Origin of the sequence: Phreatobacter stygius (assembly GCF_005144885.1) — a bacterium.
In the GTDB taxonomy this organism is placed as follows: Bacteria; Pseudomonadota; Alphaproteobacteria; order Rhizobiales; family Phreatobacteraceae; genus Phreatobacter; species Phreatobacter stygius.
In genome coordinates this window covers 2,948,558-3,004,044 of the sequence record NZ_CP039690.1, presented here as the reverse complement: position 1 = coordinate 3,004,044, position 55,487 = coordinate 2,948,558, and the positions used below count along the sequence as shown (strand labels likewise).

The following is a 55,487-nucleotide window of genomic DNA, read 5'->3' as shown; positions in this document are numbered from 1 at the left end:
TGCGGATGCCCTCGAGGAACGTCTCGAAGGCGAATGGGCCGAAATCGATCGTGTCGTATTTGCGCAGCCAGTCGAGCGTGCCGTCGGGTGACGCGATATAGCCGTCGACGCTCATGCCGACATAGCCGAGGATGCGGGCCATGGCTTCAGGTCTCCTGTTGAATGGCGTTCTGCGCCATATATAAACGAACGTTCATTTACAATAGAGCAACCATGGCCCGTCCGCGTTCCATCCCCGACCAGATCGTGCTCGACCAGGCCCTCGTGCTGATGCGCCGGGCCGGGCCGGAGGGCGTCAGCTTCGCGGCGCTGACCGCCGAGATCGGACTTTCTCCGGCAACCCTGGTGCAGCGTTTCGGCAGCAAGGCCGGCCTGCTCGAAGCGACCCTTGCCCATGCCTGGAGCGCGCTCGAGGTGCGCACCGCGGCCGAAGGCGCCACGGTGACGCGCAACCCCGCAGGCGCGGTCGCCTGGCTGGTGGCGCTGTCGGGCGGTTATGGCGATGGCGACGACTATGCCGACGGGCTGCTGGTGTTGCGCGAGGACCTGATCGATCCGGCGCTCCGCCAGCGCGGCGTCGCCTGGTTCGAGACCATCGCGACGATCCTCGGCGACTGCCTCGGCGATGCAGCGGGTCCGCGGCCCGATCTCGGACGGCTGATGGTGGCGCAATGGCAAGGCGCCGTGCTACTCGCCGGCTTCGACCGCCGCAGGCCGGTCGCCGAAACCGTCGAAGCGGACCTCAAGGCCTGGTGCCGGGCGATCGGGCGTCAGGCCTGACCCGGGCCGGCCGATGCCGGCCTCAGCCGTAGAGCCCGTCATGGGCGCTGCGCAGCAGGTTCTTCTGCACCTTGCCCATGGCGTTGCGCGGCAGATCGGCACTGAAGATCACGCGCTTCGGCAGCTTGTAGCGGGCAAGCCTCGGCCGGAGCGCGTCCAGGATCGCCGCTTCCGTCAGCGCGGCCGCCGTGCCGGCGACCACGACGGCGGTCACCGCCTCGCCGAAATCGCGATGGGGCAAACCAATGACCGCGCTTTCCACCACGCCCGGAATGCCGTCGATCTCGCCCTCGACCTCCTTCGGGTAGACGTTGTAGCCGCCGGTGATGATGAGATCCTTGCCGCGTCCGACGATATGGAGATAACCGCGTTGGTCGATCCGGCCGAGATCGCCGGAGATGAAGAAACCATCGTCGCGGAATTCAGCCGCGGTCTTCTCGGGCATGCGCCAGTAACCTCGAAACACGTTGCGACCCTTGATCTCGATCATGCCGATCTCGCCCCGCGCCAGTTCCCCGCCGCCCTCCGGAGCGGTGATCCTGACATCGACCCCGGCCAAGGGCAGGCCGACGGTGCCGGGCAGCCGCTCGCCGTCATAAGGGTTCGACGTGATCATGTTGGTTTCGGTCATGCCATAACGCTCGAGGATCGCGTGGCCGGTCCGGCCCTGCCAGTCCCGATGGGTTTCGGCCAGCAGCGGCGCCGAGCCGGAGACGAACAGCCGCATGTGCTTCGTCGCTGCCGGTGTCAGCCGCGCGTCCTTCAGCAGGCGGACATAGAAGGTCGGCACGCCCATCAGGCAGGTGGCGCGCGCCATCACACCGAAGATCTGGTCGACGTCGAATTTCGGCAGCAGGACCATGGATGCACCTGACAGCAGCGCGATGTTCGAGGCGACGAACAGCCCATGGGTGTGGAAGATCGGCAGCGCATGGATCAGCACGTCGCCAGCGCTGAAACGCCAGGCTTGCCTGAGCGCCTCGGCATTCGAGGCAAGATTGTCGTGCGACAGCATGGCGCCCTTCGCGCGCCCGGTCGTGCCCGAGGTGTAAAGCATCGCGGCGAGATCGTGCGGCTCCCGCGTGACCGTCGCAAAATCCGCCGGCGCGCCTTGCGCCGCGCCGGCGAGACTGCCCTGCCCCGCGGCATCGAGCGTGAAAAGCGCGGCGCCCACCCGGGCGGCGATCGGCTGCAGATCGGCCTGGCTCGCCGGATCGCAGACGAAGACCACCGGCTCGGAATCGCTCAGAAAATAGTCGATCTCGGCCGGGGTATAGGCGGTGTTGAGCGGCAGGAACACACCGCCGGCGCGAATGGTTGCCAGATAGACGACGAGGGCCGCCAGGGACTTCTCGACCTGGACCGCCACGCGATCGCCCGGCTTCAGCCCGCGCGCGACGAGCGCATTCGCCATGCGCCCGGACCAGGCGACAAGAGCGGCATAGGAGACGCGCCCACCGCTCGCCGTTTCCACGGCGATCTTGGCGGGATCGGCGACGGTTCCGCACAGGCGGTCGAACAGGTTGGCGGTCATGGGCATCGCACCTGGAAAAGGGGCCGTTAGAGGGGGACAGGGGTCGAGACAAGCTGCCGATCACGGCGCCGGGACGGTGCTTCGAGAGGATTTGTCGGCAGGCGCCAGCTGGCGCACGGCCGGCGCGGCCGCAATGACGCCCTTCTCGGCGAAGGCTTCGTGGTTCACCTCGATTTCGTCGAGCGCATAGAGATAGTTGACCATCAGCCCGTGGGATTGTTTCAGGCCCTTGGCCGACACGTCGCCAAGGAAATTGAGCCGTTCGAGCCGGGCGCCATTGCCCAGATGAAAGCGCGCCACCGGATCGACCGGACGCCCGCCTGCGGTCTTGGCCGCGAGCAAGTAGCGCACGGCAATGGGCAGCAGCACCGCGCGCACCCGCTCGGCCTTGCCGGCATCGGCATGCCAACCGTGCTCGTCGACGAGGCCAAGTTCCGCCTGTGTCGCCGCGTCGAGCCAGGCGACCTCGGCTTTCCGTTGCCCCGCCAGCCAGGAGGCGAAGCCGGGCACCGGCGACAGCGTGACCGACGTCTTCACATTGGGCAGTTCGCGTTTCAGGTCTTCGACGACCTGCTTGATCAGGAAATTGCCGAAGGAAACGCTTCCGAGGCCGCGCTGCGTGTTCGAGATCGAATAGAACACCGCCGTCGTCGCCTCGGCCGCGGCGATTGGCGTCCGGGCCAGATCGAGCAGGGGGCCGACCGCCGGCGGGATGTCCCTGGTCAGCGCGACCTCGACGAAGATCAGGGGCTCGTCGACCAGTTGCGGGTGGAAGAAGCCGTAACAGCGCCGATCTTCCGGGGCGAGCCGGTTGCGCAGATCGTCCCAGTCCCGGATGGCATGGACCGCCTCGTAGCGGATGATCCGTTCCAGGATGTTCGGCGACGTCGTCCAGTCGATGCGCCGAAGCGCGAGGAAGCCGCGATTGAACCAGGACGAGAACAGATGGACGAAATCGTCGTCGACCAGCTTCAGCCGGGGATGGTCGGACAGGTGTCCGAGCAGGTCCTCGCGCATGCGCAGCAGCGCGGTGGTGCCGCCTGGCGCAAGGTTCAGCCGCCTGAACAGCGCCTGACGGCGCGGCTCGGACGCCGCATGCAGTTTTTCCAGGGCGCCGGTTTCGGAGATGTCAAGGACAGCGGCGATCGCGCGCTGAACCGCGGCAGGGTCCGGGCCGAAGCGGTCCGCCAGCGCCAGCAGGAAGGTCAGGCGCTCGGCCGCGCTTGCCGCGGCGAAGGCGGCCAGCAGGGTCTCGGCCAGCGTGACGCCGGACGCCTCGCCGCGGCGCGACAGAAGCAGCTCGCCGAGTGCCGCCAGATCGCGCGCCTGCGCCACCTCCCCCCTGGCGTCCCTGCGGCCGAACAGCGCCAGGCCGCGCCGGGTCAGCGTCTCGATCAGCTCGCTGACGAAGACGGGCGTGACATCCGAGGTCCTCGACTTCAGCGGTTTCATCATCGCCTCCTGGTGAGCGGCAAGCAGCGGCGTTCGATGGCCCGCCGGGCGGGCCGTCAGCGCCTGATGATGGCGGCCTGGCCCAGCGCCTCGTCGTGACCTGGCGACCGCCGCCGGCGCGGCGTCGACGGTTCAATTCGCCGGTGGCGAACCGATCGCGCTGTCGGCAGCGACAAGCTTTGCGAGACCAAGGATATTGGCGTCGGCGAGCCGGCGGCCGATGATCTGCAGGCCGACCGGCAGCCGGCTGGCGGTCAGGCCAGCGGGCACCGAGCCCGCCGGAAATCCGACCAGCGTGACGAGATAGGCGCCGGCAATCCAGTCGACATAGTTCTCGAGCTGCTTGCCGCCGATGCGATCCGGGAAATTCTGCGACACCGGATAGGGCGGCACGGGCGCGGCCGGCGTGACGAGGTAGTCGTATCGTGTCAGCAGCGCCCGGTACTTGCGCCACACCGCCTGACGGACATGCTGGCCATCCGCCCGGTCGAGCGCGTCGATCTGAAGCCCGGCCTTGAGATTGCCGGCGAGGTTCGGCCCGAAGCGATCGATCAGGTCGAGCTGTTGCAGCCGCTGCCCGATCATCCATTCGCCGCGCCAGGTCATATAGGCCTCGCGGCCCTCGGAGACATCGAAGTCGATCTCGTCGACCTCGGCGCCATGGCGCGACAGCCGCCGGGCGGCCTGGCGGCAGATCTGGTCGACCTCGGCATCGACGCCGATACCGGCAATGTCCGGCGCATAGGCGATCTTCAGCCCCCTGGCGTCCTCGGTGCGCGAAACCACATCGAGGGCGCTCGTCCAGGACGGCGCGATCGAAATCGGCCAGTAAGGATCGAAGCCGGTCATGGCGTCGAGCATCAAGGCGGCATCCTCGGCCGAGCGGGCCATCGGACCGTGAACCTGGCCAGGATCCCAATAGAGATTCATCGGGTCGTTCGGGATCAGCCCGGGCGTCGTCCTGAGGCCAACAATGCCGCAGAAGGATGCGGGAATGCGGATCGAGCAGCCAAAGTCGGTGCCCTGCGCCAGCGGCGCCATGCCGGTCGCCACCGCCACCGCCGATCCGCCGGAAGACCCGGCCGGGCTGAGTTCGGGATTCCACGGGTTCAGCGTGGCGCCGAACAGGTCGTTGACGGTATTGGCGCCGGTGGCGAATTCCGGCGTGTTGGTCTTGCCGAGAAAGATCGCGCCGGCCCGGCGCAGGCGGGCAATCACTTCGGCATCCTGTTCCGCGACATTGTCGCGGAACAGGGGTGATCCATAGGTGGTCGGCACCGCGGCGACGTCGGTCACGTCCTTCACCACCAGCGGCAGGCCGTGCAGCAGGCCGAGCGGCTCGCCGGCGCGAACCGCCTGGTCGGCCTGGAGCGCGGCGGCGCGGGCCTGGCCTTCGAGCAGGGTCACGATCGCGTTCAGCTTCGGATTGAGCTTCTCGATGCGCGCCAGGGCGGCATCCAGCACCTCGACCGCGCTGATCTCCCCGGCGCGGATCAGGTCGGCCTGGTGCCGCGCCGCCAGTGCCGCAATGTCGCTGTTGATGCTCATCGGTCTCGACCACAGGGGTTCAAGGAGGGAACGCGCCGGGACGCGTCGATTATTCGCCGACGTCAACGATGGCGATGACCGGTCCGCCACCCTGCGGCCCCTGGTGCATGGCATCGACCGAGACGAACACCGCCGCATCGCCGATCGCCGCCGCCGCCACGCCGCCGACCGCACCCTTGGCGTGGCGATGATGGTGCACATCGGAATCGTCGAGCATGATCTGCCGGCGGCCGCGCAATTTCGCGGTGCGGTCGGCCTCACACTTGATGAAGCAGTTGACCAGCTTGCCGTTGAGATCGGCGGCGCGTGGCCGCTCCGGCAGTTCGAGGCCGGCATTGCGGATGGCATCGTAAATGCCGTCGATATCGAGCGCGTCCTTCATCACGCTATGGCCGATGCGATAGCGGCCGCCGGCACCGTCCTTGTTGCCGAACAGGACGATCTGGCCACAGTCGAGCTCGACGCCCGACGAGCAGGACGCGACCGAGGAATAGAGATCGAGGTTCCGGCAAATGTCTTCGGCCCGGTATCTGGCGACTTCGCCGAGGGCTACCGCAATGCCGAGCCCGGTGGTGCCGTTCGAGACACCCATCGATTCATGCACTTCGCAGAACGCGTCGTGACCGCGGCGATGGGCGTCCTGGATGGTGTCGATGGTCAGGAGCGGCGTCTTGGTCTGGACATAGTGGACATCCGCCGGATTGGTGATGCCGGCATCCTTCATCGCCATGCGCACGCCTTCGGCGATCTTTTCCACCATGGCCGGCCGGCCGATATCTTCGGGCAGGATCTTCGGGCTCATCGCCACGCCCATGACGAGGCGCGACTTGCCGGCCGTGCCGGTCTGGCCGTTGCGCGCGAAGACAGTGGCATGCGGCGTGATGACGCCATCGCAGCCACCCGACCAGACCATCGGAATCTGATGGATCTCGGCCTCGCTCCGCGTGCCGTGCTTCATCAGAACGCCGCGGAAGGCCTGGTCGGCCAGAATGCGGGTGAAGTCGTTGACGCCGCCATTGCCTTCGGTCTTGCCGATCACCGCGACCACCTCATTGGCGGCCATGCCGCCGCCCCGGATGCAATCGGCCAGCCCGGCGGCATCGGCGACGCTTTTGATCTCGATCTTGGCAACTTCGATGGCCATCACGTTTCTCCCGGTAAAGCCTGTGCCGGGTGAAGCGCATGCGCGCATCAGAACCACCCGACCGTTGCCGGGGACGCTATGGAAGAGCCTTGCGCCTCGCCATCAGTCAATTCCGGATGGCGCATTCGAAATCGGCGAAGGAGCCGCAGCGCCAGCGGAAGCCGGCGTCAAGGAGGTTCCGTCGGCCCGCAGCATCGCGACCAGATCACGCGCGAAGGGCGGCAACTCGCCGAGATTCCGGACGCAGATCTGCATCTCGCGCAGCGCCCAGGGGTCCGACAGCGGGATCGCGCGGAGCGGCATGGTCAGCGCGCACTGCCGCGCCACCGATTCCTCGACGATGGTAATGCCGGCATTGCCGACCACCATGGCGCTCGCCTCATAGGGGCCGCGGACCAGCGCGCGCGTGCGGAACGTCTTGCCGACCTGGTTGGCCTGACGGATCAGGAACAGGTTCAAGGTGTTGTGCGGATTGAGCCCGATGAAGTCGAGATCGAGCGCTTCCTCAAACGAGATGTCCGGCCGCGCGCAGATCGGATGGTCGACGGAGGCGAGAACGACCAGGCGTTCGTTCGCATAGGGGAAGATCTGCAATTCGTCGACCGCGAACTTGCCGCCGATAATGCCGATATCGGCCCGATATTCGCGCACGGCGCGAATGATGTCGTCGCTGATATGTTCCTCGATCTCGACCGAGACCTGCGCATGTTTGGTCAGGAAGCTGCTCAGCGCCTTGGGCAGATAGACGGTCGCGCCGATCGAAATCGAGAAGATGCGAACCACACCCTGGAGCCCGCGCGAGAACTCGGACAGTTCGTCGCGCATCCGGTTGGCCCGAAGCAGGATGCGCCGGGCATGAAACAGCATGGCCTGCCCGGCCGGCGTCAGGCTGAGGCCGGTGCTCGCACGGTGGAACAGGCGCACGCCGAAACTGTCTTCGAGCTGCTTGATCCGCGCGCTCGATGCGGAGGGCACGATATGCAGCTTGTTGGACGCCTGCGTGAGATTGCCGGCTTCGGCGATCGCCACGAAAAGCTGCAGGTCGAAGAGGTCGAAACGCATGGGGCCGCGCAATCAATGAAACGCCAGCTACAGCGGCCTCTGTAGCTGGCATTGCACATGTCGAATTCGGAGGACCGCAACCGCAGACCTACACCCCGGGGCCGACGCGAACAATATCGCGGTCGGCACCCCGGATCAGTGCGGCGTATCGGCCTTCATCATCGACGCGACAGCTTCGGCCCGGGCATCCTCGGCCCGGCGCAGACCATTCAGGATCAGATTGAGAGCAACCGCGGTGATCGCCGAGATCAGGATCCCGCTGTGCAGGAGCGGCGCCAGTTCTTTCGGCATGTGCTTGAAGAAGCCGGGCGAGACCAGCGGGATCATGCCGACGGCGACCGAGATCGCCACAATATACAGATTGTATTTGTTATTTGTGTAGTCGACCGCGGACAGGACCTTGATGCCGGTGGCGACGATCAGTCCGAACATCAAGATGCCGGCGGCGCCAAGCACGAACAGCGGCACGGCGGCAATGACATGGCCCATTTTCGGCACCAGGCCGAGGACAATGAGAATGACGCCGGCGGTTGCCGTCACCCAGCGGCTGCGCACGCCGGTCAGCGCGACCAATCCCATGTTCTGCGAGAAGGTCGTGTAGGGGAACGTGTTGAAGACCGCGCCGATGCTGGCGCCCAGGCCATCGGCCCGCAGGCCGCGGGTGATCTCGCGCTCGCCGATCGGCTTGCCGGTGAGCTGGCCGAGCCCCAGGAAGACACCGGTCGATTCGATGAACACCACCAGCATCGCAGTGGTCATGGTGGCGATGGCCCAGAAGTCGAATTTCGGCCAGCCGAACTGGAATGGCGTGATCACGGCGACCCACTTGGCCTCGCCCAGGCCAGCAAAATTGACCTCGCCGAGCGGGATCGCGGCGAGAAAGCCGACGATGATGCCGAGCAGGACCGCCAGATTGACCATGAAGCCGCGTCCGAACTTGACGATGGCGAGCATCAGCAGGAGCAGCATGGCGGTCATGCCGAGATAGAGCGGCTTGCCGAAATTCGGATTGTCCAGGCCGCCGCCGGCCCAATTGATGCCAACCCGCATCAGCGAAATGCCGATCATCAGGATGACGATCCCGGTCACGACGGAGGGGAACAGCGGCAGCAACCGGCCGACGAGCGGCGCGATCAGGAAGCCGATCAGGCCGGCGGCGAGTGCCGAGCCGAAGATGCCGAGCAGGCCCAGTTCCGGATTGGCGCCGATGGCAAGCATCGGTCCGACGGCAATAAAGGTCACACCCATGATGACGGGAAGGCGGATGCCGATGCCCCAGATACCGACACTTTGCAGAATAGTGACGATACCGCAGGTAAACAGATCCGCGCTGATCAGCAGGGCGATGTCCTCTCTCGGCAATTTGAGCGCGGAGCCGATGATGAGCGGAATTGTTATTGCGCTGGCATACATGACCAGGACGTGCTGGAGCCCCAACGCGAACATTTTCGGAAGCGGCAGCACTTCGTCAACTGGATGAACACGATCCGACGTTCCCATTCCCATTCCCTCCCAGACGTCAAGTGCGTCGGTTTTCTGATTGCTGATCGCATCGATCGCACGATCTTGGCCGATAGCCTAGGGGCGCTGCCGGCAACACGAAATCGGTATTCGGCGCAGGCGGCGTGCGCCAATTCCGAACGATCGCAATGATGGAAACGGCCAAACCGATCGATGTCGGACGCCATAGCGCCGTTTTGTCGCTGCGGCACGGCACCGCATCGCCGTCGATCAGGTCGCGCGAGACCTGTGGCCCTCGCGCCGATACGCGGCAGGCTCGGAGGGCAGCCCAATGGCAAGGCGCCGTGCTGCTCGCAGACTTTGATCGCCGGATGCCGGTCGCCGAGACCGTCGCGCAGATCGTGAGGGCTTGGTGTGCGCAATCGGCCGGGCGACGTGATCGGGCACTTCTCCGCCGCCAGCCAGCTATCGTAGGAAAACCTGCGGAGAGTCAGCTACGAAAATCTGCGGCATTTACCGTGCCTGAGGTGAGTTCCGCAGAGGCTACTGGGGATAGTAGCCCCGATGCTTCTTGTGAACAAATCATGAATATGCTTTGATTCCAAGACCATGACGTACGACGTTCGCGATATTGCAAACTACATATTGGATGTCGCTGACAAGCTTCACGTCCCGCTGACTAATATTGCTATTAACAAGCTTATATATTTTCTACACGCTCATTTTGTGGTCGAATCAAATAAACCTCTTATTACAGCAAAGATCGAAGCTTGGGAGCATGGTCCCGTCTTTCGCGAAATATATCGTGAATTCAGAATTCATAAAGACAAGCCAATATCAACGCGCGCGCGCAAGATTGATTTAAATACCGGATTGGGAACTATTGACGCGCCCGATATCGCACTATCGGACCGTAATCTTATCGACCAGATACTGCCCAGGTATATTCGACTATCGGCCGCCGCCCTTGTGGCTCTTTCACATGAGAAAGATGGTCCGTGGGACAGAACCTGGAATTATGATACGCTGTCTAATCCTACTATGCGCATTAGTGACGATTCGATTCGCAGTTGGTTCAATAGCGCCGCGAGACACTAATGGATTCCTCTATCAGCAAGATTCTTGCGAAGCTTGATAAACCTCCATCCGCCCCGAACTGGGTCCGCTTTATCGGGGATGATGAGCACTCGACCGCGAAAGCCATACTTCGCTGGATACGAGCGATTCCACCGTTCACCTATCAACCGGCTGCTAGAGTTTGCAAAGATAGAATAGAACTTGGAATATCACTTCGGGATGGCTTGACAGCTGTTGATCGTTCAGGAGCGCCGGCCGGCCGAGGAAGTAATTCCTCGCTTGTAAGAGCATTCTTTGAATACGATCAAGATCGTCGCTACTCGGCACGAAATCCGATGCAATCCGCACGAGAGTATTTTCGCGTCTCGCGCGACATTCTTGTGCCGGTTGAGGCGTTGTCCGTTATCGTTGAGGAGCGCCAGATTGTACCCGTGTTTCTCTGCGGCTGGTCGAAACTCCCGCTCACGACTCGGCAGCGCAGATTGTTAGTTACGATCTACGAGGACGCGTACTTTTCGCTCACTGACTTTCAAAACAGCCCAGGAGAGATGCTTTTCTTTCCTAAATCGAAAGAGGGAGAGCGGGATTCTGAGTTGTGGATGAGGGGGGACTATCAGCTTTTGACGGATAGTGAACTCCGGGAGGATGTCGAGAAGTTCATCTTGGCCAGAGACCTAGTGCGCAAGCTTCTTGTCGAACGGCATAGGGATTCTGTCACCCGTCCAGACGAAACGGACGGAACGAAAGACGAGGGACGCCAGCCCGATCTTTTTCGAAAAGAATAAAGCGAACTAACGCTTACTCCGCCGCGAGCGAGCCCTTGAGCGGCAGCTTGGCCAGGGCCTCGGCCGAAGCCGGCGGCTCGTCGAATTCAAGCGCTTCGATGCGACCGCCGCGCTTGGCGATCTTGTCGGCTGAGGTCAGGATCTGGCCGAGGTCGTCATGGGCCTGGCCGAAATGGCGCTGCAGGTTCAAGACCCGGTCGGACAGGCGCGAGACGTCGTCGAGCAGGAGGCTGACCTCCTTCTGGATGACGCGGGCCTCGTCGCGCATGCGCTCGTCCTTCAGCAGGCCCTGCACCACCTGCACGGCCAGCATCAGCAGCGACGGCGAGACCACCATGACGCGGGCCCGGAAGGCCTTCTGCATGACGTCGTCGAAATGTTCGTGCAGGTCGGCATAGATGCCTTCGGAGGGCACGAACATCAGCGCCACCTCCTGGGTCTCGCCCGGGATCAGGTATTTCTCGGAAATGTCCTTCACATGCACCGCGAGGTCCTGGCGCAGGCGCTGGGCCGCCATACGGCGCAATTCCTCGGCCTTGGCTTCGCGCCAGAGCGTGATCGATTCGAGCGGGAACTTGGCGTCGACGACCAGGCCGCGCGGATCGCCGGCGAGCCGGATCATCGCGTCGGGGCGCTTGCCTGACGTGAGCGTCGGCTGCAGCTCATAACCGTTGCGCGGCAGGCCGTCCTGGAGGATCGCCTCCATCCGGCCCTGGCCGAAGGCGCCGCGGGCCTGCTTGTTGGCCAGCACGTCCTTCAGCGACACCACCTGGCCGGCGAGGTCGGTCAGGTTCTTCTGCGCCGAATCGATCACCGCCAGGCGCTCGTTCAGCTTGCCGAGATTTTCAACCGTCGTGCGGGTCTGGCCCTCCAGCGACAGGCCGAGCCGGGTGCTCATGCCGTCGAGCCGCTCGCCGAGCGATTTCGACAGGTCGAACTGGCGGGCATGCAGGCCCTCGACCATGGCCTGCATCCGGCCGGTCATCTCGGACTGGGCGCGATTCATCTCGCCCATGCGCTCCTCGAGCTCCTGGGCGTGGATGATGGCGCGTTCGGCCTCCATCGCGCGGGTCGCCGCCTGCCGGCGCAGGGCGACGAACATGACCAGCAGCAGAACGACCGCAAGGCCGAGCAGCGCGAGCACGACTTCGCCCGCTGCGATCGGCCGGCCAGCGATGACGAGAACGATATCGGACATGGCCGCAAGCCTAGCCGATTCGGGCGGCGCTTGCGAACGAAGCGGGAACGTGGTTGACGAATTTACATATAGCGGCGCAGGTCGCGCGCCGCGACCGCCGGATCGCGCTGGACGTCGAAGGTCGAGACGAACTGGCCGTTGCGGTCCATCAGATAGACGAACACCGTATGGTCCATGGTGTAGTTGCCGCCGTCCTGCGGCACCTTGCGGGCAAAGGCGCGATAGGCGCGCATGGCCTGGGCGACCTGCTCCTCGGTGCCGGTCAGGCCGAGGATGCGCGGATGGAAGCTGCCGAGATAGGTCGACAGCAGTTCCTTGGTGTCGCGCGCCGGGTCGACGGTTACGAAGGCGACATTGACCCGCTGGGCGTCGGGACCGAGCTTGTCGAGCACCTGGGTCATTTCGAACAGCTTGGTCGGACAGACGTCAGGGCAATGGGTGAAACCGAAAAAGACCAGCGTCGGCTTGCCCGCGAAATCCTTCTCGGTCACCGGCTTGCCGGCCTGATCGGTCAGCGAGAAGGCGCCGCCGATGGCCGACGAGCCGGTCGCCACCGCGCCGCCGCGCGGCATGGTCAGCCAGACCACCACGGCGAGCGCGCTCAAGCCGGCGATGAGCAGGGCGAAGGACAGGATCAAGGCGGCGGAGCGGGGGCGCTGCCCGGCTGGCGGGGTCGTTTGGGTCATGTCGATCTCAGAAACACCAGGCAAGGCCGGCGGCGAGCGTGTCGAGAAACACTTTCGACCCTTGAGTCCACCACAACAGGCCGGCGGTCAGCATGAGCGCGGCCACGCCGCCGCCCAGCGCCCAGCGCGCCAGGCGCGGTGTCCGATCGGTGGCGTTGTCAGCGGTGTCGAAGCTCATGCGTCTTATTTAGGCGAGCCGGAGCCACAACGCAAAACACGGGGTCGAGATTTTCCGGCTCTTTTCGTCACGGCAGGGAGTACTTAATTGCTTGCCATGCGTCCTGAAGACCTGCTCCAGCCGACGCCGCAGGGCCTCTATTGTCCGCCCGCCGGCGTGCATATCGATCCGCTGAGGCCGGTCAGGCGCGCCTTGATCACCCATGGCCATTCCGACCATGCCCGCGCCGGCCATGACGCGGTGATGGCGACCGAAGCGACGCTGAAGGTCATGGCGATCCGTTATGGCGAGGATTTCGCCGGCGCCACCCAGGCGGCAACATGGCACGATCCGGTGACCATCAACGGGGTCAGGTTCAGCTTCCATCCGGCCGGCCATATCCACGGCTCGGCCCAGATCGCGGTCGAGCACGGCGGACTGAAGATCGTCGTGTCGGGCGACTACAAACGGGCGGCCGATCCGACCGCCGAAGGCTTCGAGGTGGTGCCCTGCGATGTCTTCATCACGGAAGCGACCTTCGGCCTGCCGGTGTTCCGCCATCCCGACGCGAGCGACGAAGTCGCCAGGCTTCTCGCTTCCGTCGCGCTGTTCCCGGAGCGCGCCCACATGGTCGGCGCCTATTCGCTCGGCAAGGCACAGCGCGTCATGGCGCTGGTCCGGCAAGCCGGCCATGACCGGCCGATCTACCTGCATGGCGCCATGGAAAAGCTGACCCGCTTCTATGAAAGCGAGGGTTTCGATTTCGGTGACGTCAGGCTCGCCAGGGATGCCGAAAAAGGAGAGCTCGGCGGCGCCATCATCATCTGCCCGCCGGGATCGATGAAGGACCTGTGGGCCCGGCGTTTTCCCGATCCGGTGACGGCCTTCGCCTCGGGCTGGATGCGGGTGCGCGCCAGGGCCAAGCAGGGCGGGGTGGAACTGCCGCTGGTCATCTCCGATCATGCCGACTGGGACGAGCTCGGGCGGACCGTTCTCGATACCGGCGCCGGCGAGGTCTGGGTCACCCATGGCCAGGAGGACGCGCTGGTCCATTGGTGCGGCACGCGGGGCCTCAAGGCGAAGCCGCTCAGGCTGGTCGGTTATGGCGACGAGGGCGAAGCCGAGGCACCGGCCGCGGAGACCGCCGGATGAACCGCTTCGCCGCCCTGCTCGATCGCCTCGCCTATGAACCCCGGCGCAATGCCAAGCTCCGGCTGATCACCGACTATCTCCGTTCGACGCCCGATCCCGAGCGCGGCTTCGCGCTGGCCGCGATGACCGGCGCGCTGAGCTTCCAGCACGCCAAGGCCGGGTTGATCCGGACGCTGATCACCGAGCGGGTCGACCCGGTTCTGTTCGAGCTGTCCTACGACTATGTCGGCGACCTCTCGGAAACCGTGGCGCTGATCTGGCCGCGACCAGCGGAGCCACGCGAGCACAACAATCCGCCCGGGCCGAGCTTGTCCGAAGTGGTCCAGGGGCTTGCCACGACGGGCAAGCTGGCGCTGCCGAAGCGCGTCGCCTCCTGGCTCGACCAGCTCGACGAGACCGGCCGGTGGGCGCTGTTGAAACTGATCACCGGGGCCATGCGCATCGGCGTCTCGGCGCGGCTCGCCAAGACGGCGGTCGCCGATCTCGGCGCCAAGGACCCGGACGAGATCGAACTGGTCTGGCCCGGCCTGACGCCGCCCTATGAGGAGCTGTTCGCCTGGGTCGAAGGCCGGGCCGCAAAACCCGAGGCGCGTGATCCCGCGCCGTTCCGCCCGCCCATGCTCGCCCATGCACTGGAAGACCAGGATTTCGACAGGTTGCAGCCGGCCGATTTCGCCGCCGAATGGAAATGGGACGGCATCCGTGTCCAGGCGGCGGCCGGCACCCGCACCGACGGCCGGCGCGTCGCCAGGCTCTATTCACGCACCGGCGAAGACATATCCGGCGGCTTTCCGGATCTGATCGAGGCGATGGATTTCGACGGCGTGCTCGACGGCGAACTGCTGATCCTGCGCGACAACCGGGTGCAGAGTTTCAACGTGCTGCAGCAGCGGCTCAACCGCAAACAGGTCTCGGCCGCCATGCTGGCCGATTTCCCGGCCCATATCCGCGTCTATGACCTGTTGTTCGACGGTGCGGAGGACCTGCGGCCGCTGCCCTTCGACATCAGGCGAGCCCGCCTCGAGGCCTTTGTCGCGCGCCATCGCCACGCCCGGCTGGACCTGTCGCCCTTCGTGGGTTTCGACACCTGGGAGGGGCTGGCGGCGGCACGGATCGACCCGGCCTCGGTCGGCGGCGATGCCGAGGCCATCGAGGGCCTGATGCTGAAGCGCCATGACGCGGCCTATCTGCCGGGCCGGCCGAAAGGGCTCTGGTACAAGTGGAAACGCGACCCGATGGTGGTCGACTGCGTGCTGATGTATGCCCAGCGCGGCCATGGCAAGCGCTCGAGCTTCTATTCCGACTTCACCTTCGGGGTCTGGCGCAGCGGCGCGGCGGGCGACGAACTGGTGCCGGTCGGCAAGGCCTATTTCGGCTTCACCGACGAGGAGCTGAAAGAGCTCGACCGCTTCGTCCGCAACCATACGATCAACCGTTTCGGGCCGGTGCGCGAGGTCACCCATACGGCCCAAGAGGGCCTGGTGCTGGAGATCGCCTTCGAAGGCCTGCAACGCTCGACCCGGCACAAGTCCGGCATCGCCATGCGGTTTCCGCGCATCGCCCGCATCCGCTGGGACAAGCCGCCCGCCGAAGCCGACCGGATCGAGGCGCTGGAGGCCAAGCTGAAGGGCTGACGACGAAGCCGTTGGCTGCCATGCGCCCGGGGCTTTGCATCGGGGCTCTGGCCATGCGACAGCGTGGTCATTCCATGATGACGCGCGGCGACCTTCTCCGGCTGATCAAGACCTTCATGCTGCCCTGCCTGATCGGGGCCGCCGGAGGGTTCGCCTTCGATCGGCTCGGCCTGCCGGCCGCCTGGATGTCGGGATCGCTGGTGGCGGTGTCGATCGCCGCCTTTGCCGGCCTCAACGTGCGCGTGCCCGAGCCGGTGAGCCCGGCCATCTTCCTGCTGCTCGGCACCGTGATGGGCCAGGCGGTGACGCCCGAGACGCTCAGGCTGGCGCTGTCCTGGCCGATTTCCATGGGCGGGCTCGTGGTGCTGGTGCCGGCGATCATCGGCGCCATCGTGGTCTATCTCACCCGCGTCGAGGGTTTCGACCGGTCGACGGCGTTTTACGCCTCGATCCCCGGCGCGATGAACTATGTGATGGCGCTGACCATCGGGTCGAAGGCCGATGCCCGCTCGGTGGTGGTGGTGCAGAGCTTCCGGCTGGTGCTGCTGGTCGCGGCGCTGCCGAGCTTCCTGGCGCTGGCCGGGCTCGGCGCCGCCGCGCCCAAGGCGGCCGTCGCGACGGGCAGTGCGGCCTGGTTCGATTATCCACTGATGGCGCTGCTCGCCGTCTCCTGCGGGCTCGGCATGGAACGGCTCGGCGTGCCGGGCGGCGCAACGGTTGGCGCCATGCTCGCCAGCGCCGTCCTGCACGGCACGGGCCTGGTTACCGCCGCCGTGCCGCAGCCGCTGGTGCTGGCCGGCTTCATCGTCATGGGCGTGCTGATCGCGGCGCGTTTCGCCGGCACCTCGCTGGTTGAACTCCGCCAGATGCTCAGGCCTTCGATCGGCGCCTTCCTGGTCGGCACCGGCGTCACCGTGGGTGTCGCGGCCGTCGTTGCCGGCCTTGCCGGCCTGCCGGTCGGCAAGGTCATCCTCGCCTATGCGCCCGGCGGCATCGAGGCCATGGCGATCCTCGCCTTCGTGCTCGACATGGATCCGGCCTTTGTCGGCGCCCATCACATCGTCCGCTTCGTCGGCATCGCCGTGCTGCTGCCGCTGGCCGCCCGCCTGGTGCTCGGCGCCGCCGACCGCACGTAAGGCGGGGGTGAGCCGAGCGACACGGATTGCGCGGCCCCCGGCGGTTCCGCTACCAAGGATGGTCGCCGTCCGAGACCCGTCCATGATCGCCCGACTTGCCATTGCCTTGCTCGCCGTCCTTGCACCGGCCGCGGCGGAAGCCGCCTGCACCGTCGCGTCGGTCGCCGCCGCAACGCCCGGCGGATCGCTGCCGCAGACCGCCGCCCGGCTGCGCGCGCACCAGCCGCTGAAGATCCTGGCCATCGGCTCGTCGAGCACGGCCGGCTTCGGCGGCGGCGGCGCGGGCTTTGCCAACCAGCTCGGGCCGCTGATCAAGTCGCGCGCGCCGCAATCGGCCATCGAGGTGGTGATATCAGGCGTGCCGGCGGAAACCGCGTCGGGCGCGGCGGGCCGGCTGCAGGCCGAGATCGCCGCCCACCGGCCGCATCTGGTGGTCTGGCAGCTCGGCACCAACGACGCCAATTTCGGCGTCTCGCCGGAGAGCTTCCGGGCGACCGTCGCCAGCGGCCTTGCCGCCATCCGCGGCGCCGGCGCCGATGCCGTGCTGGTCGACCCGCAATTCTCCCGCTGGGCCGAAGGCAGCGGCGCGACCGCGATCAAGGCCCGGATCATCGCCGAGGAGGGCGCTCGCCGCGGCGTGCCGGTGGCGCGGCGTTTTGCCGCCATGCAACGGCTGGCGGCGACCAATCGCCCGGCCTTCGACGGGTTGATCTCATGGGACGGACTGCATCTGTCGCCGGCCGGTCACGCCTGCATGGCCGAACAGATCGCCGGCACCATCCTGCGCACGGCGCGGCGCTGAGCGGCCGGACGGAGCGGGCCGGCGCCGATATCTGCCCGGTCGGCCGTCTTGCCTTTACAACCCGCGGCCATCACATTGAGCCGGCCGGCGGCGGGCCGGTTCTGGCGAACGAGCGTTGAGATGAGCACCCCTGCGCCCACGACCACCAAAACCGTTATCCCCTCCCCGATGCAATATCTCGACCGCGCCACCGGCGTGTTGCGCGACCTCGGATTGATGCCCTCGAAGATCGAGGAACAGCCGATCATCGCGCTGTTGCAGAAGATCTCCGACCTCGACCAGGAGCGCGTCACCGTGATCGCGCGGACGTTGAACCAGGTCGGCGTGTTCAACGAGGTCGTGCGCAACCAGGTTGCCGGCATGGAGGTCGGCGAACGCTACGAGCTGATCACCTCGAGCTTCAATTCGATCCGCGACGATGCCAAGCGCATGGTCGAGCAGTTGTCGGACGGCAAGATCTCCACCTTCGAGCGGCTGGAGAACATCTGGACCAAGGTCCGCCGCGGCGACATCGCCACCCGCTTCGACGGCATCCGCACGGTCTATCTGGACGTGGCGCGCGCCACCAAGGACCAGATCAACCGCGAGGTGACCATCCTGGATGCCTATCGCGATTTCCGCGGCGCCCTGAAACAGTCGGAAGTGCAGGCGCTCGAAGTGCTGGAAAAGGCCGATGCCAAGCTGAAGGCCAAGCAGGACGAGCTGAAGGCCGCCTCCGAAGCGGTCGCCGCCTATACCGGCACGATCCCCGCCGAACGGGCCAATCTCGAACTGGTCCGCGACACCAAGCTGCGCGAGATGCAGGACGAGGAAAAGCGCTACCAGATCGCCAAGGACCTCTCCGACAACCTGACCATCGGCTACAACACCTCCGAGGTCATCATGGCGCGCCTGATGCAGACCACCTCGGCCAAGGAGCGGGTCTATTCGCAGGCGATCTCGTTCTTCTCGACCAATGACGCGGTGCTGACCGCGCTGAAGGCCTCGTTCACCGGCCTGCAGGGCCTGCACGAATCGACCCGCACCCTGAACGAGATGAAGGAAGGCGTGTCGAAATCGCTCGAGACGCTGTCCGAGATCGGCGACAAGGTGCAGGAAGAAGCCTTGCGCGCCGGCTATGGACCGACGATCCGCGCCGACGCGGTGAAGAAGCTGGTCGAGTCGGTGGTGTCGTTCCAGGAAAAGTCGGGCGAGATCATCCTGGAGATGCGCAAACTGTCGACACAGAACAGCCAGGAGATCCGCGACGCGGTCGAGGACGGCAAGCGCCGGCTCGCCGCCCTCGCCGAAAAGGGCGCGGCGCTCGGGATGTGAGACCCTGACGGGAGCATCATTCCATGACCGATACCGCCGTCGCCGCCGCGCCCGTAGCCGCGGCCCAGCCGCCCGCCCAGCTCGACGACGTCATGCTCGCCATGGACGTCGTCGACACCCTGCGCCATCGCGCCAAGCTGACCGAACGCGAGCTCGCCGAAGGCGACCGCGAGGAAGACCTGATCGAGCGGCTGCGCGAGATCTACCGGAACCAGGGCATCACGGTCTCCGACGAGATCCTGAAGCAGGGCGTCAAGGCGCTGCGCGAGGAGCGCTTCGTCTACAAGCCGCCGGCCTCGACGCTGCGGGTCAAGCTCGCCAGGCTCTATGTCCGGCGCGGTGTCTGGGGCAAATGGGCGCTCGGCGCGCTGGCGGCGCTGGGCATCGGCACGGGCACCCTGGTCTATCAGGACCAGGCGGCGCGCACCGAGCTGTCGACCACCATTCCCGCCTCGCTGACCCAGATCGCCGGCGACATCAACCGCGACGCCACCGTCGACGCGATCAAGGCACGGGTGGCGGCGCTGGTCGCCGACGGCCAGTCGGCGGCGCGTGACGGCAAGGCCGAGCTCGCCCGCAAGACGGTGGCGGAACTCGCCCAGCTGCGTGACGAGGTGCGTTCCGAATATGACGTGCGGGTGGTCTCGCGGCCGGGCGAACTGACCGGCATCATCCGGGCGCCGAACCGCAACCGCGCCGCCAACAATTATTACCTGGTGGTCGAGGCGATCGGCCGCGACGGCCGACCGCTGTCGCGCAGCGTCACGTCGGAAGAGGACGGCGCCGCCTCGGTGGTCAGCAAATGGGCGGTGCGGGTGCCCGAGAGCGTCTTCGACGAGATCCGCCGCGACAAGGCCGATGACGGGATCATCCAGAACGCGACGCTCGGTCGCAAGGCGCGCGGCCAATTGGAACCCACCTGGCGCGTCGCGCTGCCGGGCGGCGCCATCACGCGCTGGTAGGAGCATGACACCATGATCCCCGGACATTCGGCGCTTGGCGGCATCGAGGATGCGCTCGGCCAATTGAGAACGGCCGAGGCCGATGCCAATCGCCGCCTGGATGACGCCATGCGCCAGATGGCCGAGGCCAAGGCCGACGAGGCCGAGGGTTATCGCGACCTCGCGGTGTTCCGGCTGAAGAGCTCGGACGGCCTCGGCGGCCAGCTGGCGCAACTGGCGACCCGGGTGCGCGCCGTGCTGGCCCTGCGCGCCAACGACCGGACGACGCTCGGCAAGCGGCTGGCGGCGAGCGAAGCCGACATTGCCCGCATCGCCGCTGAACGGCAGTCGTTTGCCACCGAACTTGCGGACGCCGAAGAAAAGCGCCGGGCGGTGGAGAACGAAGCCCAGGTCGGGCTTGCCGCCAAAAGCGACTATGCCGCGGTCAGGGCCGAGGCCGAGCAGGCGGTCGGCGTGGCGCAGGCCTCGGAAAAGAAGGCCAAGCTCGCCGAGGACGAATTGGAGGCCAAGCGCAAGCCTTACGAGGACGACGCGCTGTTCACTTATCTGTGGAGCCGCGGCTATGGCACTCAGGACTATCAGGCCGGCAATATCGCGCGCCTGATCGACGGCTGGGTCGCGCGGCTGATCCGCTATCACGACGCCCGGCCGAACTATGCCATGCTGACCGAGATCTCGCAGCGGCTGCGCGAACACGCCAATCGCAGCGCGGCGCTGGCGGTCGACGCGGTCGAACGGGTCAAGGCGATGGAAAAGGGCGCCTTCGTCGCCAGCGGCGGCGACCAGGCAACCGCCGAGATCGATGAGCATCGGCGCCGCCTCGATGCTTTGGACGCGACCCGCGCCGCCGCCGAGAAGGACCATGCGGCGATCGAGGCCGAGATCGACGCGTTCGGCCGGGGCGAGGATCCGCGCTACAAGGAGGCCGTGGCCCTGCTCGCCGACGCGCTGCGCGGCGCCGACCTGAACCGGCTCTACCAGGAAGCGGTGGCGACGCCCTCGCCGGAGGACGAAAAGATCGTCAAGGGCGTCGGCGCGGCGCGCGACCAGCAGGACCGGCTCGGCGATGCGGTGAAGCGGGTGCGCGGCGAGCTCGCCGAGGTGTCGCGGCGGCGCTCGGAAATCTCCCAGGTCGCCAGCGGCTTCCGCAACCGCCGTTATGACGCCGACGGCTCCTATTTCGACAATGACGTGATCGGCCACCTGCTGCGCGGCCTGGTGAACGGCGCGCTGACCGGCGCCGACTATTGGTCGCGCATGGAGCAGGGGCGGCGCTGGAACCAGCCCCGGTCCGGTTATCCGAGCGGCGACGGTGGCTCGAGCTGGGGCGGCGGTGCCTGGGGCGGCGGCGGCTCCTGGGGTGGCGGCGGTTCCTGGGGCGGCGGAGGCGGCGGCGGCGGTGGTTCCTGGGGCGGCGGCGGATCGTCGGGTGGCAGCTCGGGCGGCGACGACGGGTTCAGCACCAAGGGCGGTTTCTGACCGGCTCACTTGGGATTGAAGTATTGCATCAAGGATAGGCCTGTCCTCAATGCAGTGCTTCGATCTGATCAGGCGTCAAAGCCTCAGCCGGATCAGGAAGGCGGTCAGGTCGTCGGTGACGAAGTCGACATGGTCGTCGTCGCGGCCTTCGAATTCCCAGGTCTCGCGGAACAGTTCGCGGGTGTTTTCCGGCACCACCAGCACGGTTTTCATGCCCAGCGCATGGGGCGCTTCGAGGTTGCGCGCGAGATCTTCGAACATGGCGGCCTGTTTCGGATCGACGCCATGGTCGGCCAGGAACTTCTCATAGGTCGCATGATGCGGCTTCGGCAGCAGGCCGGCATCGACAATGTCGAACACGCCGTCGAACTGGTTCTCGAAGCCGAGCCGGCGGGTCACCGCCGCGACATGCGAGCGGGTGCCCGAGGTGAAGACGAATTTCCGTCCGGGGAGTGCGGCGATCGCCGCGCCGAGCTCGGGATTGGCCTGCAGCGGCGAATGGTCGATGTCGTGGACATAGGCCAGGAAATCGTCGGGGCTCATGCCGTGTTCGATCATCAGGCCGCGCAGCGAGGTGCCGTAGCGCCGGTAATAGTCCTTCTGCAGCGTGAAGGCCTCGTCGGGCGTGATCTTGAGGAAGCTCGAGACATAGGCCTTGATCCGGCCGTCGATCTCCGACCAGAGCGACAGGTGGGGCGGATAGAGCGTGTTGTCGAGGTCGAAGATCCAGGCCTGGACATTGGCGAAGGCGGCGGGCAGCGGCAGATTCTGAGGCATCACGGCTCCCGGAAACGAACTGAGGCGCGACGGCGGCCGTCGAAGCTGACCTCCAGAAAGGCGACCGATGTCGCGCCATGGGCGGCGCAGTCACCGGCGCCTGCGATCTCGAACTCGGCCGGACGAATGCAGGCCGCAACCTCACCACCATAGGTCAGCGGCTTGCCCGCCGAAAGCACCGGCCGGCCTTCGGCGTCCACCGCCTCGGCAAAAGAATAGACCCTGACCGCCGCGGCATCGATCGGCGGCTTCAGGCAGGCGCCCGGCTCGATGCGATACCAGCCGCGGGTGACGACGCGGCCGCCTTCTTCGACGCCGAGCGCCGCCATGATCCGATTGCCGCTATCGTTGCACCAGGCGAAACCCGGACCTTCGCCGGCGCGCAGCGCCGCGATCAGCGTGTCGAAAATGTCGGGCGCGGCACCGCTGTCGGCTGGCAGATTGCGGTCGGCGACGAAGGCCCTGAGCGCGGCGTCGGTGCGCGGGCCGTCGAGCCCGTCGATCGGGCCGGGATCATAGCCCATCCGGGTCAACAGGCGCTGGATGCCGGCGCGGCGCGCCTGCGGCAGGTCGTAATCGGCGGCCTCCGACAGGAACAGGACGGCAATGCCGTCGATCACGGTTGGGCGCATTTCCGCGAAGGGCACCAGCCGCGTGCCGGGGCGCTGGCAGGCCAGCGCCGCAGCGACCAGAAAATCACCTTCGCCGACGCAGAGCCGGACATTGTCCGGCTGGCCGAGCCCGGTGCCCGGCGGCTCGGTGAGCCCGCGGGTGTTGAGGAACAGGCGGCCGGGGGCTTCGGCCGTCTGCAGGATGACCCGGCACTGGCCGGGATCCAGCCTGAACCAGCCGCGGGTGGCGGCGGTGTCATCGGCGAGCACGCCGATGGCCGCCTCGGTGACCAGGCTGGTGCGGTTGCACAGCCGCGTTTCGGCGGCGGCCGGCGCCGCGCCCAGCGCCAGGGCCGCGGCAAGCGCCAAGCCACTCGGCGCCAAGCCACCCGGCACCAGGCCGGCAAGCGGGCGGATGGCGCGGCCGGCCGGCTCAGGCGTGGATGAGGGTGCCCGCGCCACCATGGGTGAGAAGCTCCACCAGAACCGCATGCGGGGTCTTGCCATCCAGGATCACCACGCCCTCGACGCCGCGCTCGATGGCATAGATGCAGGTCTCGATCTTCGGGATCATGCCGCCGGTGGCGGTGCCATCGGCGATCAGCCGCCGGCAATCATCGACCGACAATTCCTTGATCAGGTTCTTGTTCTTGTCGAGCACGCCGGGCACATCGGTCAAAAGCAGCAGCCGCTTGGCGCCGAGCGCGCCGGCAATGGCGCCGGCAAAGGTGTCGGCATTGACGTTGTAGGTGTCGCCCTCCTTCGAGGTCGCGACCGGCGCCAGCACCGGGATCAGCTCCTTGCCGAGCACGGTGTCGAGCACCTTGGTGTCGACCTTGTCGGGCTCGCCGACAAAACCGAGATCGATCGCCTGCTCGATATTGGAATCGGGATCGCGGGCGGTGCGGCTGACCTTCACCGCCTTGACCATGTCGCCATCCTTGCCGCAGAGCCCGATGGCCTTGCCGCCGGCGGCATTGATGAAACCGACGATCTGCTTGTTGATCGAGCCGGCGAGGATCATCTCGACGATTTCCACCGTCGGCTTGTCGGTGACGCGCAGGCCGTCGACGAACTGGCTCTTGATGCCGAGCTTGGCCAGCATCTGGCCGATCTGCGGGCCGCCGCCGTGAACCACCACCGGATTGATGCCGGACTGTTCGAGCATGACGATGTCGCGGGCAAAGGAGCGCGCGCCTTCTTCGTCGCCCATGGCGTGGCCGCCATATTTCACCACGATGATCTCGTCGTCATATTTCTGCATATAGGGCAGCGCCTCGTTGAGGACGCGGCCGATGTCATGGGCATCAACGGACATGGCGGACTCCGGCGATCGCCGCGATAGCGGCAAGTTCCTGGGGCGACAAGACGCGGGCGTCTTAGCCGATTTGGAGCCTCAGGTGAAAGGGAAGATCGGGGCAATTGCGCAATTGCCTGCCGCGCAGGACGGCCGCCCCGCCCTTCGCCACGGCGGCGCGGCTTGACTTCGGCCGTCAAGACGTCACATTCGGCACCGCTCCAAGGGGAGCCCCGTGAGGGGGCTGAGAGGCCACGACGCCAGAAACCATCCTGGCACCGTGGCGACCCTTGAACCTGATCCGGGTCATGCCGGCGGAGGGATGGGACGCATGCCGACTTCGCTCTTTGCGCGTCAAACGCCCGTGCTCGCAGTGGTTGCTGCGCGCACGCCGTTTGTGTTGGCCGGGCCGACCAGCCGGAAACCGCATGCCGCCGGCGCCTCGATGGCTCTCGTCAGCCGACCCCGCCAACACCCGCACCCTCAAGGGAGCACGCGTCATGAATGCACCTGTCAAAGACATCAAGGCCGCCGTGACCACCGGGCCGATGCCCGCCTCACGCAAGATCTTCGCGATCCCCGATTCCGCCCCTGATATCCGGGTTCCTCTGCGCGAGATCGCGCTGACCGAAGGCTCCGGCGAAGCGCCGCTGGCGGTTTATGACACGTCCGGTCCCTATACCGACCCGGATGTCGTCATCGACGTCGAAAAGGGCCTGTCGCGGGCCCGCGAGACCTGGGTGACCGAGCGCGGCGGCGTCGAGCGTTATGTCGGCCGCGAGATCAAGCCGGAAGACAACGGCCATGCCGGCAAACATCTGGCGCGCGCCTTTCCGGTGGTCAACCAGCCGCTGCGCGGCCTGCCCGGCCAGCTGATCACCCAATATGAATTCGCCCGCGCCGGGATCATCACCAAGGAGATGATCTATGTCGCCGAGCGTGAAAATCTCGGCCGCAAGCAGGCGCTGGCCGATGCCGCGGCGACGATTGCCGACGGCGAGAGCTTCGGTGCCGAGATCCCGGCCTTCATCACGCCGGAATTCGTCCGCTCGGAGATCGCCCGCGGCCGCGCCATCATCCCCTGCAACATCAACCACCCCGAATTGGAGCCGATGATCATCGGCCGCAACTTCCTGGTGAAGATCAACGCCAATATCGGCAATTCCGCCGTGTCCTCGTCGATCGAGGAAGAGGTCGACAAGCTGGTCTGGTCGATCCGCTGGGGCGCCGACACGGTGATGGACCTCTCCACCGGACGCAACATCCACAACACGCGCGAATGGATCATCCGCAATTCGCCGGTGCCGATCGGCACGGTGCCGATCTACCAGGCGCTGGAAAAGGTCGACGGCGACCCGGTCAAGCTGACCTGGGAGGTCTATCGCGACACGCTGATCGAGCAGTGCGAGCAGGGCGTCGACTATTTCACCATTCATGCCGGCGTCCGGTTGGCCTATGTGCCGCTGACCGCGAAAAGGGTCACCGGCATCGTCTCGCGCGGCGGCTCGATCATGGCCAAGTGGTGCCTGGCGCATCACAAGGAAAGCTTCCTCTACACGCATTTCGACGAGATCTGCGACATCATGCGGGCCTATGACGTGTCGTTCTCGCTCGGCGACGGCCTGCGTCCGGGCTCGATCGCCGATGCCAATGACGCGGCCCAGTTCGCCGAACTGGAAACGCTCGGCGAATTGACCCAGATCGCCTGGAACAAGGGCTGCCAGGTGATGATCGAGGGGCCCGGCCACGTGCCGATCCACAAGATCAAGGTCAATATGGAAAAGCAGCTGAAGGCCTGCGGCGAGGCGCCGTTCTATACGCTCGGGCCGCTGACGACCGACATCGCGCCGGGTTATGACCATATCACCTCAGGCATCGGGGCGGCGATGATCGGCTGGTTCGGCTGCGCCATGCTCTGCTACGTCACGCCGAAGGAACATCTCGGCCTGCCCAACCGCGACGACGTGAAGGTCGGCGTGATCACCTACAAGATCGCGGCCCATGCCGCCGATCTCGGCAAGGGCCACCCGGCGGCGCAGCTGCGCGACGACGCCCTGTCGCGCGCCCGCTTCGACTTCCGCTGGGAGGACCAGTTCAATCTCGGTCTCGACCCCGACACGGCCCGCTCGTTCCACGACGAGACCCTGCCGAAGGAAGCGCATAAGGTGGCGCATTTCTGCTCGATGTGCGGGCCGAAATTCTGCTCGATGAAGATCACCCAGGACGTCCGCGACTATGCCGCGACCCTCAACGACCAACAGGTCGGCATGGCGCAGATGAGCGAGAAGTTCCTGGAGATGGGGGCTGAGGTCTATGTCGAGGCCGATGCCGTGAAAGCCAGCAACCGGGCGCTCTGACGAACGAGGCCCGGATGGAGCAGGTGCTTCATCCGGGCCGCTTCAGGCTTCAACGATCACAAGCCCCAATGATCACGAGCCCCAATGATCACAAGCCTCAGTGATCAAACGGGTCAGGCGGCCCTTTTGGGCGCTTCGACCGGCGGCGTGCCATCCTTCATCGCGCCAGTGATCATGGTGCGCAGTTCCGGCGTATCCTCATATTTGTGCACGGCGACGGCGTGCTGGATCACGACTTCCAGCAATTCCTCTTCGGTATCGGCGCTCAAGGCGACCGTGCAATTCATCTCGCTGGGCATTTCACGGCAATCAATGAACTTCCGTGACATGGGGTCCTCCCGATCCGGGCGAGGCAACGGGCGCGAGGGCCGTCGGGGCCGAGGCGCCCGGTGTCACAATGCGGCAAGCTTAGAACCGGCATCCCGGCTTGCAAAGCCAGTAGCAGAACGGAGTTACAATATTACCTCCGCTCTATCTTCAACCCTGCGCGGCTTCCGCCTGGGGGAACCGATGAAGATGCCGTGCTGGCGGCGATCTTCTCAGGCTTCGGTCAGGGCGCCTGACGCCAGCGCATGGCCGGCGGCGCCGGCAGGGCTGCCGCGACGACACGATCCGTGCTGACATGGCGCATGTTCCCTGTTCCGACCCGGTGACCGTCATGCCGCAGTTGAACCGCCAAGTCCTGCTCAAGGCCCGTCCGGCCGACATTCCCGGGCCCGAACATTTCGACATCGTCGAAACCGCCGTGCCCGAGCTGCGCGACGGCGAAATCCTGGTGCGCAATCAGTTCCTGTCGGTCGAGCCGGCGATGCGCGGCTGGGTCAGTGCGGTGGCCAATTATTCGGTGCCGGTCGGCATTGGCGAGGTCATGCGCGCCTTCGCCGCCGGCGAAGTGGTCGCCTCGCGCCACCAAGGCTTTGCCGAAGGCGACAAGGTGACCGGCCTGTTCGGCTGGCAGGATCTCGCCGTCGTCGGCGCGGCGGCGGTAACGCGCAAGGTCACGGAAACCGACCTGCCCTTGTCGCTGGCGCTCGGCGTGCTCGGGCTGAACGGCGTCACCGCCTATTTCGGCCTGATCGAGGTCGGCCAGCCGAAGCCCGGCGACACGGTGGTGGTCTCGACCGCCGCCGGCTCGGTCGGCTCGGCGGTCGGCCAGATCGCCAGGCTTTCCGGCTGCCGCACGGTCGGCATCGCGGGCGGCGGCGCCAAGACGGCCCAGTGCCGCGACGATTTCGGTTTCGACGCGGCGATCGACTACAAGGCGACCAACGATCTCGATGCCGCCATCGCCGCGGCCTGCCCCGATGGCGTCGACGTCTATTTCGACAACACCGCGGGCCGGATCAGCGATGCCGTGATGAAACATCTGGCGGTGCGCGCGCGGGTGGTGATTTGCGGCACGGCCTCGGTATCGAGCTGGGAGACCTGGCCGTCGGGGCCGCGTGTCGAGCGCCACCTGCTGGTCAAGCGCGCCCGCGTGCAAGGCTTCCTGGTGTTCGACTACCAGGCTAGATATGCCGAGGCGATCGCCCGCCTCGCCGGCTGGGTGCGCGACGGGCGGCTCGCCTATGCCGAGGACATTCTCGACGGCATCGATCAGGCGCCGGGCGCCATAAAAGGGCTCTATCAGGGCGACAACCGCGGCAAGCGGCTGATCAGGCTGCACCCCTGATCAGACCCCGGCCGCCGCGTCAGGCCGCCTTGGGCGTCGCGTCCGCCAGCAAGGCCTCGAGATCGAGGTGCTTGTTCGACATGGCCAGCGTACCATCGGGATTGCGCGGCCATTCGGCTTCCGGCCGGTCGCGATAGAGTTCGACGCCATTGCCATCGGGATCGGTCAGATAGAGCGCCTCGCTGACGCCATGGTCGGCCGCGCCGTCGAGCTTGACGCCGGCTTCGGCCAGGCGGCGCAGCGCCGCGCCGAGCGAACCGCGGTCGGGATAGAGAATGGCGGTGTGGTAGAGGCCGGTCGTGCCTGATGGCGGCGGGCTGCCGCCCTTGCTCTCCCAGGTGTTGAGGCCAATGTCGTGATGATAGCCATCGGCCGACAGGAACACCGCCTGCGCGCCGTAGCGCTGGGTCACCGAGAAGCCGAGCAGGTCACGGTAGAAGGCGAGCGACCGGTCGAGGTCGGCGACCTTCAGATGGACATGGCCGATGCGCGTGCGCGGCGCGACCGGGGCCGGCGCGTTTTCGAGCATGACGAGCTTGGCGGCGGACATGACGCTCTCCTGAACGGTTTCGCCGCAGAGGATGCGGCCTGTTGGCGCCTAAATGGAATGTGATGCCATGCCATGCGACCCCGGCAAGCGGATTCCTGCATCGATGCAATCGAGCCGCCGGCCGGCGCTGACCGGCCCGCCGCCCGCAGGCACCAGCCGGCGCGCTTGACAGGAGGGGGACGCACAGGGACAACCGCCGACAGTCATCTGTTCGAGCACGGAACACGCCCATGTCGCATGCACAGCTCCAGTCGGTCATCGAAACCGCTTTCGAGAACCGCGCATCGATCGATGCCGCGACCAAGGGCGAGGTGCGCGACGCCGTCGATACCGCGCTGCTGATGCTCGACCGCGGCGAAGTTCGCGTCGCTTCCAAGGGCGCCGACGGCTGGACCGTGCATCAATGGCTGAAGAAGGCGGTGCTGCTGTCGTTCCGGCTGAACGACATGACGGCGATTTCGGGCGGGCCCGGCGGCGCCACCTGGTGGGACAAGGTGCCGTCGAAGTTCGAGGGCTGGACGGCCAATGAATTCGGCCCGGCGGGCTTCCGCGCCGTGCCGAACTGCGTGGTGCGCCGCTCGGCCTTCATCGGCAAGGGTGTGGTGCTGATGCCGTCCTTCGTCAATCTCGGCGCCTATGTCGACGAGGGCACCATGGTCGACACCTGGGCGACGGTCGGCTCCTGCGCGCAGATCGGCAAGAACGTGCACCTGTCCGGCGGCGTCGGCATCGGCGGCGTGCTCGAGCCGCTGCAGGCCGGCCCGGTTATCATCGAGGACAATTGTTTCGTCGGCGCCCGCTCGGAAGTGGTCGAGGGCGTCATCGTCGGCGAAGGCTCGGTCATCTCGATGGGCGTGTTCATCGGCGCCTCGACCAAGATCGTCGATCGCGCCACCGGCGAGATCCATATTGGCAAGGTGCCGCCCTATTCGGTGGTGGTCTCGGGCAACCTGCCCGGCAAGGCCCTGCCCGGCGAAAACTGGGGGCCGTCGACCTATTGCGCCGTGATCGTCAAGAAGGTCGACGCGCAGACCCGCTCCAAGACCGCGATCAACGAATTGCTGCGCGATTGATGGCCACAGCTGACGGTCCGCATGGCATGGTCGTGATCTGATGGCCAAGGTCGACTGGACCCAAAGACGGATCTGGATGCAGCCGGCGGTCTGGAGCTACCTGCTGTTCTCGTTCGACGGCCGCATCTCCCGCCTGCCGTTCTGGATCGCGGCGATCGTGCTCAACATCGCCGCCTATTTCGGCGACCGGCTGGCCTTCGACATCGGCGGCAATCCGGCCTCCGCGGTGATTGGCCTCGCCTTCCTCTACCCCTCGCTGGCGCTCGCCGCCAAGCGCACCCATGACCGCGGCCGCTCGGAGCTCTATCTCCTGGTGTTCTTCCTGCCGGCCTTCCTGATCAGCTTCCTGCAGGTGCTGGGTTATATGGAAGACGGCGCGGGCATGAAGGCGGCGCTGGTCGTGCTCGGCATCGCCGTGCTCGCCTCGATGATCGTGCTGGTGATCGATCTCGGCCTGATGCCCGGCGAAGCCGGCGCCAATCGCTTCGGCCCCAACCCCCTGGACTGAAACAATCCCCCGGGCGGGGGCCCACGAGATTGAAACAATCGGGCCCGCAATGAACCGTTGACCTTGCGTCGCGCGGTTGCGAGTGTCGCCGCCGGGCGACACGATCCCATGGAGACCCGAATGGACTTCCAGAATCTCGATCCTCAGAAACTGCTGCCTCAATTCCAGAAATTGCTGCTGACATTCGAAGGCCGCATCGGGCGCCAGGATTTCTGGATCGGCGCCATCGCACTCGCCGTCGTGAATTTGATTGTCGGCTGGTTCTTTGGATTGATCGGCGGGGCCTTTCTGTCCGGGCTCGTCTCGCTGGTGCTGGCCTATCCGGCCTATTGCCTGGCCCTGAAGCGCTCGAACGACCTCGACTATCCGCAGACCTATGTGCAGGCCTTCATGGCCTTCCAGATCGCGCTCACGGTCATTTCGATGTTCGGCGGCCTCGGCCTCGGCGTCCTGTTCTTTTCCATCCTGCTGCCGATCCTGGGCATTGCCGCGCTTGCGCTGCTCGTCGTGCTCGGCTTCTTCCAGGGCACCAACGGGCCGAACCGCTACGGCCCCGATCCCCTCGCGTCCCAGGCTGCATGACGACCGACCCGATCGAACTCACCGCCAGGCTGTTGAGCTGTCCCTCGGTCACCCCGGCCGAGGGCGGGGCGCTGGCCCTGCTCGAAACGACGCTCGGCGGCGCCGGCTTCACGGTTCATCGGCTCGGCTTTTCCGAACCCGGCACACCCGACGTCGAGAACCTCTATGCGCGCATCGGTTCAACCGGGCCGCATCTCGTCTTCGCCGGCCATACCGACGTCGTGCCGCCGGGTGACCCGGCGGCCTGGCGTCACGACCCTTTCGCCGGCGCGATCGACGGCGGCGTGCTCTATGGTCGCGGCGCCGTCGACATGAAGGGCGGCATCGGCTGTTTCGTCGCCGCGGCACTCGACCATCTCGCCGCCCATGGCGGCAAGCCGAAAGGCTCGATCAGCTTCCTCATCACCGGCGACGAGGAAGGCCCCTCGGTCAACGGCACGGTGAAACTCATCGACTGGGCGGCCAAGCGCGGCGAACGCTTCGATCATTGCATCCTGGGCGAGCCGACCAATCCGGCCCGCCTCGGCGACATGATCAAGATCGGCCGGCGCGGCTCGCTGTCGGCCGTCATCACGGTCGAAGGCCGGCAAGGCCATGTCGCCTATCCACATCTTGCCGCCAACCCGATCCCGGCCCTGCTCGCCATTCTCGCCCGGCTGACCGCCGCGCCGCTGGATGCCGGCACCGATCATTTCGACCCGTCCAATCTCGAGATCACCTCGGTCGATGTCGGCAATGGCGCCACCAATGTGATCCCGCAAAAGGCGGTCGCCCGGCTCAATATCCGCTTCAACGACCGCCACAGCACGGCCAGCCTGAAGGCCTGGATCGAGGCGATCGTGGCGGGTGCGGCGCAGGACGGCATCAGCCCCGGCGTCGCTTATGCCCGCGGCAATTCGGAATCCTTCCTGACCCAGCCCGGCGTTTTCGTCGACATGGTCCAGGCGACCATCGAAGAGGTGACCGGCATCAGGCCCGTGCTCTCGACCTCGGGCGGCACCTCGGATGCCCGCTTCATCAAGAACTATTGCCCGGTGATCGAATTCGGCCTGGTCGGGCAGACCATGCATGCCGTCGACGAACGCGTGCCGGTCGCCGATCTGGTGGCGCTGACCGCCATCTACCGGCGAATCATCGACCGCTATTTCGCGGTCTGATCACCTGTATCCGGCAGCGGCAGCCACTTCTCGGGATAGTCGACCCGGGTCAGGTAGAGCGCATGCGAGGGTCCGACCGTGCCGCAGGCCTTGCGGTCGCGTGCTTCCAGCGCCTCGGTGACATCCTCGGGGGTCCAGAGCCCCTCGCCGACCAGTTTCACCGTGCCGACCATGGAGCGCACCTGGTTGTGCAGGAAGGAGCGCGCCGACAGGCTGCAGGCAATGCCGTCGGCGTCACGCACGATGTCGAAGACGTCGAGATTTTTCACCGGCGACTTGGCCTGGCATTCGGTGGCCCGGAAGGTGGTGAAGTCGTGCCGGCCGATCAATCGCGCGGCGGCGGCCCGCATGGCCTCGACGTCGAGCCGCCGCGGCGACCACCAAGCGCGCCTGGCATCGAGCGTCAGCGGCGGCCGGCGATCGATGATGCGGTAGAGATAATGCCGCCGGATCGCCGAAAATCGCGCGTCGAAATCGTCCGGCATCTTGTCGGCCGCGATCACCGCAATGGCATCTTCCTTCAGATGGCGGTTGATGGCGTCGCGCACGACGCGGTTCGGCCAGTCGCGGGCGAGATCGATATGGGCCACCTGGCCGAGCGCATGGACGCCGGTATCGGTGCGGCCGGCGCCATAGACCTTGACCTCCTCGCCGCAGAAGGCGGCGATCGCCTGGACCAGCGCGCCTTGGATCGAACGGCCGAAGCTCGCGCCCTGCATCTGCCAGCCGATATAGGGCCCGCCGTCATATTCGATGGTCAGCCGGTAGCGAGACATCAGCCGAGCCGGATGCCGGCGTCGAGCCTGGCGCCACGCAGGAAATCGCCGGCCCGCATCGCCTTGGCGCCGGCGCGCTGGACCTCGAGGAGGCGGATGGCGCCGGTTCCGCAGGCAATGGCCAGCTGATCGTCGATGACCTCGCCGGGTGCGCCGGAGCCTTCGGCGCGGGCCGAGCGCAGCACCTTGACCCGTTCGCGGCCCTTGCCGAGATCGGCCTCGAACCAGGCGCCCGGGAAAGGCGACAGGCCGCGCACCTTGTTGTGGACCTCGTCCGACGGGCTCGACCAGTCGATCCGTGCCTCGGCCTTGTCGATCTTGGCGGCATAAGTGACGCCATCTGTCGCCTGCGCCACGAAATTGAGCGAACCGCGGTCAAGCGCCGCGAGCGCCCGGACCATCAGGTCGGCGCCGAGCCCGCTCATCCGGTCGTGCAGGTCCTGGGCGGTCATGTCGGGCGCAATGGCGATCTTTTCGACCATGGCGACCGGGCCGGTATCGAGCCCCTCGTCCATTTTCATCACCATGACGCCGGTCTCGGTGTCGCCGGCCATGATCGCCCGCTGGATCGGGGCCGCGCCGCGCCAGCGCGGCAGCAGCGAGCCGTGCAGGTTGAGGCAGCCGAGCGCCGGCGCCTCCAGCACGGCGAGCGGCAGGATCAGGCCATAAGCGACGACCACGGCGACATCGGCGCCGAGGCTCGAAAAATCCGCCTGGGCGGCCGGATCCCTGAGGGTCCTGGGCGTGAACACCGGAATGCCGAAACGATCGGCGAGGCCGTGCACCGGCGTCCTGGTCGCTTCCATGCCGCGGCCGGCCGGTTTCGGCGCGCGCGTATAGACGGCGACCACGTCATGGCCCTGGCCGATGATCTCGGAGACTGTCGGCACCGCGAAATCGGGCGTGCCCATGAAAACCACACGCAGGCTCACCCGGTGGCCTCGCGCTTGGCCGCCTTGGTGAACTTCTTGATCACCCGCTCGCGCTTCAGGCGCGACAGGTAGTCGATGAACAAGACGCCGTTCAGATGGTCGAATTCGTGCTGGATGCAGGTCGCCAGCAAGCCTTCGCACATCATCTCGATGCTGCGGCCCTCGAGATCGAGATAACGCACGCCGCAGCGCGCCGGCCGCTCCACCTCCTCGTAATATTCGGGGATGGAGAGACAGCCCTCCTCATAGACGGCCATGTCCTCGGAGGTGAAGGTGATCTCCGGGTTGATCAGCACGATCGGCTTCTTCTCCTCGTCCTTGCGGGCAAGGTCGATGGTGAAGATGCGCTTCGGCACGGCGACCTGGATGGCCGCCAGGCCGATGCCCGGCGCTTCGTACATGGTGTCGAGCATGTCGGCCGCGAGCTTCTTGATCTCGGCGTCGATGCGCTCGACCGGCTCGCTGACGAGCCTGAGGCGTGGGTCGGGCAGGGAGATGATGTCGCGAATGGCCATGAACGTGTCGTCTGGAATGGATCGGCCGCGGGCGAAACCGGCGCCGCCGCGCGGAAATGGACTGTCGCGCCTGAGTTAAGCGTCCGGAACGCAGGGGTCAACGGTCGCAGGGCTGACCGGTCAGAGACGGGCGAGCAGATTCAGCAGCGCGTCGCGGCCTTTCGCGCCCAATCGGGCGGTGACCCGTGCCTCGTGAACCGCCACCACCGTCTCGGCCTCGCCGAGCAGCCGCTTGCCGTCATCGGTCAGCACCAGCGCATGGGTGCGCCGGTCGGTGTCGGAGCGCAGGCGGCGGGCGAGCCCACGCCGCTCGAACTGATCCATCATGGCGACGAAGTTCGGCCGCTGGATGCCAAGCGCCGCGGCGATCTCGCGCTGGCTGCGGCCAGGATTGGCATCGATCAGCACCAGCGCGCTGAATTGCGCCGGCCGCAGACCCAGCGGCGCGAAACATTTGATGAAATCGTCGAACACCGAAAGCTGCGCCCGGCGCAAGACATAACCGACCAGGCCGGACAGCGGCCCCATGTCGAGCGCGGCCGGCGGGGCCTCGTCCACGTCGTCCGGCGCGGCCGGCTCCGCCTGGGCGCGCCGCAGCTTTGTCGTGGCTTTCGATCGTCCAGGCATCTCGGCTTTCGGGCTCATCTGACCGATTGTGTTAGCAACAAGAATGATTATATACTATACCCAATTTATAAGAAAGCCACCAGGGAGGACAGCATGCCGACGCATCATCGATGCGCCAGCTCCGGGCGACGATCCGGAGGCTCGCCCGGCGGCATAACACATGTCGCGGGGGTGTCGTGACCATGGACACGACCATTCTGCTTTTCCTGCTGCAGGACGGCATCACCAATGGCGCGATCTATGCGCTGCTGGGCCTCGCCCTGGTGCTGGTCTTCGCGGTGACCCGGGTCATCTTCGTGCCGCAGGGCGAGTTCGTCGCTTATGGCGGCATGACCTTCGCGCTGCTCGAAGCCGGCAAAGTGCCGGGCACCGCCTTCATGGTGGTGGTCTTCGGCATTGCCGCCTTCCTCGTTGAAATGGTCGCGCGGCGCAAGGCGCTGGACCTGATCGGCACCGGCCGCGAAGCCCTGTCCAAGCTGATCCTGCCGCTCGCCATTCTCGGCCTGACCACCATCGCGGTGGCAAGCCAGGCCGGCACCGCGGTCAATCTTATCCTGACCATCGCCATCATCGCACCGATCGGGCCTTATCTCTACCGTGTCGCCTTTGCGCCGATCGCCGATTCCTCCGTGCTGGTGCTGCTGATCACCGCGGTCGGCGTGCATCTCGCCATGACCGGCCTGGGCCTGGTCTTCTTTGGCGCCGAGGGCCTGCGCGCCCCGCCGATCTCCAGCGCCGTGGTGCCGCTCGGGCCGATCGTGGCAACCGGCCAGAGCCTCGGCATCTATGCCATCACCAGCCTGCTGATCGTCGCGCTCTACCTGTTCTTCGGCCGGACGCTGACCGGCAAGGCGCTGCGCGCCACCGCCATCAACCGCATCGGCGCGCGCCTCGTCGGCATCCGCCTCGGCCTGTCCGGACGGATCGCCTTCACGCTCGCCGCGGTCATCGGCGCGGTCTCCGGCATTCTCATCGTGCCGATGACCACGCTCTATTACGACACCGGGTTCCTGATCGGCCTGAAGGGCTTCGTCGCCGCCATCATCGGCGGCCTGGTCAGCTATCCCGTGACCGCAGCCGCGGCCATCGTGGTTGGTGTGGTCGAGGCGCTCGCCTCGTTCCTCGCCAGCGACATGAAGGAGGTCATCGTCTTCACGCTGATCCTGCCGGTGCTGATCTGGCGCTCGTTCACCAATCCCCATGCCGACGAGGAGGACTAGGCCATGCAACGTCTCGGCTTGCTTCTCTTTGTCGCGCTCATTGCCGTCATTCCGCTGCTTCCGGGCCTTTCGGTGTTCTGGATCACGCTGCTCGACAATATCGGCCTGGCCGCCCTGGTCGCCATGGGCCTGGTGCTGCTCACCGGCGTCGGCGGCCTGACCTCGTTCGGCCAGGCGGCGTTCTGCGGTTTCGGCGCCTATACGTCGGCCGTGCTGACCACCAAATTCGGCTTCAACCCCTGGGCGGCGCTGCCGGTGGCGCTGGCCGTCACCGGACTGGCCGCCGTCGTGCTCGGCCTCGTCACGGTCCGGCTCTCCGGCCATTTCCTGCCGCTCGGCACCATCGCCTGGGGCATTTCGCTCTATTACCTGTTCGGCAAGATCGAGCTGCTCGGCCGCCATGACGGCATCTCCGGCGTGCCGCCGCTGTCGCTGTTCGGCTGGTCGCTGATCGAGCCGCAGGCGGTCTATTACGTCATCTGGGGGTTCGTCGTGCTGGCGGCGATCCTCACCACCAATCTCCTGGATTCACGCGCCGGCCGGGCGATCCGGGCGCTGCGCGGCGGCCGGGTCGCAGCCGAAGCCTTCGGCATCGAGCCGGCGCGGGTCAAGCTCATCGTCTTCGTTTATGCGGCGCTGCTCGCCGGCCTCTCCGGTTGGCTCTACGCCCATGTCCAGCGGGCGGTGAACCCGACCCCGTTCGGCATCAATGCCGGTATCGAATATCTGTTCATGGCGGTGGTCGGCGGCGCCGGCCAGATCTGGGGCGCGGTGGTCGGCGCCTCCCTGGTCATCCTGCTGAAGGATGCGCTGCAGCGCATCGTGCCGGCGCTGTTCGGCACGGCCGCGCAATATGAGACCATCGTGTTCGGCGTGCTGCTGGTCGCCATCCTGCAAGGCGCGCGCGACGGCCTGTGGCCACGCATCGTGGCGCTGTTTCCGAAAGGTGCGCCAGCCCCGGTGGACCGGGACGCGGCACCCTTGCCGGGCCGCCAGAAGGCCAAGGCCGAACCGCTGCTGGCGGTCACGGCGGCGCGCAAGACCTTCGGCGGGCTGGTGGCGGTCAACGACGTCTCGTTCCAGGTCAAACGTGGCGAGATCGTCGCGCTGATCGGCCCCAATGGCGCGGGCAAGAGCACGACCTTCAACCTGATCACCGGCGTGCTGCCGATCACCGCCGGCGACGTCGTCTTCGCCGGCCGGCCGATCGGCGGCGAGCGCCCGCAGGCCATTGCCGGGCTCGGCATTGCCCGCAGCTTCCAGCATGTGAAACTGCTGCCCGAGATGTCGGTACTGGACAATGTCGCGCTCGGCGCGCACCTGCGCGGCCAGGCCGGCGTCATGCGTGGCCTTTTCAGGCTCGACCGTGCCGAGGAGACGCGCCTGATCGGCGAAGCGGCCCGCCAGATCGCCCGGGTGGGGCTGGCCGACCATATGCACAAGCCGGCCGGCTCGCTGGCGCTCGGCCAGCAGCGCATCGTCGAGATCGCCCGCGCGCTCTGTCTCGATCCGGACCTGCTCTTGCTCGACGAACCGGCGGCGGGCCTGCGTCACCTGGAAAAGGCGGCGCTGTCGGAACTGCTCCGGCACCTGCGCAGCCAGGGCGTCTCGGTGCTGCTGGTCGAACACGACATGGGTTTCGTGATGAACCTCACCGATCATATCGTCGTGCTCGATTTCGGCACCAAGATCGCCGAGGGACCACCAGCGGCGATCAAGCAAAACCCGGCGGTGCTCGCCGCCTATCTCGGGGCGCCTGAATGAGCGAACTCCTGATCATCGACCAACTGTCGGTCGCCTATGGCCATGTCGAGGCGGTGACCGGCGTCTCGCTCAAGGTCATGGCCGGCGAGATCGTCACCGTCATCGGCGCCAATGGCGCGGGCAAAAGCACCCTGCTCAATGCGGCACTCGGCCTCCTGCCGTCGCACGGGCGTATCCGCTTCGACGGCCGCGACATGGCGGCGGTCGAGGCCGAAGACCGCGTCGGCCTCGGGCTCTGCCTGGTCGCCGAGAAACGCGAACTGTTCGGCACCATGACGGTGGAAGACAATCTGGTGCTCGGCGGCTTCCGCGTCGACCGGAAGGCCGCGGCGGAGACGCTGGTTCAGGTGTTCGATCGCTTCCCCCGGCTGAAGGAAAGGCGCAGCCAGCTCGCCGGCACGCTGTCCGGCGGCGAGCGGCAGATGCTCGCCATGGGCCGGGCGCTGATGAGCCGGCCGCGCCTCCTGATGCTCGACGAGCCGAGCCTCGGGCTGGCGCCGAAGATCGTCGCCGATATCTTCGCCATCATCGCCGACCTGCGCGCGACCGGCGTGGCGATCCTGCTGGTCGAACAGAATGCCCGGGCGGCGCTCAACGCCGCCGACCGGGCCTATGTCATGGAGCTCGGCCGGATCAGCCTGGAAGGGCCGTCGGTCGAACTCGCCCGCGATCCGCGCATCGCCGAGAGCTATCTGGGTCTCGGGCACTAGCGGTGTTGCCGCCGGCGCCCCCTCAGACGGCCAACGAAACTTGGCAACGCCGCATAACCGCGTTCGATCCGACCCGGCCCGAAACGCTCTCGGTAGGATTGCCGTGATTCGACCGATGACCCGTGTCGGGGCTTGGACGAACTTGCGCGACAGGCAATCCAAACAGCAATCGAGAATGACAGAGACAGCGCGAGGAAGGCCGTAAGGTCGTTGAGGCCATCGAACCAGCGAAGCCCTTCCATGGAAAGGCCCATGAGGGCAAGCCACCACAGCTTGAACGCGAGTTCGAACCTCGAGAAACCAAACATGCCGATCCGCCGGACGCCCTGCCAGGTCAGGTCAGGTCAGGTCAGGTCAGGATCACGGGCAGACGATAACAAATTGTAAGCTGCATCGCGTGAACCCGATAAAGTCGACCGTCTCACCGCCGCGGGCGCTCGCCGGTCGGCGCACCGGCAAGCCGAGCTCTTCGGCGACAGGAGGCTCGATGGTCGCGGGCTGAGATCCGCCACAGGCGCGACCCTGCTGCCGTGCCGGCAGCGTGGCCAAGCGCTGCGCAATCTGCACAATGGCCAGCAGAACGCAGCCTGAGGCGGTCGCCGCCGCCGACCAGAAACTCGTGCTCACAGCCGTTTTGATCCGGAGCATTTCATGACCGACGGAATCGACCTGCGCGACGCCACCCCTGGGGATGATGCCGGCTTCAAGCCCCACACCTCGCATTGGGGCGTGTTCTCGGCGCGCTGGCGGGACGGCAAGCTCGATGTCCGGCCGCATCCCGGCGATCCCGATCCCAATGGCATCATCGACAATTTCCCGGCCGCACTCCGGCACCGGGCCCGCATCGCCCAGCCAATGGTCCGCAAGGGCTGGCTCGAGCGCGGCCCCGGCCCGGACGACCGGCGCGGCCGCGACGAATTCGTGCCGATGTCCTGGGACGCGGTCATGGACCTGCTCGGGTCGGAGCTCGCCCGTGTGCGCGACAAGCATGGGCCGGGCGCGGTGTTCGGCGGCTCCTATGGCTGGGCCAGCGCCGGGCGCTTCCACCACGCCCAGAGCCAGATCCACCGCTTCCTCAACACCGCGCTCGGCGGTTATGTCCGCTCGGTCAACAGCTACAGTTCCGGCGCCTCGTCGGTGCTCTTGCCGCAGATCCTCGGCGGCTACGAGGAGATCACCAAGCGCAACGTCTCCTGGGAACAGATCGCCGAACACAGCGACATCGTGCTGGCCTTTGGCGGCATGGCGCTGAAAAACAGCATGGTCGCCGGCGGCAGCATCAGCGAACATGTCGAGCGCGGCGCCATGGAGCGCGCCAGCGCGCGCGGCTGCGAATTCGTGCTGGTCAGCCCGCTGCGCAGCGACCTGCCCGTGGCGGCCCGGGCCGAGTGGCTCGGCGCCATTCCCGGCACCGACACTGCATTGATGCTGGCGCTGGTCCACACGCTGGCCGTCGAGGGCCGGCACGATCGCGACTTTCTCGATCGTTATACGGTGGGGTGGCCGGTCTTCGAGCGCTACCTCCTCGGCGCGACCGACGGCCAGCCCAAGGATGCCGGCTGGGCCGCAGGCCTCACCGGCGTTCCGGCCGAGACGATCCGCTCGCTCGCCCATCGCCTGCATGGCCGTCGCGCGGTGATCGTGGTGTCCCATTCGCTGCAGCGCGCCGAGCACGGCGAGCAGCCGGTCTGGATGGGCGCGGTGCTGGCCGCGGCGCTCGGGCAGATCGGCCTGCCCGGCGGCGGCTACGCCTATGCGCTCGGCGCCATCGGCTATTACGGCCGGCGCTACAATGCGGTGCCCGGGCCGACCTTGTCGCAGGCCCGCAACGGGGTTGCCGAGTTCATCCCGGTCGCCCGCATCGCCGACATGTTGCTGAACCCCGGCACGCAGTATCGCTACAACGGCCAGACCAAGACCTATCCAGACATCCGCCTGGTCTATTGGGCCGGCGGCAATCCGTTCCACCACCATCAGGACCTGAACCGGCTGCGCAAGGCTTTCGGCAAACTCGACACGCTGGTGGTGCATGAACTCGCCTGGACCGCGACGGCGCGCCATGCCGACATCGTCCTGCCCTGCACCATGACGCTGGAGCGCGAGGATATCGGCTGCAGCTCCAACGACCCGCTGATGGTCGCCATGCATCCGGTGGTCGAGCCCTATGGCGAAGCGCGTGACGACTACGCGATCTTTTCCGGCCTTGCCGAACGCCTCGGCGCGACCGAGGCCTTCACCGAAGGCCGCACGGTGCGCCAGTGGCTGGAATATCTCTACGAGCCGACCCGCACGGCGCTTGCCGAACAGGGGCTGCCGGCGCCGGGCTTCGATGAATTCTGGACGGCCGGCAGCATGATGCTGCCCCAGCTTCCCGACGATGGCGGGCATTTGCGCAAGTTCCGCGACGACCCGGACGCCAACCCGCTGACGACGCCCAGCGGCAAGATCGAGATCTTCTCCGAGACCATCGCGGGCTATGGCGAACCGGACTGCCCGGGCCACCCCACCTGGCTGCCCAGGGTGGAGGTTCCCCGCCCCGGCACGCCGATGTTCCTGGTCGCCAACCAGCCGGCGACGCGGTTGCACAGCCAGCTCGATTTCGGCGGGCACAGCACCGATTCCAAGCATCGCGGCCGGGAGGTCGCGCAGATGCATCCGACCGATGCGGCGGCACGCGGGATCAGCGACGGCGACATCATCAAGCTGTTCAACGAGCGCGGCGCCTGCCTCGCCGGCGTGCGCGTCACCGAGGACATTTGTCGCGGCGTCATCCAGCTGCCGACCGGCGCCTGGTACGACCCGGTCGATCCGGAGGACGACAACCCCCTGTGCGTCCACGGCAATCCCAATGTGCTGACCCGCGACGTCGGCACCTCGGCCTTGGCGCAAGGCTGCACCGGCCAGATCACCACCGTCGAGGTCGAGCGCTTCGACGGCAACCTGCCGCCGATCCAGGCCTTCGAGCCGCCGGTGACGGCCGCCGCCTGAGCAGGCGCTTCCGCCGCCGCGCCGAGGATCGCCTGTTCAACGCGCGAAGGGCGCGGGCTTGTGGCCGGATGACGGCCGCGGGACCCGCGCTACAGATGGCCCTTCTTCTCGGCCGCAATTCTGGCCATCAAGGCCGGATCGCCGTAGCGGGCCAGGGTCAGCGTGTGCGCATAGTCAGGCACGGCGCTGCCGGTCAGCCAGGCGGCGCACAGCTCGCCCGCGGCACAGGCGGCCATCGTGCCGAAGCCCGACAGGGCCCCCGCCATGAAAGCGCCCGGGGTCGCCATGGGGCCGACAAGCGGCCAGTTTTCGTCCGTCAGGGTGTAGTAGCCGCCATAGTGGTGCGCATTGCGCGGCAGGCGGCCAATATAGCTCTTCAGCCCGGGATGAAGACGGCTTGCCCCGCGCAGCACGATGTCGGGAAACTGGGGATCGATCGGATCTTCGGCATGCGGGTCGCTGGTCGCGTGATTATAGGCCCAACCGAGCTTGATCCACCGGCCGCCTTCGGCGCCATCCGGCCGGCAGTGAATGCCGCCCGGCATGGCCTTCAGGAAGCGCGCGGTCGACGGGTCCTCGCCCAGGACCTCGCGCTCCTCGTCCGTCCAGGCGATCTGCTGGCCATCCAGATCGATGGTGAAAGGCATCTTGCGCGAAATCGCCGCCTCACGATCCTCGAAGGCAATCTTCTGCTGAAAGACGCAGGAGACCGGCAGCTGTTCGCCCAGCATCGTCGCGATGTCGGCGAAATATGGGCCTGCGGCGTTGACGAGACGGTCGGCCGAGACCGCTCGCGGGCCGTCCGGCGTCTGCAGGTCGAGCCGGAACGCCGATCCCCGCTCGATGCCAACGACCTTGCCGCGCAGGAGACGGCCGCCGGCGGCACGAATGGCCTCCAGCATGTACTGGCCCAACTGCTGTCCGCTGATGGAGCCGGCGCGGCGGATATGCAGGATCGCCGCAACATCGTCCGCATAGCCGGGGAAGGTGGCGCGGATCAGCTCCTTGTCGAGCAGCACGTCCACGCCGGAAGGCGATGTCCGCCAGTCATCGACTTCAGGTGCCTGATAGCCGCCCGCCGGACCGCCGTCGTGAATTCTGATGATGCGCTCGGCATCCGATCCGTAGCCGGCGTAGAGCTCGTTGATGAGGTCCTCCGGCCGCGATCGGCGCGTCACCAGCGCATAACCCCTGCGGGTCATCTGGATGCGGTCGCCGGTTTGGCTGGCGATGTCCTCCAGGAGATCGATACTGTGGTCGGTGAATTCCGCCATGATGGGGTTGGGCCACCAATTACGGTAGTTCTCGCCGGATTGAGCCGATGTCAGGCTCAAGAGGTTGAGGTCGTCGATGACGACGACCTCACGGATGTGATGGCGCGTGACCAGGTAATAGGCGACGGCAAGGCCGATATTGCCGGCACCGATGACGGCGGAGTTGAAATGGCATTCAGGTGAGACCGTCACGTGTCGCTCTCTCGTTGGGCTGGAGGCGCCTAGATAATTCCCGTTTCCGGGTAGGGCTTGTTCTCGACCACGCGGCTCCATCCGAGCCGCGACAGGTCGGTGGTCTGGAACGAGCCGTCGAGAATGAGTTCGGCGATCGCCCGGCCGCTCCCCGGGCTATGCATCAGGCCATGCCCGGAATAGCCGGCATTCAGGAAGAAGTTGCTGCATTCGCCGGTCCAGGCGCCAATGATGGGGTTACCGTCGAAGTCGTTCTGGTCATAGAGGCCAGGCAATGTCGCCTTGCATTTCGTCCGCTCGAATTGCGGGAAACGGTGCGCGAGCGCGGGCCAGACCACCTCTTCGAAATAGCTGTGATCGGCCTCGAAATTGAAGCCGCGCGGCTCGTCCAGGGTTGGTACGCCGCCGGAATAACCTTTGCCTTCCGGTCGGAACGCCAGGCGCCTGACATCCTTCAGATAGGGCAGTGGCTCGATCGGTTCCGCCGCTTCGAAATAGTGCTCGTAGCGCCGCAGCGGGCTGATCGGGGCGGTCATGCCGACCATCGCGCAGATCTTAGCCGCCCAGGCTCCCGCCGCATTGACCACGGCATCGGTCGCGATCCTCGCGCCCGACTTCAGTTGAACGGAACGGACCAGAGACCCCTGCCTGGCGATGCCGGTTACCTCGTCGGTGACCAGCGCAACGCCGAGGCTCTTCACCTTCTTGCGCAAGCCCATCAAGACCGAATAGGGGTCGAGCCAGCCGTCGTCGGGAGAGCGAACACCCCCGCCCAGGTCATCGACATTCATCGACGGGTAGGCGCTGCGCAGCATGTCGCGATCGAGCAGCTCGACATTCGCGCCGAGCGACCGCTGCCTGGTGAAATTCCGTTCCAGGTTCGCCATTTGCTCCGGCGGAACGATGAACAGATAGCCGTTCTTCCTGAGGTTGATGTCGGGCCGTTCGCCATCGACCTCCATCAACGCCTCGAAACCATCGAAGAACGGAATGCTGAAATTCGACAGGTGGATGTTTTCATCGCGCGCGAATTGCCGGCGGATTCCCCCCGATGCCCGTGGTGTCGAGGCCAGGGCGTAGGTCGGATCTCTCTCGATGACGGTAACGGAGCAGGGCTTGGGATGGATCGCCAGGAAATAGGCGGTCGCAAGTCCTATCGCGCCGCCGCCGATAATGGTGACGTCCGCGCGTGAGGCTGGAAGGCTTGCCGCCGGATCCATGGACCTATCCCTCATTGATTGGCATCGGAAAGGGCAGCAAGACGACTTGAAAGCCTGAGGCACGTCCTGCCGCCGGTCAGTTCATTCTCCTTCATATGGATCCAAAATCAAGTCAAGTGGATAAAATGTGATCGGACATGGGCGCGCAAGAAAGGCGTCGGCCGCGCCGATCTCGACGGTCCGGAATCAGGAGGTCCGGGTCAGGACAGGCGCGCCAGCGAGAACGGCTTGGCATCGATGAAGGGCGTTTCGCCGCTCACGAGATCGGCAACCAGGCGCCCGGTGGGCGCGGCGCCCATGAAGCCATAATGGGAGTGGCCGAACGCATAGATCACGTTGCGCAGGTGCGGCGACCTGTCGATGACCGGCAGACCGTCGGGCACCGAGGGTCGGGGTCCCATCCATTCCGTGACATTGTCGAGACGGGCGCCGGGCAGCACCGCGCGACCGATCTCCAGGAGTTTTTTGGCGCGGGCAAAATTTGGCGGAGCGTCGACATCGGCAATCTCCACCGTGCCGCCGATCCGCACGCCAATATCCATCGGGGTTATCGCGATACGGTGATCGACGTGACTGATCACCCGGTTCGGCATCTCGCCGGAATCCGCCGCGGTCACGTGATAGCCGCGCTCGGCGATCATGCGAACCTTCGTGCCGAGCTGGCCGGCCAGACGGTCGGACCAGGCACCGGCAGCGACCACGCTTGTTCCAGCAGGATATATTCCGCAGGCGCCGATCACCGTGGTGACGTCGTCACTGGCGATGTCGAAACCCTTCACCGCGTCCGGGACAACGGTCCCGCCGCGCTGCACAAAATGCTCGGCCAGCCGCTGGACGACGCGATAGGAGTTTTTCGAGTGGCCGTTGTCGGGGAAAAGCAGCCCGCTTCGGACGCCCGCGAGGGTCGGCTCGAGCTGCCGGACCTCATCCGGACCCAGGTGTTCGGTCCGAACGCCGGCCTCGCGCAAAAGCTCCACCGCCAAGGGACTGCCAAGGACGGTGTCGCGGTGGCTGCTGACATAGAGCTGGCCGGCCCGCGTGATGAAATCCGCCGCGCCGGCGTCTCGCAACAGCGGTTCGAGGCAGTCGAACGCCGGTCGATGAAGCGACCGCATGGCCGCCGAGATCTGCCTTGCCCTGGCAGGACTTGACGTCCGCAGCCAATCCATCAGCCACGGCAGCGATCCGGCAAGATCGCGCCAGCGAATGGACAGCGGCCCGAGCGGGTCGAGCAGGAAACCCGGCACCTGCCGCCATAGGCCCGGCATGGCCAGCGGCAGACAGGCTCCCGGCGCAATCACCCCGGCATTGCCGAACGAGCAGGCCGAGCCCGGCGCCAGCGGATCGATCACCGTCACCTGGTACCGCGCGCGCTGCAGGTAGCTCGCGCAGCAAATGCCGACCATGCCGGCGCCGATGACGGTGACGTTCCCGCGGCTCATGGCAGCTCTCCGCCGGTGCCGGCAACCGGTCCGCCGGATCGTCCCGCAAGCCGCAGCAGCAACGCATGCGCCGCGGCGTCCAGGACGATGCCGTCGACTGCGGATATCTGTCTTTGCCGATATCTCCGGTCTCCCGGCAGCCGGCTGGCGCCAGCATCGAGGATCGCCGCGACAAGCGCGGAAACCCGCTCGTCAAACCCGGATTGAACCCGTCCGGGGTTGATGAGCAGCAGAAACTGGCCGCCGAACGACGTCGTGGCCGGCCCGGGTGGCGACTGGTCTTCAAAACCGAAGCGGCCCCCGGTGAGGGCGGCGGCGAGGATCTCGACCATGACGGCAAGCGAAGCGCCCTTGCTGCCGCCGAACGGTAGCAGGGCGCCGCCATCGAGGATTTCGGAGGGCGATGTCGTCGGCTGACCCTTGGCGTCGCAACCGATGCCTGCCGGAACAGCGCGGCCTTCATTGGCAGCCAGCAGGACATCACCCTGCGAGAGCACGCTCGACGATTGATCCCAGACGAGCGGCGGATGGCCGGGCCTCGGCGTGGCGAAGGCGATGGCATTGGTGCCCGTCACCGGCCGCCCGCCGCCCCAGGCGGCCATCCGTTTCTTCGAATTGACGCAGGTCAAGGCGACCAGGCCGCGCGATGCAAACGGCTCGATATCAGGCCACAGCGCGGCGAAATGATGCGAGTTTTTCGTCAGCAGGACCGCGACGCCCGCCGCCTCCGCCATCTCAAGCAAGCGCGGCCTGGCAAAGTCCAGGGCGACCTGGGCGAATCCATTCGCCGCATCGATGGAGACAAGGCTGGCGGTCTGACCTGTGATCGCCGGCCGCGACCTTCCGTCCGCCCAGCCCAGTTGCAGCGAGTGTACGAACCCGGGAAGCCTCAGAATCCCGTGACTTTTCACACCGTCGCGCTCGCAAGCGACAATCGTTGCCGCGACAGGACCGACGTTTTCCGGCGCCATGCCGGCTCTGAGCAGGGCAGCCTGAACAAGGCTTTCCAGGTGGTCGATCGAAACCCGCTTGGATTGGCTGGAACTCATTCAAAAAGCGCCCCGGTCCGCGCGGGCGGACAGAGCCGCCCGGATGAGGGAATTATATCCAAAACTTGATTTATGGATACAATATTCCGTCCAAGGACGGGCACCTATGCGGCGGTTCTCAACGCCGGGGACGGATCAAGCCTTCTCTCCGCGCGGCCGCCAATAATGACTTCTGAGTGTGCTGGATGTGTTGCTGAAGCAGGCGTGCGGCCTTTTCGGCATTGCCTTGCTTGCACGCTTCCAGAATGTTCCAATGTTCTTCCTGAGGCCGCCGTTTGCCCGCGGCCAGGGACACCTGCTCGCTTGTGAAACGGCCGATCTGCTCGACGTTGGACTCGATCATGCTGATGAGTTTGGGGCGATCGCAGGCCGCGTAGATGGCTTGGTGGAATTTCCAGTTGAGCCGCGGCCAGTTGCGCGGGTCCTCCTCCTGGTCGTAGAGGCGCAGATCCTCTTCGAGCGCCGCGGTATCCTCTTCCGTCATGTTGGGGATAGCGAGCGTCAGCGCACGGCACTCGAGCGCAATGCGGATATCCATCAGCTCGAGCACGTCTTCCAGCGACAGGTGGGTGACCACCGCGCCGCGGTTCGGATGAATCCGGACCAGACCCTCGGCCTCGAGCTTTTGAAGCGCCTCGCGGACCGGAATGCGGCTCGTGCCGAACCGCTCGGCGAGGGCATCCTGCCGCAACAGCGTTCCGCTCTCGAATTCGCCGCTCATGATCGCTTCGCGCAATCCCTCGCGCACGAGTTCATGCGCCGGGAGCTTCGGTTCGGAACTGGCGGCGCTGCGCCCGCGAGCGTGAGGACCTGTCATCAATCGGTGCATGTCTCGGTGTTGTCCAACAATGCGTAGCGATACAGGAGGATCGTGTCACCCTATGCGGAAGCGAAACGACGGCTGGGCAGCGGTTTGGTCGCAAACCCGCGCCTAGTTGACCGTCATGCGGCTCTGAGCCGCGGGATCTTCGCTTTTCAGTTCGGGGATCCGGAACAGATGGAAACCGCGGAGGAATTCGCGCGTCCGGTCCTGGGTGGGCGCGACCAGGACCTGGTCCGGGGGGCCTTCCTCATGGATGACACCCTGATGGAGGAAAACAACCTTGCTGGCGACGTTGTAGGCAAAGCCCAGCTCATGGGTCACGACGATCATCGTCATCCGCTCCTCGCTCAGCTGGCGCATGACCATCAGGACCTCGCCGACCAGTTCCGGATCGAGCGCGGAGGTGGCTTCGTCGAACAGCATGACAGCCGGCTCCATCGCCAGCGCCCGGGCGATGGCGACACGCTGCTGCTGCCCGCCCGAAAGGCGGGCGGGATATTGGCTCGCCTTCTCGGCAATGCCGACCCGCTTCAGCTGGAAATGGGCGCGCTCCCGCGCCTCGTCCTTGCCGAGGCCACGAAGCTTCATCGGGCCGACCATGATGTTCTGTTCCACCGTCAGGTGGGGAAACAGATTGAACTGCTGAAAGACCATGCCGATATGGGTCCGCAGCTCGTTCAGGTCACGGGCGCGGTAGCAGACCTCAGGCGGGTTGGAGCCCTCTTTGGCGGTGCCGACGGGCTTTCCGCGAAAATGGACCCGGCCTGTTGTCGGCGGCTCAAGGAAATTGATGCAACGCAGCAGCGTGCTCTTGCCGGATCCGCTCGAGCCGAGCAGCACGACGGTCTCGCCCTGGTTCACGGTGAGGTCGATGCCGCGCAGGACCTCGTGCTCTCCGAAGGATTTGCGCAGGCCCGTCACCTTCAGAACTTCGGTCATGGCTCACTCTCACTTGGGTCTTCAGGTCCGCGCATTCATTGTCGCCTCGACACGGCGGGAGACCATGCTCAAAACGTAGAGGACGGCGATAAACAGCACCGAAATGGCGGTATAGGCCTCGACCGGGCGATATTCGGTGTCGCTGAGCTGCTTGGCGGCGTACATCAGCTCGGCATAGGCGATCGTCGAGGCGATCGCGGTCAGTTTGACCACCTCGATCGCTTCATTGGTGAAGGCCGGGATCATGCGCGTGACGGCCTGCGGCAGGATGAAATAGCGCATCTGATCGAGGTAGCCGAAGCCGAGCGCCTTGGCCGCTTCCCATTGGCCACGCTCGACCGACTCGATTCCGCTTCGATAGATCTCGCCGAAATAGGCGCTGGCATAAAGCGTCAGCGCGATGGCGGAGACGGTAAACCGGTCGTTCTGGATGCCGGTCAGGATCGGGACCGCGAAGAAGCACCAGAACACCAGCACCATGGCGGGAACGTTGCGGAAAGCCTCGATCCAAACGGTGCCGACCATGCGCAGCAGGACCGAACGGGATGACTTGGCCGAGCCGGCGATCAGGCCAAGCGCCAGGCCGCCCAGGATGCTGGTCACGGCGAGCTTCAAAGTGTTGATCAGGCCCGCGGCGACAACCGCCCAGTTGGTGATGAGGAAGGAAAAATCCCACTGATAGGTCATCGCGCGGCCCTCATGTCGCGACCGCCAGCCGACGCTCAAGGAAGGCGGCAAATCGAGAGAGGGTGAAGATCAGGATGAAGAAGATGACACCGGTGACGGTGAAGGTCTCGATCGGCCGGTAGGTGTCGGAGGAGACCCGGAACGCGACATAGACGATGTCGGTATAGGCGATGGCCGAGGCGAGCGTGGTCGTCTTCAGCATCAGCGTCGCCCGGGTGAAGAACACCGGCAGCATCCGCCTGACGGCCTGCGGCAGAATGATGTAGCGCATGGCGACGGCATCACCCATGCCGATCGCGCGCGCAGCCTCCCATTGGCCGCGACCGATCGACGTGATGCCGCCCCGAAAGACCTCGGCAAAATAGGCAGCGCCCTGCAGTCCGATCGCCAGGAAGGCCGCCGTGAATGCGGTGAAGTCGAGATTGACCAGCATCGGAAAGGCAAAGAAGAACCAGAAGATCAGGACGAGCGAAGCAGCCGTCCGGAAGAAGTCGATATAGACGAGCGCCAGGCCCGACAGGACGCGATAACCCGATAACCGGAAGATCGCGAGAAGCAGCCCCAGGGGGACGGCCAGCGCCAGGCAGGCCGCCGTGAGCTGGAGCGTGCCGAAAAGGCCGATCGCCAGGCCGTCGAGATTGCGCCAGACCGGTCCGAAGTCCCATTGATAGGTCATGCGAGGCTCCGTGCTCGGTCTGGCAGACGAGGTCAGGCTTGCGCGGTCCGCAGCGTCAGCGCGGCCAGTTTTCCCGGCTGATCGGGGTTACCTGCGCCGGGTCGAGACCACGGAAGACCATGTACTGGTCATAGATCTCCTGGGTCTTGCCGGTGTTGTAGTAATAGCTCACCACAGTGGTCAGATAGTCGCGCCACCGGCGGTCCGGTTCGGTGCGCAACGCGGCGCCGGCAGCGACCGCGTTGATCGGCTTGGGCAGAAGCGTGTGGCCCGCCTTGAGCCGGCCGCGCGCGATGTCGGCGGTTGGCGCGGTGAGGCAGCCGGCATCGATCCTGTTGGCCTGGAAGGCCGCAATGACCGCGCCGTTGTCCTGAAAGCGCGTGATCGTCGCCTTCGGCAGGATCTTGGTGATGTACTGGTCCTGCGCGGTGCCGAGGCCAACGCCGATCCGGTATTTGGGGTCGTTGAAGTCGGACCAGTTCGGCGCGGATGCCGGCTCACGCGACAGCAGGGAAAGCGGGTACCAAAGGACCGGCGCCGGCGAGAAGTCGATCGACAAGGCGCGCTGCGGGGTGGGGTCCAGAATGAACATGAGGTCGAACTGATTGGACTGAAGGCCCGCGACGCCATTCGCCCATGTCGTCTCGACGATCTGCAGTTTCACGCCCATCGCGTTGGCGATCTCCTGGCCGAGCAGCGGGCCCACGCCCCGCCAGAGATCCGAGCCGACCCGGACGCCGCCGGTCTCCTGCGTGCTGTTGGCGTCCTTGAAGTACCAGGGCTCACTGATGGCGGCGCCAAGACGCAAGGTCTTGGTCTCCATGATCTGGTCCCAGGTCGACCGCGACTGGCCTTGAGCCTGGGCGGAGCCGGACACGAGGAGAGCGGGGACCGTTGCAAGCACTGGCGGGAGAAGGAAGAGGGTACGTCTCAGCATGAGCGCGGCTCGCGGTTGGAGGAACCTTCACGAAATGGATACAATACCTGAAGAATGGATACAATGAACTTTCCGGCTCGCGGGCGATGCCTGGCCGAACGAGGAAGCCGTGGACACGTGATGCGGCAGGGATGCGGATCGGCCATGAGCCCCGTGATCGCGTGCGCGGCGGCTGCGGGAAGCGTGATGCTGACAAGCTCATCCGGCCCGCCGTCAGTTTGCCTGGATGCCGGTGGCAGCCACGACAGGGCGCCAGCGTTCCAGCTCCGACCGCAGCAGGGCGGCGGCTTCCGCCGCGGAACTGGCGCGGGCCGACGCCCCGATCGCTTCCATCTTCCTGCGCGTCGCCTGCTCCGCGACAACAGCCGTGATCGCCTGGTTCAGCTTCTGGATCACGGCATCCGGCGTGCCTTGGGGCGCCATGAGCATCGTCCAGGACGTGCCGGCAAGCTGCGGCATTCCCACCTCGGCGACCGTCGGCAGATCCGGCAGAATGTCGAGGCGCGCGGGGGTGGTCACGGCAAGGGCGCGGACCTTGCCGGCGCGAACCTGCTCGGATGCCGATGCGATCTGGTCGAACATCACCTGGGCGTGTCCGGCGACCACGTCCAGCAGCGCCGGCCCGTTGCCGCGATAAGGCACATGGGTCATCGAAGCACCGGTCAGAACCTTGAACAGCTCCGCATAAAGGTGGGTCGACGTTCCGATCCCGCCCGACGCGAAGTTCAATGCCCGGCCCGGCCGCTTCGACAGGCTCGTCAGGTCCGCCAGCGTTCGCGCGTCGACCGCGGGGTTCACGATGATGATGTGGCCAGTCTCGAAGACGATCGAAACCGGCACGAGGCGGTCGACGATGCTGGTGCCGGTGTTGCGGTAGATCAGAGGATTGACGCTGACGACACCCATGGGGCCGATCAACAGGCTGTAGCCATCCGGCTCGGACTGCGCGATGCGGTTCGCCCCGATATTGCCGCCGGCGCCCGAGACGTTCTCGACGAAGAACTTCTGCTGCAGCTGGTTCTCGAGACGCTCCGCCAGAATGCGACTGAGCGCGTCGGTGCCGCCACCGGCCGGGAAGGGGACAATGATGCGGACGGGCCGATCAGGGTAGTCCTGAGCCCCGGCCGGTGCGCCAGCGACTGCGGCAAGAACGGCGACCGCCGAGACGATGGACCTGACGACACCCATAGCTGTTTGCCTCCCGAAGGGCCGCGACAGCCGCAGCCGCGGATGGGAGGAAGCGGACTTTTCGCCGCCCCTGCCAGCCGATCCGGGATCATTTGATTGGATCCAAAATCAAGTCAAGTGGATAATATTTGCACGACGTGCCTAGGCGTTCATCGCTCAGCCATCGCTCTTGGACCACCGCTCTTGGACCACCGCTCTTGGACCACCGCTCTTGGATATGGTCTCGGCGGGCATGATGCTGCGCCCGGCTTCGCCTGGACGCCCGCCCGCACGCGTCGCCGAGCACGCCGCCGCCCGGCACCATCGTGCATTTTTTGAAGCGGAACCTCGAGACCTTCGTCTTGGGCCTCAGTGCGGCAGGCCGACATAGTTCTCCGACAGCGAGGTCATCGCCGCCTTGGACGAGACCAGATAGGCCAGGTCGGCCTCCTGGATGCGCTGGTCGAAGCTGGTCGCCTGCGGAAAACGATGCAGCATGGTGGTCATCCACCAGGAAAAGCGCACCGCTTTCCAGATCCGGCCGAGCGCCCGGCCCGAATAGGCGTCGAGGCCGGCGTCGGACTGCTCGCCATAATGTTCGATCAGCGCTTCCGAGAGATAGCGCACGTCGCTGACCGCCAGGTTCAGGCCCTTGGCGCCGGTCGGCGGCACGATATGGGCGGCATCGCCGACCAGGAACAGCCGGCCGAAACGCAAGGGTTCGGCGACGAAGCTGCGCAGCGGCGCGATCGACTTCTCGAACGAGGGACCGGTGGTCACCCTGGCCGCGGAGACCGGATCGAGCCTCAGGCGCAATTCGTCCCAGAAGCGCTGGTCCGGCCAATCCTCGACCCGGTCGTCGATCGGGCACTGGACGTAATAGCGGCTGCGGTGCGTCGAGCGCATCGAGCAGAGCGCGAAACCGCGCGGTGAATTGGCATAGATCAGCTCATGGTCGGCCGGCGGCACTTCGGCCAGGATGCCGAGCCAGCCGAACGGATAGATCCGCTCATAGGTGGTCAGCGCCCCGGCCGGCACGCTGTCGCGCGAGACGCCGTGATAGCCGTCGCAACCGGCGATGAAGTCGCAGGCGATCTCATGGGCGACGCCGTCCTTGACATAGGTGACGCGCGGCCTGTCGCCGGCGAAATCATGCGGCGTCACCTGGTCGGCTTCGTAGACCGTCTTGGCGCCATAGGCCTCGCGGGCTTCCATCAGGTCGCGCGTCACCTCGGTCTGGCCATAGACGGTGACCGCCTTGCCGGTCAGCGCGGTCATGTCGATGCGGTGCAGGCTGCTGTCGAAGCACAGTGAAATGCCGTGATGGACGAGGCCGTCCTGGGCCAGGCGCTCGCCAACCCCGACCGCGGTCAGGAGGTCGACGGTGCCCTGTTCGAGCACGCCGGCGCGGACGCGCGCCAGCACATAGTCCTTCGACTTGCGCTCCAGCACGATATTGTCGATGCCGGCCCGATCGAGGATCTGGCCGAGCAGCAGGCCCGAAGGCCCCGACCCGATGATGACCACCTGGGTCCGCGTCACGCTCATGCTCTCAACCCGTCTGGAAACAGAAGAACGGCGGCCCGGCCGAGGTAGCCGGGCGGCCGGTATGAAGGGGTCAGGACACCAGGGCCCAGTTGCCGTCCTTCACCGTGATCAGCACGCGGGCGCGCTCGTCGACGCCGTAGCGGTCGGTCTCGGTGAAATTGAACACGCCCTGGCTCGCCTTGATGTCGCGCTCGCTCAGCATGGCCTTGCGGATCGCCTCGCGGAATTCGACCGTGCCGGGCCTGGCCTCCTTGATGGCGACCGGCACGACCCGTTTCAGCACCTCATAGGCATCGAAGACATGGGCGCCGAACTGGGTCCGGGTGTCCTTGCCGAACTTCGCCTCATAGGCGGTGACATAAGCCAGGCCCGGCGCCTTGGTGGCGGCGCTGTCGGGCAGCAGTTCGGGCGCGATCACCGGCCCGGAGGCCATGATCACGCCTTCGGCCGAGCGGCCGGCGATCCGGATGAAGTCACGGGTGACCGCCCCGTGGGTATGGTAGATCGGCCCGGCATACCCACGCTCCTTCAGCGCGATCTGCGGCAGCGCCGCGCCGGTGCCCGAGCCGGCAACCAGGACCGCGTCCGGACGGGTCGCGATGATCTTCAGGGTCTGGCCGGCGACCGAGGTGTCGGCCCGGGCGTAACGCTCGTCGGCGACCAGCTTAAGCCCGGCGGCCTCGCCCTGCGCCTTGAACTCGCGCAGCCACAGGTCGCCCCACGAATCGGAAAAACCGATCATCGCGACATTCTTGATATTGGCGCGCTTCATGTGATCGAACAGCGCCTTGGCCATCAAGGACACCGGCTGCGGCATGACCACGCTCCACTTCTCGCGGCCCGCCGGCACCGGGATCGGCGCGAAGGAAAAATGCGGCACGCCGGTCTCGAAGGCGACATTGGCCACCGCGATGCCGGGCGGCGTGGTCGAGGAGCCCATCAGCACGTCGACCTTGTCCTGGGTGACGAAACGCCGGGCATTGGTGGTGGCGGCGGTCGGATCGCCGGCGTCGTCGAGCACGATCGGATTGATCTTCACCCCGGCGATCTCGGTCGGCAGGATATCGATCGAGTTGCGGATGGGGATGCCGAGGGCGGCCGCCGGACCGGTGATGGAAATGGTGATGCCGAGGTTGATCTGAGGCGTCTGCGCCGCGGCACGGCCGGCAAATCCGACAAGGCCGACGGCGGCGCCGCCGAGCAAGGTGGATCGTCTGGTCAATCTGGTCATAGGTTCCTCCCAGGGGATGCGTGGGGACCGCTTTTTTTGTGCGGCCTCATGGTTCATGCCGATGGTGCAATCAATTCATCAGGGCGTCGATGATCTCCTGCGGCACCGGACAGGACTTGATGCCGCCAGTCGCCGGGTCGCGCTTCACCAGCACCCGCGTCTCGAAGCCCTCGATGGCCAGGATGTCGCCTTTGAACACGCGGTGCAGAACCTCGAAGCTCGAGCGCTTGAACGCCGGGATGGCGGTTTCGATGACGATGTCCTCGCCGAACTTCGAGGGACTAAGAAATTTGGCACGAGTGTCAACTGTTGGATAGCCCACGACTTCGAAACGGGCGAGCATGGCGGGCTTGGGAAAGCCGGCCGCCTCCAGGAGACCGGCGGTTGCGGCGTCGAACATGCCGAAATAGCGCGGATACCAGACGATGCCGGCGGGGTCGCAGTCGCCCCACTCGATCCGCACCGTGCGCCTGACCGTGAAGCTCATGATACCCCCCTCGCCGCCGGATTTTCGACCAGCATGGCGATGCCCTGGCCGCCGCCGATACAGGCCGACGCCACGCCGTAGCGCAGGCCCGTTTCGCGCAATTCGCGCGCCACGGTGACCGCGAGCCGGATGCCGGTGGCGCCCAGCGGATGGCCAATGGCGATGGCGCCGCCATTGACGTTGAGCCTTGCCTCGTCGAGGCCGAGTTCGCGGGCGCAGGCCATGGCCTGGGCGCCGAAGGCCTCGTTGATCTCGATGCGGTCGATGTCCTCGACGCGGATGCCGGCCTTGGCCGCCACCGCCCGGATCGCCGGCACCGGGCCAATGCCCATGATC

General features: G+C 66.1%; 53 protein-coding genes and 1 riboswitch (2 of these 54 running past the window's edge). Of the genes, 20 read left to right on the top strand and 33 right to left on the bottom strand.

All coding sequences use genetic code 11. The features are described 5' to 3' along the window. Positions 1-142 carry the beginning of a dihydrofolate reductase family protein gene (locus E8M01_RS13905; RefSeq protein WP_136960656.1) on the bottom strand. It extends 398 nt beyond the left edge of the window, so only the first 142 of its 540 coding nucleotides appear in the window; its start codon is at positions 140-142; its stop codon lies off the left edge, out of view. A 71-nt stretch (positions 143-213) separates the two neighbouring features. Between E8M01_RS13905 and E8M01_RS13900 the strand changes: the two genes are divergently transcribed. Beyond that, positions 214-780, top strand: a complete 567-nt coding sequence (locus E8M01_RS13900) for a TetR/AcrR family transcriptional regulator (RefSeq protein ID WP_170181898.1) — start codon at positions 214-216, stop codon at positions 778-780. A gap of 22 nt (positions 781-802) precedes the next feature. Here the strand turns inward: E8M01_RS13900 and E8M01_RS13895 are convergent, their stop codons facing one another. The 6 genes from E8M01_RS13895 to E8M01_RS13870 all read right to left on the bottom strand — a co-directional run bounded on the left by E8M01_RS13895 (position 803) and on the right by E8M01_RS13870 (position 9,020). Then, positions 803-2,314 carry a malonate--CoA ligase gene (locus tag E8M01_RS13895; protein WP_136960654.1) on the bottom strand — a complete coding sequence of 504 codons (1,512 nt, stop codon included), beginning with the start codon at positions 2,312-2,314 and terminating at the stop codon, positions 803-805. A gap of 60 nt (positions 2,315-2,374) precedes the next feature. Next, complete coding sequence (locus E8M01_RS13890) at positions 2,375-3,766, bottom strand: malonyl-CoA decarboxylase (protein WP_215908886.1); 1,392 nt, start codon at positions 3,764-3,766, stop codon at positions 2,375-2,377. A gap of 132 nt (positions 3,767-3,898) precedes the next feature. Further along, complete coding sequence (locus tag E8M01_RS13885) at positions 3,899-5,314, bottom strand: amidase (RefSeq protein WP_170181897.1); 1,416 nt, start codon at positions 5,312-5,314, stop codon at positions 3,899-3,901. Between the two features lie 49 nt (positions 5,315-5,363). Then, positions 5,364-6,458: a cyanuric acid amidohydrolase gene (gene atzD, locus E8M01_RS13880; RefSeq protein WP_136960651.1), complete on the bottom strand. Its 1,095-nt coding sequence runs from the start codon at positions 6,456-6,458 to the stop codon at positions 5,364-5,366. Between the two features lie 102 nt (positions 6,459-6,560). Further along, the gene (locus tag E8M01_RS13875) at positions 6,561-7,520 is read right to left on the bottom strand and encodes a LysR substrate-binding domain-containing protein (protein ID WP_136960650.1); all 960 of its coding nucleotides are present in this window, start codon (positions 7,518-7,520) and stop codon (positions 6,561-6,563) included. A 135-nt stretch (positions 7,521-7,655) separates the two neighbouring features. After that, entirely contained in the window at positions 7,656-9,020 is a 1,365-nt protein-coding gene (locus E8M01_RS13870; protein ID WP_170181896.1) for a nucleobase:cation symporter-2 family protein, read from the bottom strand. A 570-nt stretch (positions 9,021-9,590) separates the two neighbouring features. Here E8M01_RS13870 and E8M01_RS13865 point away from each other — a divergent pair. Both E8M01_RS13865 and E8M01_RS13860 read left to right on the top strand, forming a co-directional pair. Continuing rightward, the gene (locus tag E8M01_RS13865) at positions 9,591-10,079 is read left to right on the top strand and encodes a Panacea domain-containing protein (protein ID WP_136960648.1); all 489 of its coding nucleotides are present in this window, start codon (positions 9,591-9,593) and stop codon (positions 10,077-10,079) included. Further along, positions 10,079-10,843 carry a hypothetical protein gene (locus tag E8M01_RS13860; protein WP_136960647.1) on the top strand — a complete coding sequence of 255 codons (765 nt, stop codon included), beginning with the start codon at positions 10,079-10,081 and terminating at the stop codon, positions 10,841-10,843. The genes E8M01_RS13865 and E8M01_RS13860 overlap by 1 nt, the downstream gene beginning before the upstream one ends. A 13-nt stretch (positions 10,844-10,856) precedes the next feature. On the opposite strand, the gene E8M01_RS13855 is transcribed toward E8M01_RS13860, so the two are convergent. The 3 genes from E8M01_RS13855 to E8M01_RS35055 form a co-directional block, all read right to left on the bottom strand. Beyond that, the gene (locus E8M01_RS13855) at positions 10,857-12,041 is read right to left on the bottom strand and encodes a DNA recombination protein RmuC (protein WP_136960646.1); all 1,185 of its coding nucleotides are present in this window, start codon (positions 12,039-12,041) and stop codon (positions 10,857-10,859) included. A gap of 62 nt (positions 12,042-12,103) precedes the next feature. Further along, positions 12,104-12,727 (bottom strand): SCO family protein, encoded by a 624-nt coding sequence (locus tag E8M01_RS13850; RefSeq protein ID WP_136960645.1) that lies wholly within the window; start codon positions 12,725-12,727, stop codon positions 12,104-12,106. Positions 12,728-12,734: 7 nt separating this feature from the next. Then, the gene (locus E8M01_RS35055; RefSeq protein WP_170181895.1) at positions 12,735-12,905 is read right to left on the bottom strand and encodes a hypothetical protein; all 171 of its coding nucleotides are present in this window, start codon (positions 12,903-12,905) and stop codon (positions 12,735-12,737) included. Between the two features lie 96 nt (positions 12,906-13,001). On the opposite strand from E8M01_RS35055, the gene E8M01_RS13845 reads away from it, so the two are divergent. The 7 genes from E8M01_RS13845 to E8M01_RS13815 all read left to right on the top strand — a co-directional run bounded on the left by E8M01_RS13845 (position 13,002) and on the right by E8M01_RS13815 (position 21,363). Continuing rightward, the gene (locus E8M01_RS13845) at positions 13,002-14,036 is read left to right on the top strand and encodes a ligase-associated DNA damage response exonuclease (protein ID WP_136964628.1); all 1,035 of its coding nucleotides are present in this window, start codon (positions 13,002-13,004) and stop codon (positions 14,034-14,036) included. Then, entirely contained in the window at positions 14,033-15,670 is a 1,638-nt protein-coding gene (locus E8M01_RS13840; protein ID WP_136960644.1) for a cisplatin damage response ATP-dependent DNA ligase, read from the top strand. Before E8M01_RS13845 ends, E8M01_RS13840 begins: the two co-directional genes overlap by 4 nt. Positions 15,671-15,723: 53 nt before the next feature. Beyond that, positions 15,724-16,806, top strand: coding sequence for an AbrB family transcriptional regulator (locus tag E8M01_RS13835; protein WP_170181894.1), 1,083 nt, complete (start codon positions 15,724-15,726; stop codon positions 16,804-16,806). An 82-nt stretch (positions 16,807-16,888) separates the two neighbouring features. Continuing rightward, positions 16,889-17,608, top strand: a complete 720-nt coding sequence (locus tag E8M01_RS13830) for an SGNH/GDSL hydrolase family protein (protein WP_170181893.1) — start codon at positions 16,889-16,891, stop codon at positions 17,606-17,608. Between the two features lie 120 nt (positions 17,609-17,728). Further along, positions 17,729-18,922, top strand: coding sequence for a cell surface protein (locus tag E8M01_RS13825; protein ID WP_136960641.1), 1,194 nt, complete (start codon positions 17,729-17,731; stop codon positions 18,920-18,922). A 23-nt stretch (positions 18,923-18,945) separates the two neighbouring features. Beyond that, complete coding sequence (locus tag E8M01_RS13820) at positions 18,946-19,884, top strand: DUF6384 family protein (protein ID WP_136960640.1); 939 nt, start codon at positions 18,946-18,948, stop codon at positions 19,882-19,884. A 12-nt stretch (positions 19,885-19,896) separates the two neighbouring features. Continuing rightward, positions 19,897-21,363 (top strand): coiled-coil domain-containing protein, encoded by a 1,467-nt coding sequence (locus E8M01_RS13815; protein ID WP_136960639.1) that lies wholly within the window; start codon positions 19,897-19,899, stop codon positions 21,361-21,363. Positions 21,364-21,438: 75 nt separating this feature from the next. On the opposite strand, the gene E8M01_RS13810 is transcribed toward E8M01_RS13815, so the two are convergent. Genes E8M01_RS13810 through argB form a run of 3 tightly spaced genes read right to left on the bottom strand, consistent with a single transcriptional unit; the run spans position 21,439 to position 24,069 of the window. Further along, on the bottom strand, positions 21,439-22,140 hold the full coding sequence (locus tag E8M01_RS13810) for a pyrimidine 5'-nucleotidase (protein WP_136960638.1): 702 nt from the start codon (positions 22,138-22,140) through the stop codon (positions 21,439-21,441). Continuing rightward, complete coding sequence (locus E8M01_RS13805; RefSeq protein ID WP_136960637.1) at positions 22,140-23,258, bottom strand: DUF1036 domain-containing protein; 1,119 nt, start codon at positions 23,256-23,258, stop codon at positions 22,140-22,142. Before E8M01_RS13805 ends, E8M01_RS13810 begins: the two co-directional genes overlap by 1 nt. Beyond that, positions 23,185-24,069 (bottom strand): acetylglutamate kinase, encoded by an 885-nt coding sequence (gene argB / locus E8M01_RS13800; RefSeq protein ID WP_136960636.1) that lies wholly within the window; start codon positions 24,067-24,069, stop codon positions 23,185-23,187. The genes E8M01_RS13805 and argB overlap by 74 nt, the downstream gene beginning before the upstream one ends. Before the next feature lie 193 nt (positions 24,070-24,262). Then, positions 24,263-24,388: riboswitch (TPP riboswitch) on the top strand. Between the two features lie 160 nt (positions 24,389-24,548). Here argB and thiC point away from each other — a divergent pair. Continuing rightward, positions 24,549-26,405: a phosphomethylpyrimidine synthase ThiC gene (gene thiC / locus E8M01_RS13795; protein WP_136960635.1), complete on the top strand. Its 1,857-nt coding sequence runs from the start codon at positions 24,549-24,551 to the stop codon at positions 26,403-26,405. A 113-nt stretch (positions 26,406-26,518) separates the two neighbouring features. On the opposite strand, the gene E8M01_RS13790 is transcribed toward thiC, so the two are convergent. Then, the gene (locus E8M01_RS13790) at positions 26,519-26,734 is read right to left on the bottom strand and encodes a DUF1059 domain-containing protein (protein ID WP_136960634.1); all 216 of its coding nucleotides are present in this window, start codon (positions 26,732-26,734) and stop codon (positions 26,519-26,521) included. 293 nt (positions 26,735-27,027) lie between these two features. On the opposite strand from E8M01_RS13790, the gene E8M01_RS13785 reads away from it, so the two are divergent. Next, complete coding sequence (locus E8M01_RS13785) at positions 27,028-28,077, top strand: NADP-dependent oxidoreductase (RefSeq protein ID WP_215908885.1); 1,050 nt, start codon at positions 27,028-27,030, stop codon at positions 28,075-28,077. 19 nt (positions 28,078-28,096) lie between these two features. On the opposite strand, the gene E8M01_RS13780 is transcribed toward E8M01_RS13785, so the two are convergent. Beyond that, positions 28,097-28,627 (bottom strand): VOC family protein, encoded by a 531-nt coding sequence (locus E8M01_RS13780; protein ID WP_246088728.1) that lies wholly within the window; start codon positions 28,625-28,627, stop codon positions 28,097-28,099. Between the two features lie 230 nt (positions 28,628-28,857). Here E8M01_RS13780 and dapD point away from each other — a divergent pair, with 230 nt between their 5' ends. The 4 genes from dapD (at position 28,858) to dapE (ending at position 31,947) form a co-directional block, all read left to right on the top strand. Beyond that, complete coding sequence (gene dapD, locus E8M01_RS13775) at positions 28,858-29,700, top strand: 2,3,4,5-tetrahydropyridine-2,6-dicarboxylate N-succinyltransferase (RefSeq protein ID WP_136960633.1); 843 nt, start codon at positions 28,858-28,860, stop codon at positions 29,698-29,700. Positions 29,701-29,740: 40 nt separating this feature from the next. Then, positions 29,741-30,208 (top strand): DUF805 domain-containing protein, encoded by a 468-nt coding sequence (locus tag E8M01_RS13770; RefSeq protein ID WP_136960632.1) that lies wholly within the window; start codon positions 29,741-29,743, stop codon positions 30,206-30,208. A gap of 120 nt (positions 30,209-30,328) precedes the next feature. Beyond that, positions 30,329-30,790: a DUF805 domain-containing protein gene (locus E8M01_RS13765; protein WP_170181892.1), complete on the top strand. Its 462-nt coding sequence runs from the start codon at positions 30,329-30,331 to the stop codon at positions 30,788-30,790. Continuing rightward, the gene (gene dapE / locus E8M01_RS13760; protein ID WP_136960630.1) at positions 30,787-31,947 is read left to right on the top strand and encodes a succinyl-diaminopimelate desuccinylase; all 1,161 of its coding nucleotides are present in this window, start codon (positions 30,787-30,789) and stop codon (positions 31,945-31,947) included. The genes E8M01_RS13765 and dapE overlap by 4 nt, the downstream gene beginning before the upstream one ends. Here dapE and truA read toward each other — a convergent pair. From truA to E8M01_RS13740, 4 genes are all read right to left on the bottom strand, one after another. Continuing rightward, positions 31,932-32,723 carry a tRNA pseudouridine(38-40) synthase TruA gene (gene truA / locus E8M01_RS13755; protein WP_136960629.1) on the bottom strand — a complete coding sequence of 264 codons (792 nt, stop codon included), beginning with the start codon at positions 32,721-32,723 and terminating at the stop codon, positions 31,932-31,934. The genes dapE and truA overlap by 16 nt on opposite strands. Beyond that, positions 32,723-33,649, bottom strand: a complete 927-nt coding sequence (gene fmt / locus E8M01_RS13750) for a methionyl-tRNA formyltransferase (RefSeq protein WP_136964625.1) — start codon at positions 33,647-33,649, stop codon at positions 32,723-32,725. The genes truA and fmt overlap by 1 nt, the downstream gene beginning before the upstream one ends. A gap of 2 nt (positions 33,650-33,651) precedes the next feature. After that, complete coding sequence (gene def, locus E8M01_RS13745; RefSeq protein ID WP_136960628.1) at positions 33,652-34,170, bottom strand: peptide deformylase; 519 nt, start codon at positions 34,168-34,170, stop codon at positions 33,652-33,654. Between the two features lie 120 nt (positions 34,171-34,290). After that, entirely contained in the window at positions 34,291-34,815 is a 525-nt protein-coding gene (locus E8M01_RS13740) for a MarR family winged helix-turn-helix transcriptional regulator (RefSeq protein WP_246088727.1), read from the bottom strand. 164 nt (positions 34,816-34,979) lie between these two features. Here E8M01_RS13740 and E8M01_RS13735 point away from each other — a divergent pair, with 164 nt between their 5' ends. The 4 genes from E8M01_RS13735 to E8M01_RS13720 all read left to right on the top strand — a co-directional run bounded on the left by E8M01_RS13735 (position 34,980) and on the right by E8M01_RS13720 (position 41,479). Beyond that, positions 34,980-36,017: a branched-chain amino acid ABC transporter permease gene (locus E8M01_RS13735; protein ID WP_136960627.1), complete on the top strand. Its 1,038-nt coding sequence runs from the start codon at positions 34,980-34,982 to the stop codon at positions 36,015-36,017. Positions 36,018-36,020: 3 nt separating this feature from the next. Then, positions 36,021-37,781, top strand: a complete 1,761-nt coding sequence (locus E8M01_RS13730; protein ID WP_136960626.1) for a branched-chain amino acid ABC transporter ATP-binding protein/permease — start codon at positions 36,021-36,023, stop codon at positions 37,779-37,781. Next, on the top strand, positions 37,778-38,491 hold the full coding sequence (locus E8M01_RS13725) for an ABC transporter ATP-binding protein (RefSeq protein ID WP_136960625.1): 714 nt from the start codon (positions 37,778-37,780) through the stop codon (positions 38,489-38,491). Before E8M01_RS13730 ends, E8M01_RS13725 begins: the two co-directional genes overlap by 4 nt. Before the next feature lie 651 nt (positions 38,492-39,142). Continuing rightward, complete coding sequence (locus E8M01_RS13720) at positions 39,143-41,479, top strand: molybdopterin guanine dinucleotide-containing S/N-oxide reductase (protein ID WP_136960624.1); 2,337 nt, start codon at positions 39,143-39,145, stop codon at positions 41,477-41,479. 89 nt (positions 41,480-41,568) lie between these two features. Here the strand turns inward: E8M01_RS13720 and E8M01_RS13715 are convergent, their stop codons facing one another. From E8M01_RS13715 to E8M01_RS13650, 14 genes are all read right to left on the bottom strand, one after another. Then, entirely contained in the window at positions 41,569-43,026 is a 1,458-nt protein-coding gene (locus E8M01_RS13715) for an NAD(P)/FAD-dependent oxidoreductase (RefSeq protein ID WP_136960623.1), read from the bottom strand. Further along, positions 42,975-44,165, bottom strand: coding sequence for an NAD(P)/FAD-dependent oxidoreductase (locus E8M01_RS13710; RefSeq protein WP_136960622.1), 1,191 nt, complete (start codon positions 44,163-44,165; stop codon positions 42,975-42,977). Before E8M01_RS13710 ends, E8M01_RS13715 begins: the two co-directional genes overlap by 52 nt. 200 nt (positions 44,166-44,365) lie before the next feature. Continuing rightward, entirely contained in the window at positions 44,366-45,607 is a 1,242-nt protein-coding gene (locus E8M01_RS13705) for an NAD(P)/FAD-dependent oxidoreductase (RefSeq protein ID WP_136960621.1), read from the bottom strand. Beyond that, positions 45,604-46,656 (bottom strand): Ldh family oxidoreductase, encoded by a 1,053-nt coding sequence (locus E8M01_RS13700; RefSeq protein WP_136960620.1) that lies wholly within the window; start codon positions 46,654-46,656, stop codon positions 45,604-45,606. Before E8M01_RS13700 ends, E8M01_RS13705 begins: the two co-directional genes overlap by 4 nt. Positions 46,657-46,774: 118 nt before the next feature. Beyond that, a complete protein-coding gene (locus E8M01_RS13695; RefSeq protein ID WP_246088726.1) occupies positions 46,775-47,485 on the bottom strand; it encodes a GntR family transcriptional regulator in 711 nt (236 codons plus the stop codon). A 102-nt stretch (positions 47,486-47,587) separates the two neighbouring features. Next, positions 47,588-48,418 carry an amino acid ABC transporter ATP-binding protein gene (locus E8M01_RS13690; protein WP_136960619.1) on the bottom strand — a complete coding sequence of 277 codons (831 nt, stop codon included), beginning with the start codon at positions 48,416-48,418 and terminating at the stop codon, positions 47,588-47,590. A gap of 21 nt (positions 48,419-48,439) precedes the next feature. Then, the gene (locus E8M01_RS13685) at positions 48,440-49,105 is read right to left on the bottom strand and encodes an amino acid ABC transporter permease (protein ID WP_136960618.1); all 666 of its coding nucleotides are present in this window, start codon (positions 49,103-49,105) and stop codon (positions 48,440-48,442) included. A 10-nt stretch (positions 49,106-49,115) separates the two neighbouring features. Then, positions 49,116-49,781, bottom strand: a complete 666-nt coding sequence (locus tag E8M01_RS13680) for an amino acid ABC transporter permease (protein WP_136960617.1) — start codon at positions 49,779-49,781, stop codon at positions 49,116-49,118. 55 nt (positions 49,782-49,836) lie between these two features. Further along, positions 49,837-50,604 (bottom strand): transporter substrate-binding domain-containing protein, encoded by a 768-nt coding sequence (locus E8M01_RS13675; protein ID WP_170181891.1) that lies wholly within the window; start codon positions 50,602-50,604, stop codon positions 49,837-49,839. A gap of 327 nt (positions 50,605-50,931) precedes the next feature. Continuing rightward, entirely contained in the window at positions 50,932-51,906 is a 975-nt protein-coding gene (locus E8M01_RS13670; RefSeq protein ID WP_136960615.1) for a Bug family tripartite tricarboxylate transporter substrate binding protein, read from the bottom strand. Between the two features lie 348 nt (positions 51,907-52,254). Then, on the bottom strand, positions 52,255-53,433 hold the full coding sequence (pobA, locus tag E8M01_RS13665) for a 4-hydroxybenzoate 3-monooxygenase (RefSeq protein WP_136960614.1): 1,179 nt from the start codon (positions 53,431-53,433) through the stop codon (positions 52,255-52,257). Positions 53,434-53,503: 70 nt separating this feature from the next. Next, complete coding sequence (locus E8M01_RS13660; RefSeq protein WP_136960613.1) at positions 53,504-54,664, bottom strand: ABC transporter substrate-binding protein; 1,161 nt, start codon at positions 54,662-54,664, stop codon at positions 53,504-53,506. 70 nt (positions 54,665-54,734) lie between these two features. Beyond that, positions 54,735-55,151 carry an acyl-CoA thioesterase gene (locus E8M01_RS13655; protein ID WP_136960612.1) on the bottom strand — a complete coding sequence of 139 codons (417 nt, stop codon included), beginning with the start codon at positions 55,149-55,151 and terminating at the stop codon, positions 54,735-54,737. Beyond that, positions 55,148-55,487, bottom strand: the end of a protein-coding gene (locus E8M01_RS13650) for a thiolase family protein (protein WP_136960611.1). Its footprint extends 911 nt past the window's final position; only the last 340 of its 1,251 coding nucleotides appear in the window; its start codon lies off the right edge, out of view — the gene reads right to left on this strand; its stop codon occupies positions 55,148-55,150. Before E8M01_RS13650 ends, E8M01_RS13655 begins: the two co-directional genes overlap by 4 nt.

Excerpts from the sequence above, each read along its gene's own strand:
- E8M01_RS13730 (WP_136960626.1), top strand. The coding sequence starts at position 36,021 with ATGCAACGTCTCGGCTTGCTTCTCTTTGTCGCGCTCATTGCCGTCATT.
- E8M01_RS13725 (WP_136960625.1), top strand. The coding sequence starts at position 37,778 with ATGAGCGAACTCCTGATCATCGACCAACTGTCGGTCGCCTATGGCCAT.
- argB (WP_136960636.1), bottom strand. The coding sequence starts at position 24,069 with ATGTCCGTTGATGCCCATGACATCGGCCGCGTCCTCAACGAGGCGCTG.
- E8M01_RS13705 (WP_136960621.1), bottom strand. The coding sequence starts at position 45,607 with ATGAGCCGCGGGAACGTCACCGTCATCGGCGCCGGCATGGTCGGCATT.
- def (WP_136960628.1), bottom strand. The coding sequence starts at position 34,170 with ATGGCCATTCGCGACATCATCTCCCTGCCCGACCCACGCCTCAGGCTC.
- E8M01_RS13680 (WP_136960617.1), bottom strand. The coding sequence starts at position 49,781 with ATGACCTATCAATGGGACTTCGGACCGGTCTGGCGCAATCTCGACGGC.
- E8M01_RS13840 (WP_136960644.1), top strand. The coding sequence starts at position 14,033 with ATGAACCGCTTCGCCGCCCTGCTCGATCGCCTCGCCTATGAACCCCGG.
- E8M01_RS13765 (WP_170181892.1), top strand. The coding sequence starts at position 30,329 with ATGGACTTCCAGAATCTCGATCCTCAGAAACTGCTGCCTCAATTCCAG.
- pobA (WP_136960614.1), bottom strand. The coding sequence starts at position 53,433 with ATGAGCGTGACGCGGACCCAGGTGGTCATCATCGGGTCGGGGCCTTCG.
- E8M01_RS13835 (WP_170181894.1), top strand. The coding sequence starts at position 15,724 with ATGCGACAGCGTGGTCATTCCATGATGACGCGCGGCGACCTTCTCCGG.
- E8M01_RS13660 (WP_136960613.1), bottom strand. The coding sequence starts at position 54,664 with ATGACCAGATTGACCAGACGATCCACCTTGCTCGGCGGCGCCGCCGTC.
- E8M01_RS13720 (WP_136960624.1), top strand. The coding sequence starts at position 39,143 with ATGACCGACGGAATCGACCTGCGCGACGCCACCCCTGGGGATGATGCC.
- E8M01_RS13885 (WP_170181897.1), bottom strand. The coding sequence starts at position 5,314 with ATGAGCATCAACAGCGACATTGCGGCACTGGCGGCGCGGCACCAGGCC.
- E8M01_RS13735 (WP_136960627.1), top strand. The coding sequence starts at position 34,980 with ATGGACACGACCATTCTGCTTTTCCTGCTGCAGGACGGCATCACCAAT.
- E8M01_RS35055 (WP_170181895.1), bottom strand. The coding sequence starts at position 12,905 with ATGAGCTTCGACACCGCTGACAACGCCACCGATCGGACACCGCGCCTG.
- E8M01_RS13685 (WP_136960618.1), bottom strand. The coding sequence starts at position 49,105 with ATGACCTATCAGTGGGATTTTTCCTTCCTCATCACCAACTGGGCGGTT.
- E8M01_RS13900 (WP_170181898.1), top strand. The coding sequence starts at position 214 with ATGGCCCGTCCGCGTTCCATCCCCGACCAGATCGTGCTCGACCAGGCC.
- E8M01_RS13855 (WP_136960646.1), bottom strand. The coding sequence starts at position 12,041 with ATGTCCGATATCGTTCTCGTCATCGCTGGCCGGCCGATCGCAGCGGGC.
- E8M01_RS13895 (WP_136960654.1), bottom strand. The coding sequence starts at position 2,314 with ATGACCGCCAACCTGTTCGACCGCCTGTGCGGAACCGTCGCCGATCCC.
- E8M01_RS13690 (WP_136960619.1), bottom strand. The coding sequence starts at position 48,418 with ATGACCGAAGTTCTGAAGGTGACGGGCCTGCGCAAATCCTTCGGAGAG.
- E8M01_RS13810 (WP_136960638.1), bottom strand. The coding sequence starts at position 22,140 with ATGCCTCAGAATCTGCCGCTGCCCGCCGCCTTCGCCAATGTCCAGGCC.
- E8M01_RS13825 (WP_136960641.1), top strand. The coding sequence starts at position 17,729 with ATGAGCACCCCTGCGCCCACGACCACCAAAACCGTTATCCCCTCCCCG.
- thiC (WP_136960635.1), top strand. The coding sequence starts at position 24,549 with ATGAATGCACCTGTCAAAGACATCAAGGCCGCCGTGACCACCGGGCCG.
- E8M01_RS13820 (WP_136960640.1), top strand. The coding sequence starts at position 18,946 with ATGACCGATACCGCCGTCGCCGCCGCGCCCGTAGCCGCGGCCCAGCCG.
- E8M01_RS13890 (WP_215908886.1), bottom strand. The coding sequence starts at position 3,766 with ATGAAACCGCTGAAGTCGAGGACCTCGGATGTCACGCCCGTCTTCGTC.
- E8M01_RS13870 (WP_170181896.1), bottom strand. The coding sequence starts at position 9,020 with ATGGGAACGTCGGATCGTGTTCATCCAGTTGACGAAGTGCTGCCGCTT.
- E8M01_RS13875 (WP_136960650.1), bottom strand. The coding sequence starts at position 7,520 with ATGCGTTTCGACCTCTTCGACCTGCAGCTTTTCGTGGCGATCGCCGAA.
- E8M01_RS13715 (WP_136960623.1), bottom strand. The coding sequence starts at position 43,026 with ATGGAGCCGCGTGGTCGAGAACAAGCCCTACCCGGAAACGGGAATTAT.
- E8M01_RS13830 (WP_170181893.1), top strand. The coding sequence starts at position 16,889 with ATGATCGCCCGACTTGCCATTGCCTTGCTCGCCGTCCTTGCACCGGCC.
- E8M01_RS13790 (WP_136960634.1), bottom strand. The coding sequence starts at position 26,734 with ATGTCACGGAAGTTCATTGATTGCCGTGAAATGCCCAGCGAGATGAAT.
- E8M01_RS13785 (WP_215908885.1), top strand. The coding sequence starts at position 27,028 with ATGGCGCATGTTCCCTGTTCCGACCCGGTGACCGTCATGCCGCAGTTG.
- E8M01_RS13670 (WP_136960615.1), bottom strand. The coding sequence starts at position 51,906 with ATGGGTGTCGTCAGGTCCATCGTCTCGGCGGTCGCCGTTCTTGCCGCA.
- dapD (WP_136960633.1), top strand. The coding sequence starts at position 28,858 with ATGTCGCATGCACAGCTCCAGTCGGTCATCGAAACCGCTTTCGAGAAC.
- E8M01_RS13710 (WP_136960622.1), bottom strand. The coding sequence starts at position 44,165 with ATGGATCCGGCGGCAAGCCTTCCAGCCTCACGCGCGGACGTCACCATT.
- E8M01_RS13865 (WP_136960648.1), top strand. The coding sequence starts at position 9,591 with ATGACGTACGACGTTCGCGATATTGCAAACTACATATTGGATGTCGCT.
- E8M01_RS13805 (WP_136960637.1), bottom strand. The coding sequence starts at position 23,258 with ATGGCAAGACCCCGCATGCGGTTCTGGTGGAGCTTCTCACCCATGGTG.
- dapE (WP_136960630.1), top strand. The coding sequence starts at position 30,787 with ATGACGACCGACCCGATCGAACTCACCGCCAGGCTGTTGAGCTGTCCC.
- truA (WP_136960629.1), bottom strand. The coding sequence starts at position 32,723 with ATGTCTCGCTACCGGCTGACCATCGAATATGACGGCGGGCCCTATATC.
- E8M01_RS13780 (WP_246088728.1), bottom strand. The coding sequence starts at position 28,627 with ATGTCCGCCGCCAAGCTCGTCATGCTCGAAAACGCGCCGGCCCCGGTC.
- E8M01_RS13675 (WP_170181891.1), bottom strand. The coding sequence starts at position 50,604 with ATGGAGACCAAGACCTTGCGTCTTGGCGCCGCCATCAGTGAGCCCTGG.
- E8M01_RS13860 (WP_136960647.1), top strand. The coding sequence starts at position 10,079 with ATGGATTCCTCTATCAGCAAGATTCTTGCGAAGCTTGATAAACCTCCA.
- atzD (WP_136960651.1), bottom strand. The coding sequence starts at position 6,458 with ATGGCCATCGAAGTTGCCAAGATCGAGATCAAAAGCGTCGCCGATGCC.
- E8M01_RS13740 (WP_246088727.1), bottom strand. The coding sequence starts at position 34,815 with ATGAGCCCGAAAGCCGAGATGCCTGGACGATCGAAAGCCACGACAAAG.
- E8M01_RS13845 (WP_136964628.1), top strand. The coding sequence starts at position 13,002 with ATGCGTCCTGAAGACCTGCTCCAGCCGACGCCGCAGGGCCTCTATTGT.
- E8M01_RS13815 (WP_136960639.1), top strand. The coding sequence starts at position 19,897 with ATGATCCCCGGACATTCGGCGCTTGGCGGCATCGAGGATGCGCTCGGC.
- E8M01_RS13655 (WP_136960612.1), bottom strand. The coding sequence starts at position 55,151 with ATGAGCTTCACGGTCAGGCGCACGGTGCGGATCGAGTGGGGCGACTGC.
- E8M01_RS13700 (WP_136960620.1), bottom strand. The coding sequence starts at position 46,656 with ATGAGTTCCAGCCAATCCAAGCGGGTTTCGATCGACCACCTGGAAAGC.
- E8M01_RS13695 (WP_246088726.1), bottom strand. The coding sequence starts at position 47,485 with ATGCACCGATTGATGACAGGTCCTCACGCTCGCGGGCGCAGCGCCGCC.
- E8M01_RS13850 (WP_136960645.1), bottom strand. The coding sequence starts at position 12,727 with ATGACCCAAACGACCCCGCCAGCCGGGCAGCGCCCCCGCTCCGCCGCC.
- E8M01_RS13770 (WP_136960632.1), top strand. The coding sequence starts at position 29,741 with ATGGCCAAGGTCGACTGGACCCAAAGACGGATCTGGATGCAGCCGGCG.